Source organism: Spiribacter onubensis (assembly GCF_040838425.1).
In the GTDB taxonomy this organism is placed as follows: Bacteria; Pseudomonadota; Gammaproteobacteria; order Nitrococcales; family Nitrococcaceae; genus Spiribacter; species Spiribacter onubensis.
In genome coordinates, this window is sequence record NZ_JBAKFI010000005.1 from 30,001 (window position 1) to 85,162 (window position 55,162).

At 67.2% G+C, this 55,162-nt stretch carries 58 protein-coding genes (1 of these 58 cut by a window edge); 28 read left to right on the forward strand and 30 right to left on the reverse strand.

The features are described from left to right. A protein-coding gene (tyrS, locus tag V6X63_RS09180) for a tyrosine--tRNA ligase (protein ID WP_367967900.1) crosses the window boundary here: on the reverse strand, positions 1-122 show its beginning. The gene continues 1,087 nt to the left of window position 1, outside the view; 122 of the gene's 1,209 nt are visible here — the first part of the coding sequence; it begins with the start codon at positions 120-122; its stop codon lies off the left edge, out of view. 147 nt (positions 123-269) lie between these two features. Here tyrS and V6X63_RS09185 point away from each other — a divergent pair, with 147 nt between their 5' ends. Both V6X63_RS09185 and V6X63_RS09190 read left to right on the forward strand, forming a co-directional pair. Further along, on the forward strand, positions 270-1,748 hold the full coding sequence (locus V6X63_RS09185) for an OapA family protein (protein ID WP_367978720.1): 1,479 nt from the start codon (positions 270-272) through the stop codon (positions 1,746-1,748). Positions 1,749-1,759: 11 nt separating this feature from the next. Beyond that, a complete protein-coding gene (locus V6X63_RS09190; RefSeq protein ID WP_367967902.1) occupies positions 1,760-2,848 on the forward strand; it encodes an anhydro-N-acetylmuramic acid kinase in 1,089 nt (362 codons plus the stop codon). Positions 2,849-2,854: 6 nt separating this feature from the next. On the opposite strand, the gene erpA is transcribed toward V6X63_RS09190, so the two are convergent. Together erpA and argC are read right to left on the reverse strand one after the other, a co-directional pair. Beyond that, positions 2,855-3,205, reverse strand: a complete 351-nt coding sequence (gene erpA, locus V6X63_RS09195) for an iron-sulfur cluster insertion protein ErpA (RefSeq protein ID WP_367967903.1) — start codon at positions 3,203-3,205, stop codon at positions 2,855-2,857. Positions 3,206-3,278: 73 nt separating this feature from the next. Then, complete coding sequence (argC, locus tag V6X63_RS09200; RefSeq protein ID WP_367968100.1) at positions 3,279-4,310, reverse strand: N-acetyl-gamma-glutamyl-phosphate reductase; 1,032 nt, start codon at positions 4,308-4,310, stop codon at positions 3,279-3,281. A gap of 49 nt (positions 4,311-4,359) precedes the next feature. Between argC and V6X63_RS09205 the strand changes: the two genes are divergently transcribed. The 4 genes from V6X63_RS09205 (at position 4,360) to irrA (ending at position 7,611) form a co-directional block, all read left to right on the forward strand. Beyond that, positions 4,360-6,096, forward strand: a complete 1,737-nt coding sequence (locus V6X63_RS09205) for a chloride channel protein (RefSeq protein ID WP_367967905.1) — start codon at positions 4,360-4,362, stop codon at positions 6,094-6,096. A 57-nt stretch (positions 6,097-6,153) separates the two neighbouring features. Beyond that, a complete protein-coding gene (locus V6X63_RS09210; RefSeq protein WP_367967907.1) occupies positions 6,154-6,666 on the forward strand; it encodes a peroxiredoxin family protein in 513 nt (170 codons plus the stop codon). Continuing rightward, the gene (gene hemJ, locus V6X63_RS09215; protein ID WP_367967908.1) at positions 6,663-7,091 is read left to right on the forward strand and encodes a protoporphyrinogen oxidase HemJ; all 429 of its coding nucleotides are present in this window, start codon (positions 6,663-6,665) and stop codon (positions 7,089-7,091) included. Before V6X63_RS09210 ends, hemJ begins: the two co-directional genes overlap by 4 nt. A gap of 88 nt (positions 7,092-7,179) precedes the next feature. Further along, positions 7,180-7,611 (forward strand): iron response transcriptional regulator IrrA, encoded by a 432-nt coding sequence (irrA, locus tag V6X63_RS09220; RefSeq protein WP_367967909.1) that lies wholly within the window; start codon positions 7,180-7,182, stop codon positions 7,609-7,611. Between the two features lie 18 nt (positions 7,612-7,629). Here irrA and ptsP read toward each other — a convergent pair whose 3' ends face one another. Further along, complete coding sequence (ptsP, locus tag V6X63_RS09225) at positions 7,630-9,897, reverse strand: phosphoenolpyruvate--protein phosphotransferase (RefSeq protein ID WP_367978721.1); 2,268 nt, start codon at positions 9,895-9,897, stop codon at positions 7,630-7,632. Between the two features lie 5 nt (positions 9,898-9,902). After that, on the reverse strand, positions 9,903-10,451 hold the full coding sequence (locus V6X63_RS09230; protein WP_367967911.1) for an RNA pyrophosphohydrolase: 549 nt from the start codon (positions 10,449-10,451) through the stop codon (positions 9,903-9,905). Between the two features lie 85 nt (positions 10,452-10,536). Between V6X63_RS09230 and V6X63_RS09235 the strand changes: the two genes are divergently transcribed. After that, positions 10,537-11,217: a histidinol-phosphatase gene (locus V6X63_RS09235; RefSeq protein ID WP_367967912.1), complete on the forward strand. Its 681-nt coding sequence runs from the start codon at positions 10,537-10,539 to the stop codon at positions 11,215-11,217. 352 nt (positions 11,218-11,569) lie between these two features. Continuing rightward, positions 11,570-12,058: a copper chaperone PCu(A)C gene (locus V6X63_RS09240; protein ID WP_367967913.1), complete on the forward strand. Its 489-nt coding sequence runs from the start codon at positions 11,570-11,572 to the stop codon at positions 12,056-12,058. Between the two features lie 60 nt (positions 12,059-12,118). Here the strand turns inward: V6X63_RS09240 and hemN are convergent, their stop codons facing one another. Then, a complete protein-coding gene (gene hemN / locus V6X63_RS09245; RefSeq protein WP_367967914.1) occupies positions 12,119-13,510 on the reverse strand; it encodes an oxygen-independent coproporphyrinogen III oxidase in 1,392 nt (463 codons plus the stop codon). Between the two features lie 104 nt (positions 13,511-13,614). Between hemN and V6X63_RS09250 the strand changes: the two genes are divergently transcribed. After that, positions 13,615-14,082 carry a YbaN family protein gene (locus V6X63_RS09250; protein ID WP_367978722.1) on the forward strand — a complete coding sequence of 156 codons (468 nt, stop codon included), beginning with the start codon at positions 13,615-13,617 and terminating at the stop codon, positions 14,080-14,082. Here the strand turns inward: V6X63_RS09250 and V6X63_RS09255 are convergent. From V6X63_RS09255 to V6X63_RS09295, 9 genes are all read right to left on the reverse strand, one after another. Continuing rightward, on the reverse strand, positions 14,050-14,445 hold the full coding sequence (locus V6X63_RS09255; protein WP_367978723.1) for an MAPEG family protein: 396 nt from the start codon (positions 14,443-14,445) through the stop codon (positions 14,050-14,052). The genes V6X63_RS09250 and V6X63_RS09255 overlap by 33 nt on opposite strands. Positions 14,446-14,450: 5 nt before the next feature. After that, positions 14,451-15,740: a phosphoribosylamine--glycine ligase gene (gene purD / locus V6X63_RS09260; protein WP_367967918.1), complete on the reverse strand. Its 1,290-nt coding sequence runs from the start codon at positions 15,738-15,740 to the stop codon at positions 14,451-14,453. 16 nt (positions 15,741-15,756) lie between these two features. Beyond that, positions 15,757-17,334: a bifunctional phosphoribosylaminoimidazolecarboxamide formyltransferase/IMP cyclohydrolase gene (gene purH / locus V6X63_RS09265; protein ID WP_367967920.1), complete on the reverse strand. Its 1,578-nt coding sequence runs from the start codon at positions 17,332-17,334 to the stop codon at positions 15,757-15,759. A gap of 18 nt (positions 17,335-17,352) precedes the next feature. Next, on the reverse strand, positions 17,353-17,616 hold the full coding sequence (locus tag V6X63_RS09270) for a helix-turn-helix domain-containing protein (RefSeq protein ID WP_367967921.1): 264 nt from the start codon (positions 17,614-17,616) through the stop codon (positions 17,353-17,355). Between the two features lie 53 nt (positions 17,617-17,669). After that, positions 17,670-18,551, reverse strand: a complete 882-nt coding sequence (gene prmA / locus V6X63_RS09275) for a 50S ribosomal protein L11 methyltransferase (protein ID WP_367967922.1) — start codon at positions 18,549-18,551, stop codon at positions 17,670-17,672. A 2-nt stretch (positions 18,552-18,553) separates the two neighbouring features. Continuing rightward, positions 18,554-19,117, reverse strand: coding sequence for a cob(I)yrinic acid a,c-diamide adenosyltransferase (locus V6X63_RS09280; RefSeq protein ID WP_367967923.1), 564 nt, complete (start codon positions 19,115-19,117; stop codon positions 18,554-18,556). A gap of 5 nt (positions 19,118-19,122) precedes the next feature. Continuing rightward, positions 19,123-19,650 (reverse strand): inorganic diphosphatase, encoded by a 528-nt coding sequence (gene ppa / locus V6X63_RS09285; protein WP_367967924.1) that lies wholly within the window; start codon positions 19,648-19,650, stop codon positions 19,123-19,125. 63 nt (positions 19,651-19,713) lie between these two features. Further along, complete coding sequence (locus V6X63_RS09290; RefSeq protein WP_367967926.1) at positions 19,714-20,973, reverse strand: 6-phosphofructokinase; 1,260 nt, start codon at positions 20,971-20,973, stop codon at positions 19,714-19,716. Between the two features lie 33 nt (positions 20,974-21,006). Continuing rightward, positions 21,007-22,194: a class I SAM-dependent methyltransferase gene (locus V6X63_RS09295; protein ID WP_367967927.1), complete on the reverse strand. Its 1,188-nt coding sequence runs from the start codon at positions 22,192-22,194 to the stop codon at positions 21,007-21,009. Positions 22,195-22,310: 116 nt separating this feature from the next. Here V6X63_RS09295 and V6X63_RS09300 point away from each other — a divergent pair, with 116 nt between their 5' ends. Genes V6X63_RS09300 through V6X63_RS09310 form a run of 3 tightly spaced genes read left to right on the forward strand, consistent with a single transcriptional unit; the run spans position 22,311 to position 24,795 of the window. Then, entirely contained in the window at positions 22,311-22,817 is a 507-nt protein-coding gene (locus tag V6X63_RS09300) for a hypothetical protein (RefSeq protein ID WP_367967928.1), read from the forward strand. Further along, positions 22,814-24,166, forward strand: coding sequence for a UDP-N-acetylmuramate:L-alanyl-gamma-D-glutamyl-meso-diaminopimelate ligase (gene mpl, locus V6X63_RS09305; protein ID WP_367978724.1), 1,353 nt, complete (start codon positions 22,814-22,816; stop codon positions 24,164-24,166). The genes V6X63_RS09300 and mpl overlap by 4 nt, the downstream gene beginning before the upstream one ends. Next, the gene (locus V6X63_RS09310) at positions 24,163-24,795 is read left to right on the forward strand and encodes a flavin prenyltransferase UbiX (RefSeq protein ID WP_367978725.1); all 633 of its coding nucleotides are present in this window, start codon (positions 24,163-24,165) and stop codon (positions 24,793-24,795) included. Before mpl ends, V6X63_RS09310 begins: the two co-directional genes overlap by 4 nt. Here the strand turns inward: V6X63_RS09310 and V6X63_RS09315 are convergent. The 15 genes from V6X63_RS09315 to V6X63_RS09385 form a co-directional block, all read right to left on the reverse strand. Further along, on the reverse strand, positions 24,738-26,720 hold the full coding sequence (locus V6X63_RS09315; protein WP_367967931.1) for a VTT domain-containing protein: 1,983 nt from the start codon (positions 26,718-26,720) through the stop codon (positions 24,738-24,740). The genes V6X63_RS09310 and V6X63_RS09315 overlap by 58 nt on opposite strands. Then, positions 26,717-28,000 carry a glutamate-1-semialdehyde 2,1-aminomutase gene (gene hemL / locus V6X63_RS09320; protein ID WP_367978726.1) on the reverse strand — a complete coding sequence of 428 codons (1,284 nt, stop codon included), beginning with the start codon at positions 27,998-28,000 and terminating at the stop codon, positions 26,717-26,719. The genes V6X63_RS09315 and hemL overlap by 4 nt, the downstream gene beginning before the upstream one ends. 26 nt (positions 28,001-28,026) lie before the next feature. Further along, a complete protein-coding gene (gene thiE, locus V6X63_RS09325) occupies positions 28,027-28,665 on the reverse strand; it encodes a thiamine phosphate synthase (RefSeq protein ID WP_367978727.1) in 639 nt (212 codons plus the stop codon). Between the two features lie 2 nt (positions 28,666-28,667). Next, the gene (locus tag V6X63_RS09330; RefSeq protein WP_367967935.1) at positions 28,668-28,838 is read right to left on the reverse strand and encodes a rubredoxin; all 171 of its coding nucleotides are present in this window, start codon (positions 28,836-28,838) and stop codon (positions 28,668-28,670) included. Positions 28,839-28,914: 76 nt separating this feature from the next. After that, the gene (locus V6X63_RS09335) at positions 28,915-29,679 is read right to left on the reverse strand and encodes a phosphodiesterase (protein WP_367978728.1); all 765 of its coding nucleotides are present in this window, start codon (positions 29,677-29,679) and stop codon (positions 28,915-28,917) included. A gap of 5 nt (positions 29,680-29,684) precedes the next feature. After that, positions 29,685-30,824, reverse strand: coding sequence for a polysaccharide deacetylase family protein (locus tag V6X63_RS09340; protein WP_367978729.1), 1,140 nt, complete (start codon positions 30,822-30,824; stop codon positions 29,685-29,687). Then, entirely contained in the window at positions 30,790-31,359 is a 570-nt protein-coding gene (locus V6X63_RS09345; protein ID WP_367967939.1) for a YfaZ family outer membrane protein, read from the reverse strand. The genes V6X63_RS09340 and V6X63_RS09345 overlap by 35 nt, the downstream gene beginning before the upstream one ends. A gap of 72 nt (positions 31,360-31,431) precedes the next feature. Beyond that, positions 31,432-32,298: a fumarylacetoacetate hydrolase family protein gene (locus tag V6X63_RS09350; RefSeq protein ID WP_367967940.1), complete on the reverse strand. Its 867-nt coding sequence runs from the start codon at positions 32,296-32,298 to the stop codon at positions 31,432-31,434. Between the two features lie 83 nt (positions 32,299-32,381). Further along, positions 32,382-33,086, reverse strand: coding sequence for a ThuA domain-containing protein (locus tag V6X63_RS09355; protein WP_367967941.1), 705 nt, complete (start codon positions 33,084-33,086; stop codon positions 32,382-32,384). Continuing rightward, entirely contained in the window at positions 33,083-33,955 is an 873-nt protein-coding gene (locus V6X63_RS09360) for an NAD(P)-dependent oxidoreductase (RefSeq protein WP_367967942.1), read from the reverse strand. Before V6X63_RS09360 ends, V6X63_RS09355 begins: the two co-directional genes overlap by 4 nt. Then, a complete protein-coding gene (locus V6X63_RS09365; RefSeq protein ID WP_367967944.1) occupies positions 33,952-35,463 on the reverse strand; it encodes a sugar ABC transporter ATP-binding protein in 1,512 nt (503 codons plus the stop codon). The genes V6X63_RS09360 and V6X63_RS09365 overlap by 4 nt, the downstream gene beginning before the upstream one ends. Continuing rightward, positions 35,460-36,461 carry an ABC transporter permease gene (locus tag V6X63_RS09370; RefSeq protein WP_367967945.1) on the reverse strand — a complete coding sequence of 334 codons (1,002 nt, stop codon included), beginning with the start codon at positions 36,459-36,461 and terminating at the stop codon, positions 35,460-35,462. The genes V6X63_RS09365 and V6X63_RS09370 overlap by 4 nt, the downstream gene beginning before the upstream one ends. A 13-nt stretch (positions 36,462-36,474) precedes the next feature. Further along, the gene (locus tag V6X63_RS09375; protein WP_367967946.1) at positions 36,475-37,464 is read right to left on the reverse strand and encodes an ABC transporter permease; all 990 of its coding nucleotides are present in this window, start codon (positions 37,462-37,464) and stop codon (positions 36,475-36,477) included. Between the two features lie 37 nt (positions 37,465-37,501). Then, entirely contained in the window at positions 37,502-38,299 is a 798-nt protein-coding gene (locus tag V6X63_RS09380; RefSeq protein ID WP_367967947.1) for an SDR family oxidoreductase, read from the reverse strand. 79 nt (positions 38,300-38,378) lie between these two features. Next, positions 38,379-39,329 (reverse strand): sugar ABC transporter substrate-binding protein, encoded by a 951-nt coding sequence (locus V6X63_RS09385; protein WP_367967948.1) that lies wholly within the window; start codon positions 39,327-39,329, stop codon positions 38,379-38,381. Positions 39,330-39,536: 207 nt separating this feature from the next. Between V6X63_RS09385 and V6X63_RS09390 the strand changes: the two genes are divergently transcribed. The 16 genes from V6X63_RS09390 (at position 39,537) to V6X63_RS09465 (ending at position 55,144) form a co-directional block, all read left to right on the forward strand. After that, positions 39,537-41,363 carry an ABC transporter substrate-binding protein gene (locus V6X63_RS09390; RefSeq protein WP_367967950.1) on the forward strand — a complete coding sequence of 609 codons (1,827 nt, stop codon included), beginning with the start codon at positions 39,537-39,539 and terminating at the stop codon, positions 41,361-41,363. A 28-nt stretch (positions 41,364-41,391) separates the two neighbouring features. Next, positions 41,392-42,201: an SDR family NAD(P)-dependent oxidoreductase gene (locus tag V6X63_RS09395; protein ID WP_367967951.1), complete on the forward strand. Its 810-nt coding sequence runs from the start codon at positions 41,392-41,394 to the stop codon at positions 42,199-42,201. 85 nt (positions 42,202-42,286) lie between these two features. Continuing rightward, positions 42,287-43,585, forward strand: a complete 1,299-nt coding sequence (locus V6X63_RS09400) for a M24 family metallopeptidase (RefSeq protein WP_367978730.1) — start codon at positions 42,287-42,289, stop codon at positions 43,583-43,585. Between the two features lie 2 nt (positions 43,586-43,587). Further along, positions 43,588-44,352, forward strand: a complete 765-nt coding sequence (locus tag V6X63_RS09405) for an SDR family oxidoreductase (RefSeq protein WP_367967955.1) — start codon at positions 43,588-43,590, stop codon at positions 44,350-44,352. Positions 44,353-44,361: 9 nt separating this feature from the next. Continuing rightward, positions 44,362-45,105: an SDR family oxidoreductase gene (locus V6X63_RS09410; protein WP_367967956.1), complete on the forward strand. Its 744-nt coding sequence runs from the start codon at positions 44,362-44,364 to the stop codon at positions 45,103-45,105. Further along, positions 45,105-46,256: an alpha-hydroxy acid oxidase gene (locus tag V6X63_RS09415; protein ID WP_367967957.1), complete on the forward strand. Its 1,152-nt coding sequence runs from the start codon at positions 45,105-45,107 to the stop codon at positions 46,254-46,256. The genes V6X63_RS09410 and V6X63_RS09415 overlap by 1 nt, the downstream gene beginning before the upstream one ends. 118 nt (positions 46,257-46,374) lie before the next feature. Beyond that, on the forward strand, positions 46,375-47,796 hold the full coding sequence (ccoN, locus tag V6X63_RS09420; RefSeq protein ID WP_367967958.1) for a cytochrome-c oxidase, cbb3-type subunit I: 1,422 nt from the start codon (positions 46,375-46,377) through the stop codon (positions 47,794-47,796). An 11-nt stretch (positions 47,797-47,807) separates the two neighbouring features. After that, the gene (gene ccoO / locus V6X63_RS09425) at positions 47,808-48,419 is read left to right on the forward strand and encodes a cytochrome-c oxidase, cbb3-type subunit II (RefSeq protein ID WP_367967959.1); all 612 of its coding nucleotides are present in this window, start codon (positions 47,808-47,810) and stop codon (positions 48,417-48,419) included. Next, positions 48,412-48,606: a cbb3-type cytochrome oxidase subunit 3 gene (locus V6X63_RS09430; RefSeq protein WP_367967961.1), complete on the forward strand. Its 195-nt coding sequence runs from the start codon at positions 48,412-48,414 to the stop codon at positions 48,604-48,606. Before ccoO ends, V6X63_RS09430 begins: the two co-directional genes overlap by 8 nt. After that, the gene (gene ccoP / locus V6X63_RS09435; RefSeq protein ID WP_367978731.1) at positions 48,603-49,523 is read left to right on the forward strand and encodes a cytochrome-c oxidase, cbb3-type subunit III; all 921 of its coding nucleotides are present in this window, start codon (positions 48,603-48,605) and stop codon (positions 49,521-49,523) included. Before V6X63_RS09430 ends, ccoP begins: the two co-directional genes overlap by 4 nt. After that, complete coding sequence (locus tag V6X63_RS09440) at positions 49,504-49,842, forward strand: hypothetical protein (RefSeq protein WP_367967965.1); 339 nt, start codon at positions 49,504-49,506, stop codon at positions 49,840-49,842. The genes ccoP and V6X63_RS09440 overlap by 20 nt, the downstream gene beginning before the upstream one ends. Continuing rightward, positions 49,839-51,251 carry a cytochrome c oxidase accessory protein CcoG gene (gene ccoG / locus V6X63_RS09445; protein ID WP_367967966.1) on the forward strand — a complete coding sequence of 471 codons (1,413 nt, stop codon included), beginning with the start codon at positions 49,839-49,841 and terminating at the stop codon, positions 51,249-51,251. Before V6X63_RS09440 ends, ccoG begins: the two co-directional genes overlap by 4 nt. 23 nt (positions 51,252-51,274) lie before the next feature. Beyond that, a complete protein-coding gene (locus V6X63_RS09450) occupies positions 51,275-51,784 on the forward strand; it encodes a FixH family protein (protein ID WP_367967967.1) in 510 nt (169 codons plus the stop codon). Next, on the forward strand, positions 51,781-54,228 hold the full coding sequence (locus tag V6X63_RS09455; RefSeq protein ID WP_367978732.1) for a heavy metal translocating P-type ATPase: 2,448 nt from the start codon (positions 51,781-51,783) through the stop codon (positions 54,226-54,228). The genes V6X63_RS09450 and V6X63_RS09455 overlap by 4 nt, the downstream gene beginning before the upstream one ends. Further along, complete coding sequence (gene ccoS / locus V6X63_RS09460; protein WP_367967970.1) at positions 54,225-54,455, forward strand: cbb3-type cytochrome oxidase assembly protein CcoS; 231 nt, start codon at positions 54,225-54,227, stop codon at positions 54,453-54,455. Before V6X63_RS09455 ends, ccoS begins: the two co-directional genes overlap by 4 nt. 2 nt (positions 54,456-54,457) lie before the next feature. Next, positions 54,458-55,144 (forward strand): sulfite exporter TauE/SafE family protein, encoded by a 687-nt coding sequence (locus tag V6X63_RS09465; RefSeq protein ID WP_367967971.1) that lies wholly within the window; start codon positions 54,458-54,460, stop codon positions 55,142-55,144. The last annotated feature ends 18 nt before the right edge of the window (positions 55,145-55,162 follow it).

Sequence of the window (55,162 nt, forward strand, 5' to 3'; positions counted from 1 at the left end):
TCGAAACCGGCCTTGACCCGCAGCGGTCGCCCGCTGGCGAGACGCTCGCGCAGCTCGTCCTCGCGTATGATCTCGTCGGCCCCACGCCAAAGCGCCGCCAGTGCGGAGTCCACACCGCTCATGCCCGTCTCCTGCCCCATGTCCACTGAAGTCCAGAGCGCGGGATTCTATCGCAAACCCGGATCCGGCGCCCGCAAGCCGCCATTGCCGATTGACCCGCCCAGCACGCGCGGCTATCGTTCGATCGCATGATCAAACGGGTTCAACAGATGAATGCAACATCGCGTCTACGCCGGTTTTTTCCGGGCAGCAGACCGGGCCGGAACACGCTGCTGCTAGCAGGCGCCGGCCTGATCGTCGGGGCCCTCGTCTGGCCTCACTCCGACGCGACCCTGGATCGCACCGAGCTCGGCGGGGCGCGGCAGCTGACCCTGCCAACGGCGCCCGGCGTCCCGACCAGTGACGCGACCCTCGGTGATGTGGCCGTCTCCGCGAGGCTGGATGCGGATGCGCTGCGCCAGGCGGCGCTGGGTGCTGACAAGGCACCGGCGCTACCCCGGCCCCAGACGTCGGCGCCGCGGGCGGCGACCGATGAGGGTCCGGTCGCGACGGGGCCGTCGGAGCCGGCCGTCGCACCGGCAGCCGAGTGGAAGGTCGAGACGGTGCGTAACGGGGACAATCTCGCCGCCGTCTTCAAGCGCGCCGGCCTCACGCCGCGCGACGTCCATGAGGTCGTCAACGCCGAGGACCCGGCGGATCAGCTCACGCGGATCTTCCCCGGTGACGAGATCTATCTGCAGATCACGCCCGATGGCGAGCTGGTCGGCCTGCGCTATGCGATGGATGAGACCCGCACGCTGCATCTGAACCGCGATGACCACGGCGAACTGGCCGTGCGGGTGGAGACCATCACGCTGGAGCGACGCGTCGCGGAAACCCAGGGGCGCATCGAGAGTTCGCTCTACAACGCCGGTCTGGCGGCGGGTCTGGACGACCGGCTGATCATGGAGCTCGCCGGAATCTTCGGCTGGGATATCGACTTCGCCCTTGATCTGCGGCGTAACGACAGTTTCGTGGTGGTCTACGAGACGCTACACCGCGATGGCCGGAAGGTGCGCAACGGTGACATCCTGGCCGCGGAGTTCGTCAACCGCGGTGAGCGCTTCCGTGCCCTGCGCTACGAGACCGCCGAGGGCGAGAGCGACTACTACACGCCGGAGGGCCGCAGCATGCGCAGGGCCTTCCTGCGCACGCCCACCGATTTCACCAGAGTGAGCTCGGAGTTCAACCCCAACCGCGTCCACCCGATCTATGGGACCAAGCGCCCCCATCGCGGCACTGACTACGCCGCGCCACCGGGAACGCCGATCAAGGCCGCGGGCGACGGCAAGATCATCGAGCGTGGCCGCAAGGGCGGCTATGGGAACACCGTCGTGCTCAAGCATGGCACGCGCTACACCACGCTCTATGGCCATATGCGCGGCTTTGCCAAGGGCCAGTCCGTGGGTGACCGGGTGAGCCAGGGAGAGATCATTGGCTACGTCGGCAGCACCGGTCTGTCCACCGGGCCACATCTGCACTATGAATTCCGTGTGGATGGCGTACACCGCAACCCGCGCACGGTGGACCTGCCCGAGGCGGAGCCCATCGCCGAGCGCTACCGCGCCGATTTCGAGCGCAGCACGGCGGACCTGGTCGCCCAACTGGACAGCCTGACCCGCACGCGGATCGCCCAGGCGGGCGAGTAGGCCCTCGGCCCATGCGGCTGATCGGCCTGATGTCCGGCACCAGCCTGGATGGCGTGGATGCGGCGCTGGTCGATTTCGACGCGGACGGTCGGCCCACCCTGCTCGGCATGCACCATGCCCCCTATCCCGACCCATTGGCTCGCCGACTGCGCGGGCTGGATGGTGAGGCACCCCTGCAGGCCGTGCTTGCCATGGATGCGGAACTTGCCGGCATTTACGCCGCGGCCGTCGACGCGCTTCTGACCGAGACGCAGACCGCGGCAAGCAGCATTGACGGCATCGCCCTGCATGGCCAGACGATCTGGCACGCCCCACAGGCCGACCCGCCGGTGACCAGCCAGATCGGCGACCCCAGCCGACTGGCCGAGGCCACCGGGATCGCGGTGGTGGCGGATTTTCGCCAGCGCGATCTGGCGGCCGGGGGTGAGGGCGCGCCGCTCGCCCCGCTGTTCCATTCGGTGATGTTCGCTGCTGAACAGCCCCGCTGCGTGGTCAACATCGGCGGCATCAGCAATGTCACGGTGCTGGGACCCGGCGGCGAGATCATTCGCGGCTTCGATACCGGGCCGGGGAACACCCTCATGGATGCCTGGATCCACCGGCATCGCGGCGAGGCCTTTGACGCCGCCGGCCGATGGGCCGCCTCCGGCCAGGTCGATGGGGATCTCCTGGCCGGCCTGTTGGCCGATCCCTATTTTCGTCGAACGCCGCCCCGTAGCACCGGAATCGAGTACTTCAATCTACACTGGCTGGAAAGGGGCCTGGACAAGGAGCGCCCCGCCGCCGACGTGCAGGCCACGCTGTCCGCTCTGACGGCCTGCAGCATCGCCGACGCCGTCCAGACCTGGGGAAACGACCCGACGGACCTGATCGTCACCGGTGGCGGGGCCCTGAATGATGACCTCTGCCGGCGGCTCGCCGATGAGCTGCCCGACGTCATATTACGTCGTAGCGACGCCATGGGGTTTCCCGCCGGCGCGGTGGAGCCGGTGGGGTTCGCGTGGCTGGGCCGCGCCACGTTGCGTGGCGAGGCCGTGGATACACGGACGGTGACCGGCGCTTCGCGACCGGTCATCCTGGGCGGTATCTACCCGGCCTGAGCGTCCTCAGACGCCGAAGGAGGAGCCGCAGCCGCAGGTCGTGCTGGCGTTGGGATTGCGGATCACGAACTGCGCCCCCTCGATGCCCTCGACATAGTCGATTTCCGCACCCTCCAGATAGGCGCTGCTCATGGGATCCACCAGCAGCGTGACACCGGCATTCTCGACAACGGCGTCACCCGGCTCCTCGTTCTCGTCGAACATGAAGCCGTACTGGAAGCCGGAGCAGCCACCACCGGTGATGTAGACCCGCAGCTTGAGTGCCTCGTTCTGCTCCTCGTCGAGCAGCTGCCGCACCTTGGTCGCCGCACTGTCGGTGAAAATCAGCAGGTCCTCCTGCTCGGCTACTTCGCTCATTGTCCTTGCCTCCGGCCTTCGCGCCCTCGATGGGAATCATTCTCCTGCGCGATCCGGGGAGCGTCAATCACCGCTAAGGCAGAACCGGTATGCCCTGCAGTCCCATCACCTCGGGCAGATCGAACATGAGATTCATGTTCTGCACCGCCTGGCCGGCGGCGCCCTTGACCAGGTTATCCTCCACCGCCAGCACCAGGGCCATGTCGCCACCCGCGGGCCGATGCACGGCGATGCGCACCATATTACTGCCGCGCACCGTACGGGTCTCCGGGTGACTTCCCGGTGGCAGCACATCGACGAAGGGCTCGTCGGCAAACCGCTGCTCATAGAGCGCCTGCAGGTCAGTGGCGGGGTCATGCAAGCGGGCATAGAGCGTGGCGTGGATGCCGCGCACCATGGGAACCAGGTGGGGGACGAAGGTCAGCCCCACCTCGCCCCCGGCCGCTTCCATGAGCCCCTGGCGGATCTCCGGCAGGTGGCGGTGACCACTGGCGCCATAGGCATGGAAGTTCTCACCGGCCTCACAGAGCAGCGTGTGCTGCCGCGGCTGACGCCCCGCACCACTGGCACCGGACTTTGCATCGGCGACGATATTCGACGTATCCACGGCGCCGGTCTCAAGCAGCGGGATCAGGCCAAGCTGCACGGCAGTGGGGTAGCAGCCGGGATTGGCCACGAGGCGGGCGCCGCGAATCGCCTCGCGATGGCGCTCCGGCAGGCCATAGATCGCCTCGGCGGCGAGCTCGGGACACTGATGCGTCATGCCGTACCACTGCGACCAGACATCGAGATCGCGGATGCGAAAGTCCGCGCCCAGGTCGATCACACGCGCCCCACGCTCGATCAACCCGGGAGCCATTTCCATGGCCGTGCCGTTGGGCGTGGCGAAGAAGACGACATCGCAGGCGCCCAGTGCGGCGGGATCCGGCTCGCTGAACGCCAGATCCAGGTGGCCACGGAGGTTCGGGTAGATGGCACTGACGGGCTGCCCGGCCTGGACCCGCGAGGTGATGACCTCGAGCGTCACCTGCGGATGGCCGGCCAGCAGCCTGAGCAGTTCGACGCCGGTATACCCGGTGCCGCCCACAATCCCGGCGGTAATCATCATTGCGCTCCTCTGAGCTGGATCAACAGACCCGGTATGATGCCAGACAATGAGCAGGCAACGGGTCACTGACGGCGAGCGAGGCACACCCCGCTGGCGCCGGCTGATCGAAACCGAGAAGCTGCGTCTGTCCACCGGACGCGCGCCGGTGGTGATGGCCGTGCTCGGCATGCTCACCGGACTGATGGCCGGCGCCGTGGTCATTGCCTTCCGTATGCTCTATGAATCCGGCCAGCTCGCGCTCCTGCCCGGCGGCCTGGAGGATTTCGAGGGGCTACCCGGCTGGCAGCGGGTGGTGCTGGCAGTGGCAGGCGCCGGCATCATCGGCCTGTACATGCAGCACTTCGCGCGACGCGACCCGCGCACGGGCATCGCGTTTGTGATTGAACGCACGGCCTACCACGAGGCCATGCTGCCGCTGCGCAACGCCATTCACCAGTTCATCACCGGCAGCCTCGCCATCGCCAGCGGGCATTCCGTCGGGCGCGAGGGCCCCAGCGTCCACATGGGGGCGACCGCCGGCAGCCAGCTCGGCCAGTGGCTGGGGTTGCCGCACAACAGCCTGCGAACGCTCGTGGCCTGCGGCACCGCCGCCGCCATCGGCGCATCGTTCAAGACGCCGCTGGCGGGCGTCGCCTTCGCCATGGAAGTGGTCGTGATGGAGTACACCATCGCCGGCTTCCTGCCGGTCATGATCGCGGCGGTCACCGCCACGGCCATGGCGCATCTGGTATTCGGCAGCGATATCGCCTTTTCCATCCCGGCGCTGACCATCCAGGGCATCCATGAACTGCCGCTGGTGATTCTCCTCGGCCTCCTGCTCGGCGGACTCGCGGCGGCCTTCATCCGCAGCCTGCGCTATGCCTCCGGACTGCTGAGCGATTGGCCACCGGTACTGCGCACCATGGTCGGTGGCCTCGTTGTCGGCGTGCTGGCGCTGTTCGTCCCCCAGATCATGGGCATTGGCTACGACACGGTGGCCGCTGCCCTCGCCGGCGAGATCGGCGCCGGCCTGCTGCTCGCCATCGTGGCCGCCAAGCTGATCGCTACCGCCGCCGTGCTGGGCCTCGGTGTGCCCGGCGGACTGGTGGGCCCGACGTTGATCATGGGCGCCACTGCCGGTGGCGCCGTCGGCATGCTGGCCGAGCAGATGCTCAGTCCGGCCTTCGGCGGACCGGCCCTGTACGCCCTGCTGGGCATGGGCGCGATGATGGGCGCCACCCTGCGCGCACCGCTCGCGGCACTGACCGCGATGCTGGAGCTCACCGGCAACCCGGGCATCATCATGCCGGGGATGCTGGCCATCGCCGCCGGCACATTGAGCGCCCGGGAACTGTTCCGCACCGACTCCGTCTACCATCTGGCGATGGGCGAACGGGGGCTGGACCCGCGCCGCAATCCCATGCTCCAGGCCGCAAGCCGGCTTGGTATTCTGCAGCTGGTGGATGAGGATTGCGCGCGCCTGCCGGCATCCACCGACGCCGCGGGTCTGGACGCCCTGCTGGCCGAGCCGCCGCGCTGGATACTGGACGGCGACGGCGATATCCCGACCCGCGTCTGTGACGCCGAAACGGTGGCCGCCAACCGCGCCGCAGGCCGTCCGGTGCTGGCGGGGGCGGCAAGGCTCACCCCCATCGATGAACGCGTCAGTCTGCGCGAGGCCATCGAGCGGCTGCGTGGCGAGCACGGCGATGCCCTGCTGGTGGTCCGCAACGACGCGGACGGAGCGGACCGCTGGGCTGGCGTGGTGACCCGCGAGGCGATTCAATCGGCCTATCTGGACTGAACCGTCAGGGCCGGCAGTTGATACAATAGCTGCACTCGGACAAGGAGACGCTCTGCCATGCGCAAGGAATGGTTGGCCGGCCTGTTGGCCCTGGTGATCGTTGGCCTGGTGGGCTATGTCTGGCTGGCTCCGCCGGCCCGGGAGCCGGCGCCCAATGTGGACCTGAAGATGCTCGACGGCGGCGCGGCCGAACTGGCCCGCTATCGCGGCGAGCCGGTCATGCTGGTGTTCTGGGCGACCACCTGCCCGACCTGCATCGACGAAATGCCGCAGATCGTGGAGTTGCACGAGGATATGGCCGACGAGGGGCTGAACATCCTGGGTGTCGCCATGGCCTATGACCCGCCGGAGCGGGTGAAGGCGCTGGTCGAGCGCAAGCAGCTGCCCTACGAGATCGTGCTCGACGAAGGTGGCGGGATCGCGACGGCCTTCAACGAGGTGCGCCTGACGCCGACCACGGTGCTGATCGATCCCGACGGGGGCGTGGTCTGGCAGCGGATCGGCCACCTGGATTTTCCGGCCGTCCGGGAGGACATACAGTCCATGCTGCCGGAGGATCAGTCGGCATGACCGCACTGTGGGTCAAGTCCTTCCATATCATCAGTGTGGTCACCTGGTTCGCCGCGCTCTTCTATCTGCCGCGACTCTTCGTCTATCACGCCATGGCCGAGGACGAGCCCAGCCGCGAGCGGTTCAAGGTGATGGAGCGCAAGCTCTATCGCGGCATCATGAACCCCAGCGCCATCGTGGCGGTGGGGCTGGGCATCACGCTGCTGGTGCTGCAGCCGTTCTGGCTGTCTCAGGGCTGGCTGCACGTGAAGATCCTGCTGGTGGCCGCTCTGGTGATCTATCATCTCTACTGCGGCCGGCTGCTGCGGGCCTTTGCCGAGGACCGCAACACCCACAGCCATGTCTGGTACCGGTGGTTCAACGAAATGCCGGTCCTGGTGCTGATCGCGGTGGTCCTGCTGGTGGAGTTCAAGCCATGGGCCTGAATCCGGCCCCACATGACGGGATTGTGGCAGCCATGGCCTTTCGTGATAGTCTAATTCGTACCAATAGTGTCCAGAATAGGTCAGCGAAATGAGTTCGGCTTCCGTTTCGCGTCGGCATGACGCCTACATTCGTGATCTGCTGCAGAATGCCGGTCTGCGCGCGACCAAGCAGCGCATGGGGCTTGCCGGGCTGATCTTCGGGCAGGGTGAGCGGCATCTGACCGCCGAAGAGCTCTATGCCGAGGCCATCGAGGCCGGTATGCGACTGTCGCAGACCACGGTCTACAACACGCTGCACCAGTTCACCGAGGCCGGGCTGCTGCGCGAGATTCTCGCCGATGCGCGGCGGATCTATTTCGACACCAAGGTCGATCCGCACCATCACTTCCTCGACGAGGAGACCGGCGAGATGGAGGATATTCCCCACGATAGTGTGGCAGTGGATGGCCTTCCGACCCCGCCGCCAGGAAAGACCATCGAGGGCGTGGACGTCATCGTCCGGGTGCGACGCCCGAGCTGAGGCACTCCTCCCACACCCTCAATATCGCCCGGCCCGGATCAGCCCGCCCAGACCATGACGGTCCATGGCGGCATTGATCAGCCGACGGACGGCGCCGGGCGTCTCGCAGGCAAGGCATTCGGCGAGCAGATCCCGCGACTCCGACAGGGAAATGGTGCGCAGCACCCATTTGACCCGCAGCAGTCGGCCGCTGCTCATGGACAGTCCTTCCATGCCCATCGCCAGCAGGAGCGGCGCGATGGCGGGCTCACCCGCCATGCTGCCGCAGACCGACACCGGCTTGCCCAGGCGCCGGGCCATCTCAGCGACATCGGCGACGGCCCGAAGGACCGCGGGATGGAGTTCGTCGTAGAGCGAGGCCACGCGGCTGTTGTTGCGATCCACGGCCAGCAGGTACTGGGCCAGGTCGTTACTGCCGATGGATAGAAAGTCGAGCCGGCGCGCCAGGCTCTCGGCCTGGTAGACCGCCGCGGGCACCTCGACCATGGCACCCACCAGCGGCGCCCGTGTCTCCACCCCCTCCTCGGCCAGCTCCTCCCGCGCCCGCTGCACCAGCGCCGCGGCCTGCTCGGCCTCCTCCACGCGGGTGACCATGGGGAACATCAGCCGCAGATTGTCGAGCCCCACCGAGGCCCGCAGCATGGCGCGCAGCTGGGTGAGGAAGATCTCCGGATGATCCAGCGTCATGCGCAGACCGCGCCAGCCGAGGAACGGGTTTTCGTCGTGGGTCGGGAAATAGGGCAGTGGCTTGTCACCGCCGACATCCAGCGTGCGCAGGGTCACCGGCAGGGGGGCGAAGGCCTGCAGCACCTCGCGGTAGAGCCGCGCCTGCTCCTCCTCACCCGGGAAGCGGTCACTGACCATGAAGGGGAACTCGGTGCGGTGCAGCCCGACGCCGGCGCAGCCGATTTCCAGGGCGCGCTCGATCTCCGCGGCGAGCCCGGTGTTCACGTAGAGATTGATCGCGGCGCCATCCGGCGTCTCCGCCGGCTCGCCGGCGATTCCCGCCAGCTCCGCGGTAAGCTCGGCCTCTTCCCGGGCCAGGCGCTCGTACTCATCGCGCAGGGCCGGCGCCGGATCCACCTCGACCCGGCCGCGGTAGCCGTCGATGATCAACGCCCGGCCGTGGAGGCTGTGAACCGGCAGCTCGCGCACACCCATGACAGCGGGCACTCCCAGTGCCCGGGCCAGAATGGCGATATGCGAATTGGCCGAGCCGCCGGCACTGACCACGCCGGCGAGATGTTCCGGCGGGATTTCGACGAGCTGCGAGGCACTCACCTCTTCGCCCACCAGGATGGTCTGCGCCGGCAGCGGCCGGTCGCGCTCCTCCAGCGCCAGCAACCGCGTCAGCAGCCGTCGGCCGAGATCACGGAGATCACTGCCCCGCTCGCGCAGGTAGGCGTCCTCCATGGCCTCGAAACGGCGGGCATGCTCGGCGATGGTGAGCCGCAGCGCGAAGGGCGCCCAATGCCCCTCGCGGATATGATCATGCACCCGCTCGTTCAGGCTGTTGCCATCGAGCATCTGCAGATAGACATCGAACAGCCGCTGCTCGGCCTCCGGCAGCTGACCCTCCATGCGACCGGCGAGGTCACGCAGATCAGCGCGCACGGCCTCGAGGGCGTTGGCGAACTCGCCGATCTCGGCCTCGCTGTCATCAATGCGGCGATCGGGGATGGTATCCAGGCTGGCACCGGCGGCAATCACGTACCCCTGGCCGATGCCGACGCCGCTGGAGCCGCCGATACCGGTGAGCGCCAGTGCCTCGTCGCGGGGGCCGCCGTCCATATGGGCCAGTTCGCCCCGAACCCGGGCATGAGCCATGACCCCGGCGAGCTGCGCCGCCATGGTGACCAGGAAGGCCACCTCGGCGTCGTTGAACCGATCCCGGGCGTGGCGCTGGACCACCAGCACCCCCAGGCGCGACTGATAGTGGATGATGGGCACGCCCAGGAACGAGTGGAAATGCTCTTCACCGGTTTCCGGAAAATACCGGAACCGGGGATGGCGGTCGGCGTTCTCGAGGTTGATCGACTCCTCGCGCTCGGCCACCAGCCCGACCAGCCCCTCGGTGATCGGAAGCCGGACGTGGCCGACGGCGGCCGGATTGAGCCCGTGAGTGGCCATGAGACGGAGGTGGTGGGCATCGGCCTCGAGAAGATAGACCGAGCAGACGTCGGCGCCGGTGGCATCGGCCACCCGATCGACGATGATATCCAGGGCTTCGCGGAAATCGCTCGCGGCATTGACGGTCTGGACAATGCGATGGAGCGTTTCCAGCATGGCCCTCAGCCCCCCTGACCGGACCGCGGAATGACCGGTGGCCGGCCCGGCCCCGGGTTGGCCGGCCGGACCGGGGCACCCTCCGGAAAGAGCAGCGGCGCCAGCTGCTCCAGCGCCCGCAGATAGACATCGCGCTTGAAGGAGACGACCTCTTCGATCGGGTGCCAGTAGTGCACCCAGCTCCAGCTGTCGAACTCGGGCTGTTCTGTGACGTCGAGCCGCACCCGATCCTCATGGGCGAGCAACCGCAACAGGAACCAGACCTGCTTCTGACCAATGCAGGTGGGGCGCTGACGGCGTCGGATCAGATGCGGCGGCAGTCGGTAGCGAAGCCAGCCGCGGGTGGCACCGAGCACCGCCACATCCGAGGGCCGCAGCCCGACCTCCTCGTTGAGCTCGCGGTAGAGCGCCGCTTCCGGGCTCTCGTTGCGCTGGATCCCGCCCTGGGGAAACTGCCAGGCGTCCTGACCGATGCGGCGCGCCCAAAGCAGCTGGCCGGCATCGTTTGCCAGGATGATCCCGACGTTGGGACGGAACCCTTTCGAATCAATCACCTAGTCCACCAAAATCAATCAGTTATTGTGTGTCATTCTTCCACATAGGAGAATCATCCGGCAATCCAGACACCCGGGAGACACCGTGCAGCTCGCCATTTTCGACCTCGACAACACCCTGCTGGGTGGAGACAGTGACTACCTCTGGGGACAGCATCTGATGGAAAAGGGGGCCGTCTCCCGGGCCCGGTTCGAAGAGGACAACCAGCGCTTCATGCGTGACTATGAGGCCGGACGGCTGGATATCGACACCTTCCTGCAGTTCGCACTCAAGCCGCTGGCCGATACGCCCTACGAGACGCTCTGCGAGTGGCGGCGCGAATTCATCGAGTCCCATATCCGTCCGCGCATCCTGCCGGCGGCCCGGGCGCTGGTGGAGGACCACCGCAGCCGCGGCCACGGGTTGATGATCATCACCGCCACCAACCGTTTCATCACCGAACCGATCGCGGAGCTGTTCAATATCCCCGTCCTGCTCGCCACCGAGCCGGAATTCAGCAACGGCGCCTTCACCGGCCGCCACCGCGGTGTCCCGACCTTCCGCGAGGGCAAGATCACGGCGCTGCAGCAGTGGCTGGACGACGAAGGCCGCATGATGGAGGCGATGCATTTCTACAGCGACTCACAGAACGACCTCCCGCTGCTGGCCCATGTCGACCACCCGGTGGCGGTGGACCCCGACCCCGTGCTGGCGGCCGCGGCCCGCGAGCGGGGATGGCCGGTTATGACACTGCGGGACGGCGAGGCGCCGCGGGCACTGACGTAGACGGGCCATGCCCTGTCGCTCCCGTCTCCTTGCCCCGGGCTCGCGCGGTGCGCGAGGCGCTTCACGCGGTGGATAACACACCGAAACGCGCCCCGAGGTCGCCCGGGGCAAGGAGACGGGAGCGACAAGCCATCAATCGGGTGGCGGCCGCTGAGCGACCGGGAATAACCACCAGATCCCGGGCTTATCGGCTGCCTACCCGTCCACCGGGCGATCTTGAGACGCCGATCGGTGTGTTATCCACCGCGCTCCACGCCCCGCGTCTCGCGTGAGCCCGGGGGACGGGTAGGGAGCCGATACACCACCCATACCGGCTATAATGATCCGTATCCACCGAACTGAGGAGACCGCCATGCTCCGCTACCGCGAACCGCTCACCCGCCTCGTTGCCGTCGGCCTGCTGATGGCCGGGATCGGAACGGCGAGTGCCGAGATCATGGTGCATGACGCCTGGTCACGGGCGACGCCGCCCGGGCATCCCACCGGAGCCGTGTACTTCGAGCTCATCAACAAGGGCCGACTGAGTGATGCGCTGGTGGGGGTGAGCACCGCGCGTGCGCCGCGCTCGGAGATCCACCGGACCATTGAGGAAGGCGGCAACAGCCGGATGGTGCACACCCCGCGGGTTCGTATCCCGGCAGAGGGCGGCCTGACGTTCGAGCCCGGCGGCCGGCACATCATGCTCATGGGGCTGGAGCAGGCCCTCGCCGAGGGTGAAACCTATGAGATCGTCCTTGAGCTTGAGGACGGCGGGGAATTGCCGGTGGAGGTCGAGGTGTTACCGCCGACCGCCATGGGCGGCAGCGGCCACCAGGATGACCATGGCGACATGAGCCATTAGGACCACCATAGGGGCACGGCCCGGGAACCAGGCGAAGGACCCGCGGGGCTCAATGCCCCGTCAGATCACCCGCGAGAACCGTCGCTCGGCGCGGGCCTCGGCCAGGTAGGCATCGAACGGCATGGCGACGTTGCGCAGGAAGAAGCGGCCATGCCCGGTGACGCGCAGTGACTCGCGGCCGATCTCCACCAGGCCGTCGTCCACCAGCGGCGTGAGCTCGGCGAGGGCCTCGCCGAAGTACTGGCGGAAGACAATGCCATGGCGCTCCTCGACCGCACCAAAGTCGACACCGCCCTGGCACATCACCGCCTGGATGACATCGCGGCGCAGCCGGTCGTCGGCGGAGAGCTCCACACCGCGCCATATCGGCAGGCGCCCGGCGGCCACCGCTTCGGCGTGCCCCTCGGGATCGCGCTTGTTCTGGCTGTAGGCATCACCGATCTGGCCGATGGACGAGGCACCCAGGCCGATCAGGTCGAGGTCGGGACGTGTCGCATACCCCTGGAAATTGCGGTGCAGCGTGCCGTCGTTGGCGGCCTGGGCCAGCTCGTCATCGGGCAGCGCGAAGTGATCCATGCCGATGTACTGATAGCCATCACCGGAGAGGCGCTCCATGGCCTCGATGAGCAGGGTGAGTTTGCTCTCCGCCGGCGGCAGGCTGTCGTCGGGGATCTGCCGCTGGATGCGGAACATCTGCGGCATGTGCGCATAGTTGTAGAGCGCGATGCGATCGGGCCGGATGTCCATGACCGCATCAAGGGTCCGGGACAGGCGCTCCGGCGTCTGCCGCGGCAGGCCGTACATCAGGTCGAGGTTGATGGAGCGGAAGCCGCAGCGACGGGCTTCATCGGCCACATCGGCGGTGTCCTGAACGCCCTGGATGCGGTTGATGGCCTTCTGCACATCGGCGTCGAAATCCTGCACGCCCAGGCTCAGGCGGTTGAAGCCCAGCTCGGCGAGGCGACGCACCCGGTCGCGATCCACCGTGCGCGGATCCACCTCGATGGAGAACTCACGGGCATCAGGGTCCGCCAGCGGGAAACGCTCCGCGATGGCGTTGATGAGCCGTGCCAGATCCTCGTCGGTGAAATAGGTGGGTGTACCGCCGCCGAGATGGAGCTGCTCCACGGGCCGGTCATCGTCGAACAGCGCGGCCTGGAGGTCGAGCTCCTGGATGAGACGCTCGAGATAGCGTTCGGCCCGCCGGTAGTTGGCGGTAATGACCTTGTTGCAGGCACAGTAGAAACACACGGTCTTGCAGAACGGCACGTGGACGTACAGCGACAGCGGCCGCGGCATGGGGTCCTCGTTGCTCCAGGCCACCCGCTGGCGGTATCGCTGGGCGTCGAAGGCCTCGGTAAACTGGGCGGCCGTGGGATAGGACGTGTAGCGTGGACCGGTGACGTCGTAGCGACGCAGCAGTTCCCGGTCGAGCAGTAGGTTGTCGGCCATGTCAGCCAACCTCCGTGATCAGTGAATGCTGGGACGATAGCCCGCATTGCGCCGGAGCTGGTTGACTTGGATCAGGCGGATCAGCAGGACAGGAGAAAAACCCGTTGAATCGGGATCATGAGCCGGAGCGCACCGCCACCGAGCGGCCGACCCGCGGCCTGCGCGCCACGCTGGTGCGGCGGGCCTGGCTGGCGCTGGCGCTGTTTTTCATCGGCCTCGGCAGTGTCGGGGTGGTTCTGCCATTGCTGCCCACTACCCCGTTCCTGTTGCTGGCGGCGATGTGTGCCTCGCGGAGCTCGCCCGCACTGCATGCCTGGCTCTACAGTCACCCGCGGTTCGGGCCACTACTGCGGGACTGGCGTGACCACCGGGCGATCCGGCCGCGGGCCAAGATCACCGCCCTGGTGGTCATTGCCCTCAGCTGGGCCTGGATGTGGGTGAGCGTCGAGCCGCTCTATGCGCGACTGGCGGCGACAGGCCTCATGGCCTTCGGGGTGGTGTTCCTGGCCACCCGGCCCCACGGCCCGCGCCGGAGGGATTCAGGCGCGGACGAAGGCGGCGGTCAGGAATAGCCCCACCGTGCAGCCGAACGCGCCGGTCCAGACGAGACTGCGCAGTGTCGGGCGATCAGCGACATAGGCAAAGCCATAGCCGAGGCGCAGGAGGACGAAGGCCACGGCGAGCCCGTTCACCCAGGCCTGACTACCGCCGGTCATCTCCGCGATGATCACACCGGCGGCGAACGGAGGGAAGGCCTCGAAGGTGTTGAGCTGCGCCCAGTGGGCCCGCTGCCGCCAGCCCTGCAGCTCGGCCAGCCAGGCGCGCGGGCGGGCATTGTCGAAGCGGCCCTGCGATTTCGCCATACCGGCGAACACGAAGGGGATGAAGGCGGCGATCAGTACGCACCACAGGGCGAGCGTCATGGTCTGCGGCATGGGTGTTACTCCCCGAGCAGGGCCTGAACGGCCCGGTAGCCGATGTCCGGGCGCATGAAACGCCCCGCCCAGCTGATGCCTTCGGCGAGGTCATAGGCCGCCTTCTGCGCGGCGATGATGTCATCGCCCAGGGCACAGGCGCAGAGCACCCGCCCACCCGCGGTGAGGACACGGCCCTCGTCATCCAGCACCGTTCCGGCGTGGAAGACCTTGGCGTCGGGTCGTTCAGCGGTCGGCAGCCCATGGATGACATGCCCCCGTTCGTACTGACCCGGATAACCACCGGCCGCCAGCACCACGCCCAGGCAGGGGCGGGGATCCCAGTCCACGCGCTGTCCGCCGAGCCGGCCATCCAGGGTGGCCTCGAACAGATCCACCGGATCCGACCGCAGGCGCATGAGAATGGGCTGGGTCTCGGGATCACCCAGACGCACGTTGAATTCGAGCACCCGCGGTTCACCGTGGTCATCAATCATCAGGCCGGCGTACAGAAAGCCCTTGAAGCCCCGGCCCTCGGCCACGAGTCCGCGTACGGTCGGCCGGATCACGGCCTCGAGAATGCGCTCATGGACGGCATCGGTGATCACCGGCGCCGGCGAGTAGGCCCCCATGCCACCGGTATTCGGCCCCTGGTCCCCGGCATCGCGGGCCTTGTGATCCTGGGAGCTGGCCAGCGGCAGCACGGTCTCGCCATCCACCAGGGCGATGAAGCTCGCCTCCTCGCCGGTGAGAAAGTCCTCCACCACGATACGCTCGCTGGCGGCGCCGAAGGCACCGCCGAGCATGTCCTCGGCGGCGATCAGCGCTTCGTCGAGGGTACGGGCGATGGTCACGCCCTTACCCGCGGCGAGACCGTCGGCCTTGATCACGAGCGGTGCCCCGCGCTCGCGGATGTAGGCCCGGGCGGCATCCAGATCGTCGAAGCTCTGATAGTCGGCGCTGGGGATGGCATGCCGGGCGAAGAAGTCCTTGGCGAAGGCCTTGGAGGCCTCCAGCTCGGCGGCCGCCCGATGCGGACCCAGGCAGGCCAGACCGGCGGCCTGGAAGGCGTCGACGATGCCGGCCGCCAGCGGCGCCTCCGGTCCCACGACGGTCAGGTCCACCTCGAGCTGGCGGGCCACATCGCAGAGGCCATTGATATCCTCGGCGCCCACGTTGACGTTATGCACGCCGGGTTCACGGGCGGTGCCGGCATTGCCCGGGGCCACATAGACGTTGCCCGCCCGTGGTGATCGGGACAGGCGCCAGGCCAGGGCATGTTCACGGCCGCCGTTGCCGACTACCAGGATGTTCATTGCACTCGCTCCTCGATCAGTGACGGAAATGCCGCATGCCGGTGAACAGCATGGCGATCCCGTGCTCGTCGGCGGCGGCGATCACTTCTTCATCACGCATCGAGCCGCCGGGCTGGATAATGGCGCGCACGCCGGCCGCCGCCGCCTGGTCGATGCCGTCGCGGAACGGAAAAAAGGCATCCGAGGCGAGTACCGAACCATTCAGTGACAGGCCGGCATCCTCGGCCTTGCGCACGCCGATGCGGGCGCTGTCCACGCGGCTCATCTGCCCTGCCCCGATGCCGAGGGTGCGGCCCTCGCGGCCGTAGACGATGGCATTCGACTTGACGAACTTCGCCACCCGCCAGACGAAGTCCAGATCCGCCTGCAGCGCCTCATCCACCGGCTCGCGCGTCACGCAGCGCAGGCCCTGATCGCCGGTGAGGGCGATATCCTGGTCCTGGACCAGCAGGCCGCCGCCGAGGGGCTGGAGCCGCCAGCCTGTCGGCATGACCGGCCCATCGGCGATCTCGAGGACGCGGACGTTCGCCTTGCGGCCGATGACGGCGAGCGCGCCCTCACTCACCGCCGGCGCCAGCATGACCTCGACGAACTGTCGATCGATGATGGCGCGCGCGGTGTCCTCGTCGAGCGGCCGGTTGAAGGCGATGATGCCACCGAACGCCGAGGTGGGGTCGGTGGCGAAGGCGGCGTCATAAGCCGTCTTCAGGTCGGCGGCCACCGCCACGCCGCAGGGGTTGGCGTGCTTGACGATCACGCAGGCCGGCGCATCGAAGGCGCCGGCACAGGTCCAGGCGGCATCGGCATCGGCCAGGTTGTTGTAGGAGAGTGCCTTGCCCTGGCGCTGGTGATAGTGCGCGAAGCTGCCGGCGACGGCCTGCGGATCGCGATAGAACGCCGCCGCCTGATGGGGGTTCTCGCCGTAGCGCAGATCCGCGGCCTTCTCCCAGGTGGCATTGAACTGGCCCGGAAAGCCGGTTGGCTCGCCGTCGATGGCGCGTGCCGAGAGATGGTTGCTGATCGCGGCATCGTAGCGGGCGACATGATTGAACGCCGCCACAGCCAGTTCGAACCGCTGGGCGTCATCCAGGCCACCGGTCCCGGCGACCGCCGCCAGCACCCGATCGTACTGGGCCGGATCGGTGACGACGCCAACGCCGGCATGGTTCTTCGCCGCGGCCCGAAGCATGGCCGGGCCGCCGATGTCGATGTTCTCGATGGCCTCCGGCAGCATGCAGTCCGGGCGTGCCACGGTCTGCTCGAAGGGATAGAGGTTGACCACGAGCAGATCGATCGGCGGGATGTCCTGCGCGTCCATCACCGCCTCGTCCTCACCACGCCGGCCGAGCAGGCCACCGTGGATGCGCGGGTGGAGCGTCTTCACCCGGCCGGCCATGATCTCGGGGAAACCGGTGTACTCGCCCACCTCGATCACCGGCACGCCGGCATCGCGCAGCAGACGGGCGGTCCCACCGGTGGAGAGGATTTCAATGCCGTGGTCGGCGAGGGCGCGGGCCAGGGGCGCTACGCCGGTCTTGTCGGAAACACTGATCAGGGCCCGGCGAACGGGCATGGTGCGGGCCGCTGCCGCCATGAGATGACTCCGTGCTGTTCAGTCCTCGAGGCCGTACTGGCGCAGTTTCTTGCGCAGCGTTCCCCGGTTGATGCCGAGCGCTTCCGCCGCCCGGGTCTGGTTGCCGGCGCATTCGCGCATGACCACTTCGAGCAGCGGCGCTTCGGCCTGCTCGATGACCATGCGGTGGAGATCATGACAGCTGTGTCCGTCGAGCTGCTCAAAGTAGGCGGTCACCGTCTCGTGCACGCAGGCACGGATGGGACCGACACCTGAACAATCCTGGGCGGAGTCGTCTGCCATGAGCTCAGTCCTTCGGGGTAAAGCCGGGGATCATAACCACAACGCCGGAGCCATTAAAGCGCCCGGCGCTCGCCATCGAGCCGTACCCAGCCATCCCGGGCCACGGCTGGCGCGAATCGGCAGGCGGGCTGGTAGGCGGCGCGCACGGCGTCGGCCTGCTCGGCCAGGATCCCCGCCAGGGTCAGCCGGCCGCCCGTCCGCAGGGCGCCAATGAGCGTCGGCGCGAGTGACTGCAGCACGCCGGCCAGAATGTTCGCCAGCACCCGGTCGGCCTCAGGCAGGGGCGCACCCGGCTCAAGCACCTCGAGCCGGTCGGCCACGCCGTTGCGCTCGGCATTGTCGCGGGTGGCGGTGCCGGCCTGGGGATCGTTGTCCACCGCCACCACGCGCTCGGCGCCCAGCAGCAGGGCAGCGACGGCGAGCACACCGGAGCCGCAGCCATAGTCGATCACCGTCTCGCCCACCGGCGGCTCGGCGGCCAGGGCCTCGAGACACAGCGCCGTACTGGGATGGGTGCCGGTGCCGAAGGCAAGGCCAGGATCCAGGCGGATGTTGACCGCCTCCGGGTCGGGCGGCGACATGCCCCAGGGCACCACCCAGAGGCCGGTGCCGAACGGCTGGGGCTGGAAATGATCCAGCCAGGCCCGCTCCCAGGGCTGATCGGCAAGCGTCGATTCCTGCCAGTCCGCCGGCAGCGCGCCGAGGGCGGCGGCCACCACCCGGCGGATGGCGGCCCGGTCGGCGTCGGCGGGGAACAGGGCCTCGATACGGACATGATCCCAGAGCCGCGTCTCGCCGGGTGGCGGCTCAAGCACCGCGGCGCTGCCCGCCGCCTCCCCCCAGGTGACGGCCTCGGCTCCGCCGGCCTCCAGTGCGGCCTCGGCCAGCCCGACCCGGTCGGCCGCCAACTCGAAGGCCACCTGATGCCAGGCCATGCTCAGCGGTTTTCGCCGGGCTGCCAGAGCACATCGCCGCCGGCCTCCCGATTGGCGTCGCGGGCAAGGACGAACAGGTAATCCGACAGCCGGTTGAGATAACGCAGCACTTCCTCGTTGATGGGCGTAGTCGCCGCCAGCGCCGCGGTATCCCGCTCCGCCCGCCGCGCCACCGTGCGGGCATGGTGCAGATGCGCGGCCGCCGGACTGCCCGCCGGCAGCACGAAGGAGCGCAGGGTCTCGAGGCCGGCATTGACCCGATCGATTTCCGCTTCCAGCCAGTCCACCTGGGCGCCGGCGACACGGAGCGGCTCGAACGGCGGATCGTCCTGCTCCGGCGTGCACAGGTCGGCGCCCACGTCGAAGAGGTCGTTCTGGATGCGCGCCAGTGCCTGGTCGAGCTCGCCGGCGGCATGCAGCCGGCAGATGCCGAGCAGGGCGTTGAGCTCGTCGACGGTGCCGTAGGCCGTCACGCGGGGGTCCGTCTTGGCCACGCGACTGCCATCACCAAGGCCTGTCTGACCGGTATCCCCGGTGCGGGTGTAGATGCGGGTCAGCTTGACCATGCCGGTCAGCCGCCGAAGCGCTTGACGGAGTCGTTGATCTCGGCGACCGCGGCGTCGTAGCCCTTCCAGCCATTGACCCTGACCCACTTGCCGGGCTCGAGGTCCTTGTAGCGCTCGAAGAAATGGCTGATCTGCTCGAGGAGCAGGGCCGGCAGATCCTCCGGCGCCTTGACATGATCGTAGATGGGCGTGAGCTTGCTGATCGGCACACAGAGCAGCTTGGCATCCTCGCCGCCCTCGTCGGTCATCTCCAGCATGCCCACCGGCCGGCAGCGGATGACCGAGCCCACGGCGAGGGGAAAGGGCGTGACCACCAGCGCATCCAGGGGATCACCATCACCGCAGAGGGTATCGGGGATGTAGCCGTAGTTGGCCGGATAGTGCATGGCCGTTCCCATGAACCGGTCCACCATGATGGCCCCGGAGTCCTTGTCGACCTCGTACTTGATCGGATCGGCGTTCGCCGGGATCTCGATGATGATGTTGATGTCGTCCGGCAGCTTCTTGCCCGCGTCGATACCCTGGTACGCCATGCGCTTGCTCCTGGTCCAATGGATTGAAAACTTGCTGGATTATACGCAGCCGCCCCGGCCGGGTCAGGTCCCGAAGGGAGCCAGCCGCCGGGCGACGCGCTGGCCGCGCAGCCGGGCGTAGTCGGGCAGCCCATCGCGGTAGGGCGGATAGTCCTCACCGGCGATGAGCGGGCGCAGGTAGCGCAGCGCCGCCTCGGTGACGAAAAAGCCGCTCCCGTCGATGTACTCCTCGGGCATCTTCGCCTCGCGGTTGGCCACCGCCTCCAGCGCCACTTCGCCGATATGCCAGCGATAGGGGCTGTCGGACTCGCGCACGATGGTGGGCATCACGGCATTGCGGCCGGCGAGCGCCAGCTCCACCGCGGCCCGGCCGAGCGCATGGGCCTGCTCGACATCAGTGGCCGAGGCGATATGCCGTGCCGCCCGCTGCAGATAATCGGCGATGGCGTAGTGGTACTTGTAGCCGAGGTGGTTCTTGATCATCGCGGCCACCACAGGCGCCACGCCACCAAGCTGGACATGGCCGAAGGCGTCGCGGGTGCCCTGGTCGGAGAGGAAGCGGCCGTCGGCGGTCTTCACGCCCTCGGAGACCACGACCACGCAGTAGCCGAAGTCCTCGACGCTGCGGCGGACGCGATCGAGGAAACGCTGCTCGTCCAGCGGCACCTCGGGCAGCAGGATGACATGCGGTGGATCCCCGTCCTGCTCGCGGGCCAGCGCCGAGGCGGCGGCGATCCAGCCGGCGTGACGGCCCATGGTCTCGAGAATGAAGACCCGGGTGGAGGTCTCGGCCATGGAGGCCACGTCGAGGCCCGCCTCGCGGGTGGCGACGGCGACGTACTTGGCCACCGAGCCGAAACCGGGGCAGGTATCGGTGACCGGCAGGTCGTTGTCGACGGTCTTGGGCACGCCGATGCAGGTGACCGGGTAGCCCATGGCCTCGCCCAGCTGTGAGACCTTGTGCGCCGTGTCCTGCGAATCGCCACCGCCGTTGTAGAAGAAATAGCCGATGTCGTGGGCGCGGAACACCTCGATCAGGCGTTCGTATTCGGCGCGGTTCTCCTCCAGCCCCCTGAGCTTGTAGCGCGCCGAGCCAAAGGCACCGGCCGGGGTGTGCCGTAGCGCGGCGATGGTCTCGGCGGACTCGGCAGCGGTATCAATCAGCTCCTCGTGCAGCGCACCGAGGATGCCGTTCACGCCGGCATAGACGGTGCCGATCTGCGCCGGATGCTCACGCGCTGTCTCGATGACGCCGGCGGCGCTGGCGTTGATGACCGCGGTAACCCCGCCGGACTGCGCGTAGAAGGCGTTTTTCGCTGGCATGGTGAGTCCCCTTCCCCGTATTCGGGCAAGAGTCTAGCAAGCAGCGGCGCCGGCAGCCTCATGCAGATAGTCCCGCGACAGCGGGACGGCGGTCTGATCGGCGGCCAGCTGGAAGTGGAAGACCACCAGCCCCCGGTAGTGGAACGCCATCTCGCTGGCGGCGAGGTAGAACTCCCACATCCGGCAGAAGCGCTCGCCCTTCTCCGCCGCCACCTCCCCGCGGACCGCCTGGAAGCGCTCGAACCAGGCGGCGAGGGTGTAGGCATAGTGCAGGCGCAGGACCTCGAGATCCGTGGTCGCCAGGTGCTGACGCTCGATGGCGGCGCTGACTTCGGACATCGACGGAATGTACCCACCGGGGAAGATATAGCGGCGGATCCAGGCATTGGTCACGCCGGGTCGGCCGAGCCGGCCGATGGTGTGCAGGAGCACAACCCCGTCGGGGGTGAGATGATCGTGCAGGGCGCGGAAATAGGTGTCGTAGTAGCTGGCGCCGACGTGCTCGAACATGCCCACACTGACGATCCGGTCGAAGCGCTCGGGGACATCGCGATAGTCCTGGATGCGGATGTCCACGCGATCCTCCAGCCCCCGCTCCCGCACCCGGTCGCGGGCGACCCGGGCCTGCTCCTCGGAGAGCGTCAGGCCGATCACGCGCGCATCGGCCTGCTCAGCGAGTTCGATGGCGAGTCCGCCCCAGCCGCAGCCGATGTCCAGCACCTGCTGGCCCGGCTCGAGGCAGAGCTTGCGGCGGATGAGCGCGCGCTTCGCCGCCTGGGCGTTCTCCAGGTCCTCGACGCCGTCCGGCCAGTAGGCGCAGGAGTACTGCATGTCGGTATCGAGGAAGCGCCGGAACAGCGACTCGTCGAGATCGTAGTGATGCGCCACGTTGCGGCGGCTCGCCGCCCGGCGATTCCACTGCTGCAGCGGACGGATCGCGGCCTGGGCGAGACGTCTGGCGCTACCGGGCTCGGGGTCGTCGAAGTTGCCCATGAGCACCGCCAGCAAGGCGCGCAGGTCGGTGGTACTCCAGCCCTCCTCCATGTAGGTCTGACCCAGCATGAAGTCGGGATCACTGAGCACACGCCGCTCGACCCGAGGGTCGTGGATGGAGATGTCCGCCTCAGGCTGCCCCGACCCGAAATGCCGGGTCTGCCCCCCGGGGCGCTCGACGGTCAGACTCCCCCACTCAATGCCATCGTGCAGAAACCGATCCAGCATCCAGTCCCTCCCTCGCGACGCCGGTCCATTTACTCGGTACCATGCATGCAACCCCAGACGGGCCAATGGATTCAACCCTGCGTCGTTTTTTGTCAGCTGGTGGACCACCGATCGCGATGTCGCAAAGCAACCCCGTACAACGTCTGATCGCCATCGCCCTGCTGCGGGCCGGCCCCGAGGACCTGCCCTGTTCCGCCGGCCTGATGGGCATGGCGATCGCCGTGACGGCCGCCATCAACGTACCCGTCATCCAGCGCTTCACGCCGCAGGCGGAGCCGCTGCTGCAGATCGCCCTGCTGGCGGGCTACAACCTGGCCTTCCTGGCCCTGGCGCTGTGGCTGCGGGGTCATGCGGCGCGCTTCATCCAGAGCGCGACGGCGCTGTTCGGAACCGATGCGGTCATCTCGCTGGTGGCGCTGCCGGTGCTGCTGTTCGTGGGCAGTCCGGAGCAGGCGAGCCCCATCGGTGCCCTGAGCTTTCTGCTACTGCTCATCTGGAACATCGCGGTGGTCAATCACATCCTGCGCTCGGCCCTGGGCCTGGGCGGTATGCTGAGCCTGGGCATCACGCTGGCCTACATATTCGGCGGTAGCGCCTTCGTGCGCGCCGCGAGCGGCGTATGAGCCATCTCCACATCCTGGGGATCGGCGGCACCTTCATGGCCGGTCTGGCTGTTCTCGCCCGCCAGGCCGGGTATCGGGTCACCGGCCAGGATGGCCCCCTTTACCCGCCCATGAGTGCGGTCCTGGCGGAGGCCGGGATCACGGTCCATACGGGCTATGAGACGCTGGCCGAGGCGGAGTCGGCGGAGACGGTGGTCATCGGTAACGCCCTCTCCCGCGGCAACCCGGCGGTGGAGGCCACCCTGAATCGCGGGCTCGATTACACCTCCGGTCCGGACTGGCTGGCGCGCCACCTCCTGCGCGATCGCTGGGTGATCGCGGTGGCCGGCACCCACGGCAAGACCACGACCGCGAGCCTGGTGGCCTGGCTGCTCGATGCCGCCGGCCTGGCGCCGGGGTTCCTGATCGGCGGGCTGCCGGGGAACTTCGAAAGCTCCGCGCGTCTCGGCCGCTCACCGTTTTTCGTCATCGAGGCCGATGAGTACGACACGGCCTTTTTCGACAAGCGCTCGAAATTCGTCCACTTCCGTCCGCGAACGCTGGTGCTGAATAACCTTGAGTACGATCATGCCGACATCTTCCCCGATCTGGCGGCGATCGAGCGGCAGTTTCACCATCTGGTCCGTACCGTGCCCGGCACTGGCGGGATTGTGGTGAACGCCGACGACCGCGCGCTGGGCCGCGTGCTGGCGCAGGGCTGCTGGAGCGAGCGGATCGCCTTCGGCGGGCAGACGGCGGCGGCCTATCGCCTGCAGGGGGAGGGCGGCGACTGGCGACTGAACGGACAGCGCTTCGAGCCGCCCCTGCCGGGCCGGCACAACGCCATGAACACCGCCGCCGCGCTGCTGGCGGCCCGACATGCCGGCGTCCCGCTCGATCAGTCAGTCGCCGCGCTGACAGGATTCCGGGGCGTGCGCCGACGCCTGGAATGGCGCGGTGAGGCCGGCGGCGTCACGGTGCTGGATGACTTCGCCCATCACCCCACGGCGATCGCTGCCACGCTCGAGGCCCTGCGTGCGGAACCGACGGGGGGGCGGCTGCTGGCGGTGCTGGAGCCGCGCTCCAACACCATGAAACAGGGCGTCCATGCCGGTCATCTGGCGACAGCCCTGGCGGCGGCGGATGAGGCCTTCGTCCTCGCCGACCCGGCACTGGACTGGGACGTGGGCGCGGCACTCGCGCCGCTGGCAGCGCGCGCCACCACCGCCCCCGACATTGATGGCCTGATCGAGCGTATCGTCGCCGCCGCCGCGCCCGGCGATACGGTGGTGGTCATGAGTAACGGCGCCTTCGGCGGGATTCACGATCGCCTGCTGGAGGCCTTCGGCACGACAGGAGCTGGTGCATGAAAACCGAACCGATCACTCTGGCCATTACCGGTGCCTCCGGCGGGATTTACGGATTACGCCTGCTGGAGTGCCTGATCGCCGCCGGCCGGCCGGTCTACCTGTTGATTTCCGAGGCCGGGCGACTGGTGCTGAAAATGGAGCATGACCTGGCGCTGCCGGGGCGCCCGGCGGACATGGCGGCGGCGCTCAGCGAGCGCTTCAGCGCCGCCGGCGGCCAGCTCCAGGTGTTCGGATCCAAGGCCTGGACCGCGCCGGTGGCCTCGGGCTCCGGGGCGCCGCGGCAGATGGTGGTCTGCCCCTGCACCACGGGGACGCTGGGACGGATCGCCTCGGGCAGCAGCGAGGCGCTGATCGAGCGGGCCGCCGATGTCGTGCTCAAGGAGCGGGGTCAGCTGATCCTGGTGCCCCGCGAGACGCCCCTCTCCGAAATCCATCTCGAGAACATGCTGCGTCTCACGCGCATGGGGGCCGTGATGCTGCCCGCCAACCCCGGCTTCTATCACCGCCCGACCGAGATTACCGGCGTGGTGGATTTCGTGGTGGCGCGGGTGCTCGATCGGCTCGGGATCGATCAGGGGCTGGTGCCGCCCTGGGGACTGGCCGCAGCCGCATCCGACGACGAGCGATAGCGGGGCACCGGCCCCGGTAGCCGGACGAGGCCGGCGCGCTGGCTGGCCGGCCCCAGCAGGGCCGCGAGCGCCTCGGGCCCAGGCGCATGGCGGCGTAGCCGCGGCAGCAGCACGCCCGGGCGAATGACATCGCGCTCCAGGCTCAGCAGCCAGATCGGCCCGTCGGGCGTCACTGCGCCGCGCCAGGCACGCAGCACCCAGCGCCGGCGCGGATCCTCCCCCACCCGGATCAGTACGGCATCGGGACGGCGGCCGTCGTGCCAGCGGGGCAGCACCGGCAGTCGCGCCGCCGAAGGCCGCGGACTGATCCACCGTAGCAGGGTCTGCCAGCGCCATGGCGGAGCCGGCTGCCAGTCCGGCTCGAAACCGGCCGGGACCTGTTCCCCGCCCTGCCACTGCGCCACGAAACCCTCGGCCGGGCCGCCCAGGCCCAGGCGGTGCGTGGCCAGCGGGTCATCGAGGGAACGGATCGGCACGGACCGGTCCGCGGGCTCGGGGTAGGCATTGATGGGATCCGGCCAATCGAGCATCTGCGTGACGCCGGTCGCCGCCAGCAGCACGCCCGCGGAGAGGACGACGGACATCCCCCGATGCCGCCCTGCCTGACGGGCGCCGCCGACCACACCCGGCAGGGCTCCCAGGGTGATCCCCAGGGCAAGGCCACCAACGATATCCAGCGGCCAGTGCACCCCCAGCAGAAGGCGGGTCAGGGCGACCAGTGTCATGACCAGCGCGCCCGCCAGCAGCGTCAGCCAGCGAAGCAGGCGCACCCGCGGCGGCAGCACCGTGACCCAGACGGTCACCAGCGCGGCGATGCCGGCGGCATGGGCGCTGGGGAAGGCGGCGGCGAACTCCGCCGTGGCCGTCAGGCCATTGGGCCGGGGCGTGCCCAGCAGGCCCTTGAGCGCATAGGCGACGAGCACGGCGCTGACCACACCGAACACCGCGAACCGGGCCCGGCGCCTTTCATCGGCGCGCCACAGCGCCGCCGCCAGCGCCACTGTGGCCAGACTCACCGGCAGGAGACCGCCGGCCTGGGTCATGACCCAGGCGGTCCGACGCAAGAGATCACCGCGCTGGGCCTCCGCCAGCGCCAGCAGCCCCCGCTCCCAGCCCTGAGGACCCGGCGTCCACAGGGCTTCCGTCAGCGTGCCCAGGAACGCGACAAACGCCAGCCACCAGAGCCATCCCTGCCGGTGACGCAATGCCCGCAGAGCGGCATGCAGGGGACGCAGCCACTGCCCCCACTGGCCGGGTGGCGGGTGGCGGCCAACGGCACGGGCCAGTCGGTTGCCGGCGAGTCGCAGCGGCCGATCGATCCGCGGGATAAGCCAGCGCAACAGGAAAAAACCGCCGAAGCCGAGCACCAGCCAGGCCATGAGCCGGCCCATGACTTCCATGGCAAGCACCAGCGAGGCACCGAACACCACGCCGGGCAGCAGGTAGGCCGGGGCCCACGCCAGCGCCGAGCTGACGTTGGCCAGCAGGAAGCGCCCCGGCGGCATCCCCAGCATCCCCACCACCGCCGGGATGACTGGCCGCACCGGCCCGACGAAACGCCCGATGACCACACTCTTGCCACCATGCCGATGGAACAGGCTCTCGGCCCTGGCCAGGGCACCCGGATAGCGCCGGACGACGGGGAAACCCCGCAACTGATCGCGGAAATGCCGGCCCAGCCAGTAGCTCAGACTGTCGCCGGCCACCGCTCCCACGACGGCCCAGGCGAGCATGGGCAGGATATCGATATTGCTGCCGCCGACGGCGGCGCCGGCGAGGAACATGAGAAAGGCGCCGGGGACCAGCAGGCCCACCAGCGCCAGTGATTCAGCGAAGGCGATCAGCCCGATGAACGCCCCGGCCCAGGCCGGATTCGCGGCCAGCCAGGCAAAGACCGGCTCAAGGGCCGCTTCGAGCCCGCTCACAGATCGGCGAACACCCGCTCGGCCGCATCCAGTGTATGGCTGAGCGCCGCCTCGTCATGGGCGGTGGACACGAAACCCGCCTCGAAGGCAGACGGGGCGAGGTAGACGCCGGCCTCAAGCATGCCGTGGAAGAAGCGCACGAAACGCTCGGCATCGCAGTTGGCGACATCCTCGAAACCGATGACCCGGTCACTGTCGGTAAAGAACAGCCCGAACATCGTGCCGGCCTGATGCGTGCGCAGCGGTATACCCGCCCGGTCGGCCCGTTCGCGCAGGCCGGTCAGCAGCCGGCCGGTCCAGGCCTCGGCATCAGCGTGCACATCGGGCCGGGCCAGATTGCGCAGCGTCGCCAGCCCACTGGCCATGGCCAGCGGATTGCCCGAAAGGGTACCAGCCTGGTAAACCGGGCCAGTCGGCGCCAGATGATCCATGATCCCGGCGCGCCCGCCCAGGGCACCCACCGGCAGGCCGCCGCCGATCACCTTGCCAAGGCACGTGAGGTCGGGCCGGACGCCGTACCAGGCCTGGGCGCCGCCAAGGGCCGCCCGGAAGCCGCTCATGACCTCGTCGAATACAAGCAGCGCGCCGCTGTCATCGCAGATCTCGCGCAGCCCCTCCAGGAAGGCAGGCAGGGCGGGGATGCAGTTCATGTTGCCCGCGACCGGCTCAACCAGCACTGCCGCGATGGAATCACCATACTCAGCGAACAGCTGCCGGACGCCGTCAATGTCATTGAAGGGCGCGGTCAGGGTGGTCTCGGTGACCGAGGCCGGCACGCCCGGCGAGCCGGGGATGCCGAGCGTGAGCACGCCAGAGCCCGCCTCCACCAGCAGCGCATCGACATGGCCGTGGTAGTTGCCGCGGAACTTGAGCACGCGGTCGCGGCCGGTATAGCCCCGTGCCAGTCGGACCGCGCTCATGCATGCCTCGGTGCCGGAGTTGACCATGCGGATGCGCTCAATACCCGGCATGAGTTCACGCACCAGCACCGCGAGCTCGGTCTCGAGCTCGGTGGGGGCGCCGAAGCTGGTGCCGCTGGCGGCGGTGTCGCAGATGGCGCGCACGACCTCGGGATGGGCATGGCCGATGGCCAGCGGACCGTAGGAGAGGACGTAGTCGACGTACTGCTTACCATCGACGTCCTCGATCCAGGCGCCCTCACCACGGCGCATGAACACCGGGGTCCCACCCACGGAACGGAACGCCCGCACCGCGGAGTTGACGCCCCCGACCAGGTGCCGCTGGGCCTCGGTAAAAAGCTGCTCGGATCGATTCGACATGGTTGTTGCTATCCCCTGGTCTGGATTCAGTCCGGCGCCGGGCCGAAGCCGCATGCCACCAGCTCGGCCGTTGCCTGCTCGACATCCGGCGCGGCGAAGACCGCATCGACCACCGCCGCGGCATCGGCACCGGCGGTGATCACCGACGCGATATTGTCGGCGTTGATGCCGCCAATGGCCACCAGTGGCCGATCGGTAAAACTTCTGGCCTCGGCGAACAGCGTCAGCGGGGCATGCACCGCCTCGGGCTTGGTGGCCGAGGGGTAGACACTGCCGAAGGCCAGGTAATCCGCCCCGGCAGCGGCCGCCCGGCGTGCCCGCTCGATTTCGTTGTAGCAGGACACGCCGATGAGCGCCCCGGGCCCCAGCGCCGCCCGTGCCGCGGCCAGGTCATCGTCATCGCGGCCGAGATGGACGCCATCCGCCGCGACCGCCACCGCCAGCTCTACATCATCGTTGACGATGAACGTCGCTCCACGCGCCCGGCAGAGCGTAGCGAGGGTCTTCGCGTCCTGGTGCCGACGGCGGGCATCATCGGACTTGTCACGGTACTGCACCACCCGGGCGCCGCCACGCAATGCCGACTCGACGGCGGACTCCAGCGCGACCCGGCGCGGCCGGCGGGCGTCGGTGATGACGTAGAGCCCGGCGATGGCCCGCGCCATGATCAGATTTCGATCATTTCAAAGTCAGACTTGCCCGCACCGCACTCGGGGCAGACGAAATCATCCGGGATATCCTCCCAGCGGGTGCCGGGAGCGATCCCCTCATCGGGCAGACCGTCTTCCTCCTCATAAATCCAGCCGCAGACCACACACATCCACGAGCGATACTCCATCGCCTTTGCCTCCATCGTTGAATGAAATTCCATCGTTACCCTAAAGGCTGTTCCGGGGGCTGGAAAGCCCGGCGGATCAAACGCCGGTCACGCGCACCACGTCGGTATCGATGCCGCCGTCGGCGCGCAGGTCGAGCCAGCGGAACGCCGGGGGTCCGCGGTCGATGGCAAAGGCCTCGGCACCGGCGAGGAACTGGGCGGCGGTGGCCGGCGTGGAGAGGGCGCGGCAGCCATTGGCATGGCCGTCGAATGCCATGTGGACATGGCCACAGACCACGGCCCGGACACGGTGATCCGCCGCCAGTCGCCGGAATAGTGCGCCGGGGTTGTCGAGGCCGATGGCGTCCAGCCAGGGCGTGCCCACCGGGAACGGCGGGTGATGCAATGCCACCAGGCAATAGGCGGTCGTGCAATCCGCCAGCGCCCTGTCCAGCGCGGCGAGTTCCGCCTCGCCCAGGTGACCGGGCACCTCGCCGGTCCGCAGGGAGTCGAGCCCGATCAGCGTCCAGTCCCCCAGTCGCAGGGTCCGTGTGGCGCTCACCGGCCCCGTGGCGAAGGCGGCGTGCAGCCCTTCGCGGTCGTCATGGTTGCCCGGCATGACGAGGCCCGGCAGATCCAGCGATCGCAATGCCCGGCGCAGTCGTTGATAACCGCGGGCACTGCCATCGTGGACCAGATCGCCGGTATGCAGCAGCCCGTCCGCGGTGGCCGCCCAGGGGGCCATCGCCCGCAGCGTGGCCCGCAAGCGGAGCTCGGGGACGACACCCGCCTGCTCCGCCGCCGGATCGGCGAACAGGTGCGTGTCGCTTATCTGCAGCAGGCGGGGGCCATTGGGGGGCATGACCCTCATGTGCCGCCACGGCCCCGGATCCAGAGGTGACTGAACCAGTAGTAGCGACCGGCGTCATCCGGCGCGGTGCAGTTGTAGCGGCTGCGGCCCACCGGCAGGTCCGCCCCGCCGCGCACCGCGAACCGCACTCCGTCCTCAAGCCATTCCGGGAGCAGGCGTTCGCCCTCGTAGTAACAGGCGAGCTGGGCGGTCGAGTCTTCCGGCAGGGGGGCCAGCGTGAGGGTCAGCCGCGGTGCCTGTGAGTCCTCCCGAACCGGGTCCAGTGGCTCTTGGTCCACCACCGGCAGGGCCCGCGAATTCACTTTCAGCGCAAAGCCGTCGAGCCCGGCGAAGCGCTCATTCATCGCATAGCGCGGCAATGCCAGGGAATTGGAGTGAATGCCGATGGCACCCGATTGCTGCCCGAACGCGACAAACCCCATCTCCGCGGCCAGATCCATCAGTTCGAGGCTGTACTCGCCGTAGGGGTAGGCCAGCAGCGGCGGCGACTGGTAGAGGGCCTCCCCCAGCTCGTCGGTGAGGCGCTGTCGGGCCGCCGTCAGATCCGCCTCGATCCGGGCGCGCCACTGTGGCCGCGTCTCATCATCATGACGGACGAACAATGGATCGTGGGAGCGCGAGTGGTTGCCGAAACGCGCGCCGCCCGCCGCCATCCCGCGCAGCTGATCCCAGTCGAGATAGCCCTCGTAGCCGGCATCCACGGCGCCGGTGCTGACAAAGACCGTGTAGGGCCAGCCACGGGCCATGAGCATGGGGCCGGCAACCTCGTGCACGCTGGCGTAGGCATCGTCGAAGGTGATGGCCACCGTGCGATCGGGTAGCGGCTGGCGGGTCTGCAGGGCCTCCACCACCCGGCCCAGGGGCACGACGTTGAAATCGTTGCGTTCCAGGTAATCGAGATGCGCCCGGAACTGCTCGCGGGTCACGCTGGTGCTCGGATGCTCCGGATTACCCACGCGGTGGTACATGAGCACCGAGGCCAGGGTCTCCGGAGCCAACGGTTCCGCCACGCCGGCCTCATCCTGCGCCCGGGCCATGGGCACAAGCGCCACCACCGCCAGCAGCCCCGCGGTCACCGCCGCCAGCCAGCGGCCCCGGCGGTCAGAAGTCGACGTTGAAGCCCGCGTAAACGCCATCGTCGAAGTTCCGGTCGCCACCCGAGCCATCGTAGCTCAGCTCGATGCGGCGGTAGCCGAGGTAGACATCGGCGTCCTCGAGAATGCGGAACTCGCCGCGGAACGAGTATTCCCGGTACCCGTCGATGTCATGCACCGACGTGGCCGACGGGGCGTAGTAGGCGCTGCCCGCCACGCCGGCGCGGTTATAGTCCGGCAGGGTCCAGCGCAGCTTGCCGCCGATGGCGAGCGCCGCGCCGTCGGCACTGCGATGGTCATCGTTGATGTAGGGGATCTTGCCGCCGATGCCAAGCACCAGGGTGTTACGGCCCGGCTCTGGACGGTCCACGAGGTGCAGATCCGCCTCGACGATATTGCCGCCGCTGTCGTGATGCATGAATGCCGCGCCGGCTTCCAGATCGTCGCGGTCCAGTGCCTTCGTGTAGCCCACCTGTGCGGCATCACCGCTCAGGTTGATGTCCAGGGAATCGGCTGCCGCCGGCAACGCAAGGCCGGCGGCGATCAACGCACCGATCATTTGACTGCATCGTTTCATCGACCGAGACTCCTCACGCGTTCGTGTTGACTCCCGCCCAATATACACGTCAAACGGCTCGGGAGCGCACCATCAGCCGAGATCCCGGGATGGCAGAACCGCCGAGCGCTGCTCGCCCAGGCCGGCGATGCCGAGGGTGACAACCTCCCCGCCGTGCAGATAGCGCTGGGGAGACTGCCCCATGCCGACGCCGGGCGGCGTACCGGTGGAGATGATATCGCCGGGCTGCAGGCTCATGAAACGGCTGCAGTAGGAGACCAGCTCCGGAATCCGGAAGATCATCGTCGCCGTGGAGCCGGTCTGCATGCGCACGCCGTCCACATCCAGCCACATATCCAGTGCATCGGGATCGGGGATCTCATCCAGGGTCACCAGCCATGGACCAGTGGGACCGAAGGTGTCACAGCCCTTGCCCTTGTCCCAGGTACCGCCGCGCTCGATCTGGAATTCGCGCTCGGAGACATCGTTGACCACGCAGAGGCCCGCGACATGCCGCATCGCCTGCGACTCGTCGATGTAGGCGCCCGGCTCGCCGATGACCACACCCAGCTCCACCTCCCAGTCGGTCTTCTCGGAGCCACGGGGCACCTGAATCGGGTCGTTCGGCCCGACCACGGAAGAGGTCCATTTGTTGAAGATGATCGGCTCAGGCGGGATCGGCATACCGGCCTCTTCGGCATGATCAGCGTAATTGAGACCGATGCAGACGAACTTGCCGATGCCACCGACGCAGGGCCCGAGCCGCAGATCCTCCTGAGGGGTTCCGGCGACGACGGGCAGTGAGTCGACATCGAGATCGTTCAGGGCGCTCAGTCCTGCCGGACGCAGGGCCTGGCCGGCGATATCGGGCACCACCCCCGAGAGGTCGCGGACACGGCCGGATGGATCGAGCAGCCCCGGCTTTTCGGCGCCGGGCGCGCCATGGCGAACAAGTTTCATGGATATTCCTCGTTTTCAGATGGAAGACGTTTCGCGGAGCCGACCCGCCCGACCTGACGGCAGGCGCCGGGTCGGCGCCGCACTTACTGCGCCCGCGCAGCCCAGCGGGCGCCCCGGCGGATAATCTCTGTCACCTGCGGCACCTTCAGGTCGTCCAGCGTATGCCCGATCGAGCAGTAGAAGATCCGCCCCTGGTCCCAGCGGCGTTTCCAGACCACCGGAATCACGGTGCCCTCGATCCACCAGAGATGATCACCGGAGAATGTCGTGGTCGCCAGCACCTCGTTGGAGGGGTCGACCAGCATGTAGTACTGCTCTGAATGCAGACGGAAGCTCTTGATGCCCTGCATGACGGGGTCGGTGGGACGCGTCACCGTGACGTCGTAATCCACGAAATCATCGGATGGCACCGCATTGTCGGGCCAGCCCGGCGGATGCGCCACGAACTGGCCGCCGATCAGGAAGTGATAGGTGGGCCGGTCGCGGAATGCATCGCCCATATGCCCGTGCCATCCCGCCATCCCGCAGCCGCTGGCCACCAGTTCCAACAGCCCGTCCTCCTGTTCCTTGGTCATGTTGCCGAACTCGGGCTGATGGGCCGAGCGCGCGGATGACCAGATGGGCACGATCAGGTCAACGTCCCGCATCCCGTCGGGGTCGGCCAGCGGCGCCAGCGTGTCATGAACATCCACTTGGAAACCGTCCCGCGTCAGCAGATCTTCACACCAGTCCGCGAACTCGGTGGGCGCATGGCCTTCCCAGCCGCCCACGAAAAGCGCTGCTTTCATCGTTCCCCCTCGCGCATGAAATCAAGCATTGAGGCCATGTCACGCGCTCCGTACCCGCATGCCTCGGCTGCCTTCAGCTTCTCCAGCGTCACCCGCCCCTGCGGCATGCCGGTGCCCTGGGCCTCGGCGAGCGCCGCCGTAACCTCCATGTCCTTGCGCGCCAGCGCCACGGTGAAGGTCACCTCGTGGGCCGCTTCATCCAGGTAGAGCGGGCGGCGGTAGCTGATCATGGGGGCGCAGGCGGCGGATGCCTCGATCGCGTCGAAAGCCGACCGTGGCGGAATGCCCGCCGCCTCGGCCAGGGTCATGGCCTCCGCGAGTGTCTGGTTGATGCCGTGGATGAGCGAGTTGATGGCCAGCTTCATCACTGAGCCCGCACCCGTCGAACCCAGACAGATGACATGCCTGCCCATGGCCTCCAGGACCGGCATGAGCGGCTCCATTGTGGCCTCGGAGCAACCCGCCATGATCATCAACTCACCCTTTTCCGCGACTGGGGTGGCGCCGGAGACCGGCGCATCGATCACGGTCATGCCCGCCGGCGCTCCCTCGGCCAGGGCACGGATATGGTCGGGACTCATGGTGCCCATCTCGAGGCAGATCATCGGTGCCTGTCCCGAGAACAGCCCGTCGCCGCCCAGGTGGACGGCATGGGATGACGGGTCATCGGCGAGCATCGTGATCACGATGTCCGAGGCATCCGCCAGGGCCTTGGGCGTCGGCGCCACCGCAGCACCCGTCTCGGCGGCGAGGGCCTCGGCCTTCGCCGCGGTCCGGTTCCAGACGGTCAGCTCGTGGCCGGCCGCCGCGACGTTCCGGGCCATCGCGACGCCCATCCGCCCCAGTCCCGCAAATCCCACCCGCATCATGCCACCGGTTCGGTGCCGAGCCCCGAGATCGCCTGCACGAGGTTGTCCTCGTTGACCTCCCCGGCGCTGAAGGTGCGGGTGATGCGCCCGTGATACATGGCCACCACGCGGTCGGAGACATGCAGCACTTCCGGCATCTCGGAGCTGATGACGATGACCGCATACCCCTGGCCGGCGAGCTCACGGATCAGGTTGTGAATCTCCGATTTGGATCCGACATCCACGCCGCGGGTCGGCTCATCGACGATCAGCACGTCCGGTCGCATCGACAGCCATTTGCCGATGACGATTTTCTGCTGATTCCCCCCGGAGAGGTTCTTCACCTGCTGACGCCAGCTCGGCGTCTTGATCTGCAGGCGATCGCGGTATTGGTCGAAAACGGCGATCTCCGCTCCCTCGCTGACGAACGGGCCGGCGGTCAGGTCATCCACCTGGGGCAGCGTCATGTTGTCGCGGCAGTTCATGCCCAGCACAAGGCCCTGCTCCTTGCGGCTCTCGGGCACCAGCGAAATGCCATGGGCGATCGCCTCGACCGGTGAGTGGATACGCGCAGGCTCGCCCTTCAGCAGGATCCGCCCGGCACTGGGCGAGCGCAGGCCGAACAGGGTCTCGGCGATCTCCGTCCGCCCGGCACCGACAAGGCCGTAGAAACCGACCACCTCACCGGCATGGACCTTGAAACTGACGTCCTCGTATAGGTTGCCGCAGGACAGCCCCTGTACCTCGAGCGCGACCTCGCCGAGCTCGCCCTCCGAGACATGCCGCGACAGGTCGAGGCTGCGCCCGATCATCAGCTTGGTGACGGCTTCCTCGTCCGTCTCCCGCGTGGTCAGCGTGCCGCGATACGTCCCGTCGCGCAGGACGCTGATGCGGTCGGAGATTCGGAAGATCTCCTCCATGCGGTGGGAGATGTAGACGATGCCCACCCCCTGCGCCCGCAGGTCACGGATGATGTCGAACAGCACTTCCTTTTCGGCATCGGTCAGTGAGGCGGTGGGCTCGTCGAAGATCACGGCCTTGGCATCCACTGTCAGCGCCCGCGCGATCTCCACCATCTGCTGCTTGGCGATGGACAGTTCGCCGACGACCTGGTCCGGACCGAATCCGCAGTTCAAGCGATCGAGGATGCCCCCCGCATCGGCCCGCAACCGGGGCCAATCGACCCGACCAAAGCGCTTGCGGGGCAGCTCCCCCAGATAGATGTTCTCCGCCGCCGTCATTTCCTCGGCGAGGCTCAGCTCCTGGTGAATGAAGACAACGCCCTTGGATTTCGCCTCCAGCGGGTTGGTCATCACCGCCGGCGACTCTTCGATGTAGATCTGCCCCTCGTCGGGCTGATGGACGCCACCCAGGACCTTCATCAGCGTGGACTTGCCGGCGCCGTTCTCGCCGAGCAGGGCATGGACCTCGCCCGGCATCACCTCGAAACTGACGCCGTTGAGCGCCCGGACGCCCGGGAATGTCTTGACGATGTTCTCCAGCCTCAGCGCCGGTTTCCGCTCGGTCATACCTTCAACTCCTCCCTGCCCCGGCGATTGAGCTGCCGGTCGAGGAACAGGACCGCGATCAGGATGGATCCGATCACGAGGTTCACGGTTTCGGTGTCGGCCCCGATATGCCCCAGCCCCTTGCGCAGGATCTGGATGGCGATCACGCCGCCGAGGGTGTTGATGATCGACCCGGAGCCGCCGGTCAGCTTGGTACCCCCGAGGACGACCGCCGTGATCACCCAGAGCTCGTAGAGCATGCCGTCATTGGGGTTGACGGAGCCGCTGGCCGAGTAGAAGACCACGGCGGACAGCGCCGCGAGAAAACCGATGAGCACGAAATTCCAGACCATGTGCGGGCCGACCTTGATGCCGGCGTTGACCGCGGCCTCCCGGTTGTCACCGATGGCGTAGGCGTTGCGGCCATGGACCGTGCGGGTCATCACCAGCCACAACACCAATGTGCACAGGAGCAGGACGATCGCCGGCAGCTCCAGGCCGAAGAAGCTCGACTCGGCGATGTCGACCATGGTCCAGTTGAGATGGAAGGTGGGCTGCTCACCATTGAACATGAACACCAGACCGCGGAAACCGAGCATCGCCCCCAGCGTCACGATGAAGGCATCGACGCCGGTCTTCCAGACGACCATGCCGTTGATCAGGCCGAGGAACGCTCCGGTCGCGAGGGCGATCAGCCAGGCCACCGGAATGACCCAGTCACCGAGACCGGCGAAGACCGCCCAGCTCATGGAATCCAGCATCACGACACCGGCCAGGGCGAACGTCGCGCCCACCGAGAGGTCGATGTTGCCGTTGATCATCACGATGGTCATGCCCAGGGCGATGATGCCGATGGGTGCCGACTGCTTGAGCAGGAGCAGCATGTTCTCGGGGTCGAGGAAGCTCGCTTCCGAGAGCGACAGGAAATGGCCCGCCACCGTAAAGAAGATCAGCTCAAGCACGATGAAGCCCCAGATTGCCCCTCGCTTGAGGAATTTGCGCAGGTAGACGTTCTGCATCGGGCCGTCCTCCTCAGGCGATCGGCGACCAGAGACGGCCGCGCTTGGCGGCGATGTCGAGCCACACCGCCAGGATGATGATGATCCACGTCACGATGTACTGGACGTAGAACTCGAGGCCGATGAGCAGCAGCCCGTTCTGGATGAACCCGAGGATGAGAACGCCGATCACCGTCTTGAATACCGTGCCGGACCCGCCCATCAGCGAGGCGCCGCCGAGGATGATGGCGGCCAGTACCTCGAGCTCCATCCCCTGGCCCACGGTGTTCTGACTGCCCATCGACCGGCTGGCCTGGATCAGCCCGGCCGTGGCGACGCAGAAGGAGGAGACCAGATAGCAGGCGAAGACGGTCCGCGCGCGGCGGATGCCCGAGAACGTCGCCGCGGTGCCATTGCCACCCACGGCATACACTTTGCGCCCGAACGGCATCTTGGTCAGGAGGATGCTGAGCAGCGCCGCGAGCCCAAGGAAGATCAGGATCGGAACCGGAATGCCCAGGGCGGTGCCCTGGCCGAAGATGCTGAACCAGGTGCCTTCCTTGTCGGCAATGTCGATGTTCTTGCCGCCGGAGTAGGTGAGGGTCAGCCCATGGATGGCAGAGAGCATGCCCAGGGTCACGATCAGCGAGTTCAGCTTGAGGTAACCCACCAGGAAGCCGATCAGCGCCCCGAGCGACATCGTCATGATGAACATCGCCGGGATCGCCAGTTCGGGGCCGATCTTGTCGTGGAGATCCAGGACCACGATGGCCGAAAACGACATCATCGAGCCCACGGAGAGATCGAGATTGCCGCTGATGACCACGAACGTCACCCCGAGCGCCATGACGCCGAGAATGGTGGAAGAGCGCACCACCCCCAGCACATTGTCCATGTCGAGGAAGCGGTCATTGGCGAGCGCGAAGCCCACCATGAAAATGACAAAGGCCACCAGGATGCCCTGGCGGGCCAGGAAGTTCCCGGCGGCCTTGAGACTCACCGGGTTTGTCGCAGTGTCAGCCATGTTCTCCTCCCCGGGTCCGGCGCTGCCCTGTGGGCGCTCAGACCAGTGTCATCCCGCCGTCGATCATCACGATCTGTCCGGTCATGTAGTCGCTGTCGCGAGAGGCAAGGAAAGTCGTCGTTCCCGTTATGTCGGCAGGCGTGGCGACGCGGCCCTTGAGGATGTCAGCGGAGAACTCCTCCATCGCCTGACCGGGTCGCTCGGAGGCGCCAATCGCCATCAGATCGCGGTCGACCTCCTCCCACATCTCGGTCGCCACCACACCCGGCGCAAAGCCGGTGACGGTAATGCCATGCTTCGCCAGATCCCGGGCCGCCGATTGCGTCAACGACACCACGGCCCATTTCGAGGCGCAGTACGGCGCCACATTGTCGAAACCCTGGCGACTCGCGATCGAGGCCGTATTCACGATCTTGCCGCCTTCACCCTGCTCGATCATCTGCCGCGCGGCTTCCTGCATGCCGATCAGCACGCCGAGGCCGTTGATATCCATGATCCGGCGCCAGTTCTCCTCGGTGACATCGAGGAAGTTCATCGGCTTGTTGACGCCGGCATTGTTGAACTTGATGTCGAGCCGCCCGAAGCGCTCCACCACACCGTCGATCATGTCGCGGACCTGGGCGCGGTCGGTGACATCCACCGTGGCGCCCATGACCGCCGCGCCGTTCGTCCGGGCACGAGCGCGGTTCGCCTCGGTCACGGCGGCGACCTTGTCACCGTTGATATCCGCAAAGCAGACGCTCGCACCCTCATCCAGCAGTGCCTCGCCGATGGCGCGCCCGATACCCTGGGCGGCGCCGGTGACAATGCAGGATCGGCCAGATACACGCCCCATGACGCGCTCCCCAGTCACTCGATGATAATCGGATGGTCGGCGCGGGCCTCCGCAGAGGCCCGCTTATCCAGGTGGGTTATCAGAAGACGGGCTTCGAGAACTCGTCCATGTTGTCCTGCGTGATCTTCGGCGTGTCGAAGTAGTTGAGGAAGGGCACGTCCTCGCCGTTCAACACATCGATCGCCGTCTGCAGAGCGGCCTCGGCGTCATCCACCGGTGACTGGTAGATCGATCCCCAGTACTCGCCACGGTCCATCGCCTCGTAACCGACTGCGAAGTTCGTGGCACCGACGAAGATGATCCCGTCGCGGCCGGCGGCCTTGGCGGCATTCAGCGCGCCGACACCCATGTTGTCGTCACCGGCATAGACGCCATCAATGTCGTCGTACTTGACGAGGAAAGCCTCCATCACCGTCTGGGATTTCTCGCGGTTCCAGTCGCCGGGCTGGGTTTCCATCAGCGTCACGTCGGGGCAGACCTCAGGCAGGCGGTCCTCGAAACCCTGTGCGCGCTCGATGGCCGTGGTGTAGCCGGGCTGACCCGTGATCTGGACGATCTGGGCCTCGTCCTCGATACCCATTTCCGTGAACTTGTCACACATGATCTCAGCGGACCGGCGGCCCTGGGTGATGTTGTCCGGTCCGGAGAAGGAGGCGACGAAGTCGAAGCCCTCTTCAGCGATGTTGGAGTTGGTGACGATCACCGGGATGTCTTCCTGGGCCGCCTTGCGGACCGCCGGAATCACCGCCTGCCCGTTCGTGGGCCAGATGATGATGGCGTCGACGTTCTGCTGGATGAGGTCCTCCATCTGCTGGATCTGGCGGGCGACATCGCCACCGGCATCCATGACGACGACCTCAACATCGGGGTTGGCCTCGGCGGCTTCGATGAATGCCTGCTCATAGGTCGTCTGGTAGCTGTCGACGCCGACATTGTTCTGGGTGATGCCGATCTTGTAGGTCTCGGCCTGCGCGGCGCCCATGAACAGTGAGCCGGCCGCGGTGATGGCAAGCGCTTTGTAGAGCTTCATCCGTTTCTCCTCCGTCTGTTTCTGTATAGCCCCGTCTCTCCGGGCGATCCGTCAGTAGGCGCCCTTTGGGGTCCAAATCAGTCTCGCAGCTTGTTGCCGGTCCACGTAGTGCCAATTATGTTCATTATGGATATATCTTTATCCGATATGGACTGAAAGCCGATACCTTCATTCCATCAACTTGAACACACTGAGGATGCTCAAAAAATGAAGAAGACTTTTTCATCCATTACGGATAATTTTTCAACGGCGGCATTCCGTGGACTGCCGGCGAGGGAGGCTTCGGCACGCGTGACGGCGATGAGTGCGACTCCGGCCAGCAAGACCCATCGGCCACCCACATCGGGTGAGCTGCTGCACGTGCTGGCGTATCTCGAGGAGTGCACGAACGAACTCGAATCAAGCAGTGACCTGAATGACCCCAACCCGGTATTCCGGATGTGCCTGCACGCGGTGAAGCGGCACCTCGAAGGCAAGGTGATGACGCCGACCTCCCTGATCGCGGCGAGCAACGTGCCCTATGCCACCGGCAACCGCCGGCTGAAGGACATGATCGAGGCCGGCCTCATCGACCAGCGCCCGCGCACCAAATCCGGCAAACGGTACTCGATGCATCCCAGCGAGAAACTGCTCGCGCAGTGGACGCAGATGGCGGGACAGGTGGGCAAGCTGGCCGCGACTTACTTCGGCGACCGGAAACATCGTGAAGAGGCGCGGGACTACTACTTCGGCAGTTCTTACATGGCGGCGCGCACGATTCCGCCGATCCAGGTCCTGTCCGAACCGCTTAAACTGGCGGGCGGGATGCGTGTTCTGGTGCATGGCGATCCCACATTCATGGTCATGGAGACCTTCAAGCGACAGTTCGAGCAGGTCATCGGGACGCAGATCCACCAGCGCGCCTTTTCCATCGACCGCCTGCGTGCCGAGGCACTGCAGAATGCCGAGCGCAAGGCGAGCCGGTACGACATCATCGCCCTGGACCTGCCGTGGATCGGCGAATTCGCGGAAAAAAAGGTCCTGATGCCGCTGGACGAGATCATGGATGTGGATGGTCTCGATCCGGCGGATTTCCACACCGCCGGCTGGAAGGCGACCCACTGGGGCGGTCGGGCCTATGGCGTACCGGCTCAGACCACGCCGGAACTGTTGCTCTATCGCTCCGACCTGTTCGCCGACGCCGGCATCGAGCCGCCGGCGACCACCGATCAGCTGCTGACCGCTGCGCGCGAGATGCATGCGCCGCAGAAGGGCCGCTACGGCATTGCCTGGAATGGCGCCCGGGGCACGGCGCTGGGTCACACGGTTCTCATGATGATGGCCGACTTCGGCCAGCCTGTACTTGATCTGCCCGGGTCGGGCATCGGGTATGAAACCGATGGACTGCCGAGGCGGGATTACCGCGCGACCATTGATACCGAGCGCGGGCTGATGGCGGCCGAGTACCTGATGCAGCTGCTGGAGTACGCGCCGCCGGAGACCCTGACGATGTCCTGGTATGAGCGGATGCGCTCGTATGCTGAGGGCCGCGTCGCCATGGCTTATGGCTATACGCTGCTCGCGCCCTATTTCGAACTCGACCCGTCGTCGCCCGCCCACGGACAGACCGGTTACCTGCCGCATCCCAGCGGGGCCGGTGCGCCCAACGTCGCGCCGGTGGGCGGCTACGCCATGGGCATTCCGGCCAACCTGCCGCCCGAACGCGCCGCCGAGGCGGTCAAGGCCCTGCGTGTCTTCACCAGCCCCGAGGCGCAGAAGCTCTACATACAGAATGGCAGTCGCACCAGCCCACGGTTCAGCGTCGGCGCCGATGCGGAAGTGCGTCGCACCTCGCCGATCTTCGAGGTGATGGAGGCGATGTCATGGCGCGACGAGCTGCAGTTCTGGCCACGGCCGCCGGTCCCCGAGATCACCGGAATCATCCAGATCTGTGGCGAGGAATTCCACGACATGCTGCGCGGCCGGGCCAGCCCGCGCGCCGCCCTGCGTCAGGCCCAGCAGAGGGCCGACGCGTTGATCGAGAACCCCGAGTAGTCAATCGAAAACCGAGGAGGAGCCGACCATGGACCCTAACCGCCTGAAGGGTAAAAACATTCTGATCACCGGTGCCGCGAGCGGCATGGGCGCCGCCAATGCGGAAAGCTTCGCCGCCCAGGGCGCCAACGTCTGCATCGGTGACCTGGACCTGGACCAGGCACAGGCGGTGGCGGACCGCATCAACGAGGCGGGCAACGGCCGGGCCATCGCCGTGAAGATGGACGTCACCCGCCGCGAGGACAACGCGACCGCCGTGGGCGCGACCGTCGAGGCATTCGGCTCGATCAACGTCGGCATGTTCAACGCCGGCCTCAACAAGCCCCGTTTCTTCATGGACATCGATGAAGACAACTGGGACATGATCATGGACGTCAACACCAAGGGCATGTGGCTGGGCATGCAGGAGACCGCCCGGCAGATGATCGCCCAGGGGCCGATGGAGGATCACCCCTACAAGCTCATCAACGTCGGATCCATCGCCTCGCGCAAGCCGCTTGTCGACGTCACCGTCTATTGCACTTCGAAATACGGCTGCCTGGCGCTCACTCACTGCGGTGCCCTCGGCCTCGCCGAGCACAACATCACCGTCAACGGCTTCGCGCCGGGCGTTGTGGTCACCCCGCTGTGGGAGCAGCTGGATCAGGACCTGATCGATATCGGCTTCAAGGAGCGCGAGGGGCAGGCCTATGAGGATATCGTCAACAATTTCCTGCAGATCAAGCGGGTCTCCTACCCCGCCGACATCACCGGCACCGCCTCGTTTCTCGCCAGTCATGACAGCGACTATATGACCGGCCAGATGATCCACATCGACGGGGGTTGGTGCATTCAGTAGCGCCCCGTTCGGTGCCGTCTGATCCGTCAAACCCTATCCGGAACCACACCAGGCGGGCGTCATGCCCGCCGCAAGGAGTTTTGCCATGAACCGTGCTCTGATGCCCAATCTGCTCACCCCACAGGACCTCGAGCCGAACTGGCAGTGGGAAGCCAGACTGCCTGCGTCCGGCCATATGTCCGTCGATTTTGAACGACGGATCGACCATGACCGGCTGCGCCGCTACCGTCTGGCGCGCACGCGCCAGGCACTGCAGGCCTCCGGCGCCGGCACGCTGCTGCTTTTCGACGTCAACAATATCCGTTATGTCAGCGCCACGAAGATCGGCGAGTGGGAGCGCGACAAGATGTGCCGCTTCTGCCTGCTCACCGGCGATGACAGCCCCTATGTCTGGGATTTCGGCTCCGCCGCCGTGCATCACCAGAAGTACTCCGACTGGCTGGAGCCGAGCCACTGCCTCGCCGGCGTGGTGGGCATGCGGGGCACGATCCCGCCGGAGTTCGGCCTGATGCGCCGCTATGCCAGGGAAATCGCACGGCTGATCAAGGAGGCCGGCATGGCCGACATGCCGGTGGGCGTGGATTACGCCGAAACCGCGATGTTCCACGCGCTCAAGGAGGAAGGCCTCAACATCATCGACGGGCAGCAGATCATGCTCTCGGCCCGTGAGATCAAGAACTGGGACGAGATCCAGCTTCTGACCCAGGCGGCCTCGATGGTCGACGGGGTCTATCACATGATCTACGAGGAGCTGAAGCCCGGTGTCCGGGAAAACGACATCGTCGCGCTCAGCAACAAAATGCTCTATGAGATGGGCAGCGACGACGTCGAGGCGATCAACGCGATCAGCGGCGAGCGCTGCAACCCCCATCCGCACAACTTCACCGACCGTTATTTCCGGCCGGGTGACCAGGCGTTCTTCGACATCCTCCAGAGTTATCAGGGCTACCGCACCTGCTACTACCGGACCTTCAACGTCGGCCGCTCCACCCCGGCCCAGGAGGAGGCCTACGTCAAGGCACGTGAGTGGATCGATGCCTCGATCGCAATGATCAAGCCCGGCGTGACCACGGACAAGGTGGCCGCCGTCTGGCCCCGTGCCGAGGAGTTCGGCTTCCCGTCGGAAGAGGCCGCCTTCGGTCTGCAGTTCGGTCACGGACTGGGGCTCGCCCTGCATGAGCGGCCGATCATCAGCCGCGCGGTCAGCCTCGATCATCCGATGGAGATCCAGACCGGCATGGTCTTCGCGCTGGAGACCTACTGCCCGGCAAAGGACGGCTTCTCGGCAGCCAGGATCGAGGAAGAGGTGGTGGTGACACCGGACGGGTGCGAGGTCATCTCGCTGTTCCCCGCGGAAGAACTGCCCATTGCGAACCGGTACTGATCATGAACAGTGCATTTGATCTCACCGGCCGCAGGGCCCTGGTCACCGGCGGGGCGACCGGCATCGGCGAGGGCATCGCCCTCGGCCTCGCCGCCGCCGGCGCCGACGTGGCCGTGACCTATCGCAGCCACGAGCCCGAGGAGACGCTCGCGCGAATCCGGGCCGAGGGTCGCCGGGGCGCCGCGGTGAAGGCGGATTTCACGGACCTGGACCAGGCGGGCGCAGAGGAGGTCGTGGGTTTCGCCGAGGACGCGCTCGGCGGTCTCGACATCCTGGTCAACAATGCCGGGATCATCCATCGCGAGGACAGCACCGGGTTGGCCCTCTCGGACTGGCGTCGGGTGCTCTCGGTCAACCTCGACTCGGTCTGGCTGCTGACTCAGGCGGCCGGCCGGCGCATGGTCGACCGGGGCGCCGGCAGGATCGTGATCGTCTCGTCGGTGCTCGGTTCCCAGGGCGGGCTGCGCGTGCCGGCCTACGCATCGAGCAAGCATGCCGTCATCGGCCTGACCCGCGCCCTGTGCAACGAGTGGGCGCCGCATGGCGTCAACGTCAACGCCATCGCGCCGGGTTACACGGCGACGGACAACACCCAGGCCCTACGCGACGACCCGGAACGCTCCAGGGCGCTGCTTGAGCGCATTCCCGCGGGCCGTTTCGCAGACCCCTCGGAAATCGCCGGCGCCGCCGTTTTTCTGGCGTCGGATGCCGCCAACTACTGCCATGGGAGCGTGGTCACCGTCGATGGCGGCTGGCTCGCGCGCTGAGGAGGATTCATGGAGAACACGCTCGAAGGCAAGACCGCGCTGGTCACCGGTGCCGCGAATGGAATCGGGCGGGCCAGCGCCGAAGCGCTGGCCGCCCGTGGCGCACGGGTGATCGCCACCGATATCAACGGCCCGGCGGTAGAGGCCGTCGCCCGTGACACACCCGGCATGAGCGGCCACCCGCTCGACGTGCTGGATGGCGAGGCGGTCGAGGCACTGGTTGCCTCCGTTGCCCCCGTGCACATCCTGGTGAACTGCGCCGGATGGGTCCATGACGGCACCATCCTCGATTGCGACGACGACATCTGGGACCGTTCGTTCGATCTGAACGCCAGGGCGATATTCCGGATCACCCGGGCCGTCCTGCCGGGCATGCGTGAAGCCGGCACCGGGTCGGTGATCAATATCGCCTCCATCGTCTCGAGCGAGAAAAGCGCGCCGCGCCGTTTCGCCTATGCGGCATCCAAGGCCGCGATCATCGGCATGACCAAGTCGATCGCGGCGGATTTCGTCAAGGAGGGCATCCGCTGCAATGCCATCTGCCCCGGCACGGTACAGAGTCCATCGCTGAACGAGCGCCTGGCTGCGACCGGCGACTTCGACAAGGCACTGGCCGCGTTCAAGGAGCGCCAGCCCATGGGGCGGCTCGGCCAGCCCGAGGAAATCGCGGAAATGGTCTGCTACCTCGCGGGTGACATGTCGGCCTTCACCACGGGCCAGGCTCTGGCCATCGACGGCGGGTGGTCGAGCTGATGGGCCTCGACCGAGCGGCCTCGATCGAGGATCTGCGCTGCCGGGCCCGGCGGCGCATTCCCCGTTTCGCCTTCGACCTCGTCGACGGCGGCGCGGAGAGCGAGCGCAATCTGCGCCGCAACAGCGAGGCGCTCGAGGAGGTGGAACTGATCCCCCGCTACATGATGGATGTCTCCGCGCTTGATACCCGGGCGACCCTGCTCGGCCAGACCTATGACGCGCCGCTCGGGATGGCGCCCATCGGCATGCTCAATGCCTTCTGGCCGAACGCGGACGAGACGCTGGCGAGGCTCTGCAAGCGCCATAACCTGCCCTATGTGGCGAGCTCGGCAGCATCCACGACGCTGGAGGCGCTTGCCGAGGCGGCTGACGGGAACGGCTGGTTCCAGCTCTACGTGTCGAGCGATGACGATGTCACCGAAGGCCTGATCCAGCGTGCCGAGGCCGCGGGCTATACGACGTTGATCGTGACCGCCGACGTGCCGGCCGCGGGCAAGCGGGATCGCGATATCCGCAATCAGCTCGCGGTGCCGTTCCGGATCACGCCCGCCGTGATCGCCGGGCTTCTGGCCAATCCACGCTGGTCGCTGGCAACCCTCATTCACGGCAAGCCCAACATCGCCAACTACGCCGGGCTTCTGCGCAGCGCGACCTCCTACGCGGACGTACAGAAAACCCTGATCACCCCGGCGCTCACCTGGGAGGGACTGGAGCGCCTGCGCGGACGCTGGAAGGGCAAGCTGCTGGTGAAGGGCATCCTCCACCCGGACGATGCCCGCGGATGCCTGGCGATCGGCTGTGATGGCATCATCGTCTCCAACCATGGCGGCCGGCAGGTCGCGTTCGGCCCGCCCACGATCGAGATGCTGCCCGCGATCGCCGAGGCGGTCGGCGGCCGCATGGCCATCATCATGGACAGCGGCGTACGGCGGGGCGCCGATATGCTGCGGGCGAAAGCGCTGGGCGCTGATTTCGCCCTTGCCGGGCGCGCACTCGCCTACGGCGTCGGCGCCGGGGGCGCGGCCGGCGCCGAGCGCGCCTTCGAGATCCTGCACCTCGAGCTGATCCGGGCGCTGGGGCAGCTCGGCGCCTCCTCATTCGAGTCGGTCGGGCCCTCGGCACTCCGTCGCGGTCACTCCGAGGCCGACTGACCCCGGGCATAGAAGGGCCCGCCATCCGCGACCCATCCGGGTTTGATCTGGATCAACGCGCCCGGGAAGCGCTCGTTGGAAACTTGACCGCCATCACAATTCCAACGCTGGATCCATCATGCAAACACCCGCTGCGTACAATGATCGCGTAGTGCGCCAGTTCACCATCATGACGGTGGTCTGGGGCATCGTCGGCATGCTCGTGGGCGTGATCATCGCCGCTCAGCTGCTCTGGCCCGCTCTCAACTTCGACATTCCCTGGCTGACTTACAGCCGGCTGCGACCGCTGCATACCAATGCGGTGATCTTTGCCTTCGGCGGCTCGGCGCTGTTCGCCACCTCCTACTATGTCGTGCAGCGGACCTGCGGTGTCCGCCTGATGGGCGATCGGCTCGCCGCCTTCACCTTCTGGGGCTGGCAGGTCGTCATCGTCGGGGCGATCTTCACGCTGCCGTTCGGCTACACGCAGAGCAAGGAATACGCCGAGCTGATCTGGCCGCTGGATGTCCTGATCACCATCGTCTGGGTGGCCTATGCGGTGTCCTTCTTCGGCACCATCCTGCGCCGCCGGACCAAGCACATCTATGTCGCGAACTGGTTCTACGGCGCCTTCATCGTCGCCGTGGCCATGCTGCATATCGTCAACAGCCTGGCCATCCCCACCTCGCTCACCCAGTCCTATCCGGTCTATGCCGGCGCCGTGGACGCCATGGTGCAGTGGTGGTACGGCCACAACGCCGTGGGCTTCTTCCTGACCGCCGGCTTCCTGGGGATGATGTACTACTTCGTCCCGAAGCAGGCCGGCCGGCCGATCTACTCCTACCGCCTGTCGGTGGTGCATTTCTGGGCGCTGATCTCGATTTACATGTGGGCCGGCCCCCATCATCTGCACTGGACGGCGCTGCCGGAATGGACCCAGTCGGTGGGCATGGTGTTTTCACTCATCCTGCTCGCGCCGTCCTGGGGCGGCATGATCAACGGCATCATGACGCTGTCCGGGGCCTGGCATAAGCTCCGGGACGATCCGATCATCCGCTTCCTCGTCGTGAGCCTGTCGTTCTACGGCATGTCCACCTTCGAGGGCCCCATGATGGCGATCCGGACGGTCAACGCCCTGTCGCACTACACCGACTGGACCATCGGCCACGTCCACTCCGGCGCGCTGGGCTGGGTGGCCTTCATCACCATCGGTTCGGTCTACATGCTGGTGCCGCGGCTGTTCAACCGCGAGCAGATGTACAGCGTGCCGCTGATCAACGTCCACTTCTGGGTCTCCACCATCGGGGTCGTGCTCTACATCGCCTCGATGTGGATCGCCGGCGTCATGCAGGGGCTCATGTGGCGGGCGGTCAACGATGACGGCACGCTGACCTACAGCTTCATCGAGTCTCTTTCCGCGACCTATCCGTATTACGCGGTGCGACTGCTCGGCGGCCTGCTGTTCTTCGCCGGCATGCTGATCATGGCCTACAACGTCTGGCGCACGATACGCCCCGTTGAGGCCAGCAGTCCGGCGACCGCCCCCGCGGCCAGCGCCTGAGGAGAATCGACATGTCGCATGAAGTCGTCGAGAAGAATGCCGGGCTGATGGCCGTGCTGATCTTCATCGTGATCAGCATCGGGGGATTGGTCGAGATCGTCCCGCTGTTTTTCTCGCAGCAGACCACCAAGCCGTCACCCGGCGTGGAACCCCTGCCCGCCATCGAGTTCGCCGGCCGGGACATCTATGTGGCCAACGGCTGCTACAACTGCCACTCGCAGCAGATCCGGCCTTTCCGGGCCGAGACCGAGCGCTATGGCGATTATTCCAAGGCCGGCGAGTTCGTCTACGACCGGCCATTCCAGTGGGGGTCCAAGCGCACCGGCCCGGACCTGGCCCGGGTGGGCGGTCGTTACACCGACGACTGGCATTACGTGCACCTGATCAACCCGCGTGACGTGGTGCCGCAGTCGAACATGCCGGGCTATCCCTGGTTCGCCGAGCGCACGGTCGATGGCGAGCAGGTGGCGAAGAGCATGGCGGCCCAGCGTGATTACCTCGGTGTGCCCTACAGCGACGAGGACATCGCCGCGGCCCGTGAGCTGGAGGGCGTGACCGAGATGGAGGCCATCATCGCCTATCTGCAAGGGCTCGGCGTGAACGGAGGAACGAGCGATGGTTAGCGGAATTTTCACCGTGGTCCTGCTTGTGACCTTTCTGGGGATCGTCGCCTGGGCCTTCAGCCGCAAGCGCCGCCAGTCATTCGACGAGGCCGCCCAGCTGCCGCTGGAGAATGACGAGCCGCTCCCGCCGAAGAACGATGACAACGAGCGCCGCGATGGAGACGGCGACGAAGGGGGTCGGTCATGAGCCTGTTCTGGAGCGTTTTCATCATCATCTTCGTGCTGGCCAATATCTTTGCCTGCTGGTGGCTGATCCGATGGACGGCCAAGCCACGCAAGGGCGAGGCGGAGGCCCATGAGACCACCGGCCATGTCTGGGACGAGGATCTTCGCGAGTACAACAACCCCATGCCGCGCTGGTGGCTCTGGCTGTTCTACATCACCATCGTGTTCAGCCTCATCTACCTGGTGCTCTACCCGGGGCTGGGCAATTTCCAGGGCCTGCTTGGCTGGAGCCAGTACAAGCAGTACGACGAGGAGGTCGCTGAGGCCGAGGCACGCTTCGCGCCGCTTTACGCGAGCTATGCCGAGATACCCATCCCGGAACTGGCCGAGAACGGCGAGGCCATGGCCACCGCCGGGCGGCTGTTCGCCAACAACTGCGCCACCTGCCATGGCTCGGACGGGCGTGGCGCACGGGGATACCCGAACCTCGCGGATCTGGACTGGCAGTGGGGCGGTGCGCCGGCGGACATCCGCCACACCCTGGTCAACGGCCGACAGGCCGTGATGCCCGCCTTCAGCGCGAGCCTGGATGAGAGCGCCATTGAGGCGACGGCGGCCTATGTCTACAGCCTCAACGGTCGCGAGGCACCAGAGCGGCTGATCAGCGAGGGCCGCAAGCAGTATCAGACGCTCTGCGTGGCCTGCCACGGTGTCGAGGGCAAGGGGAATCCCATGCTGGGCGCGCCCAACCTGACCGATGACACCTGGCTCTATGGCGGATCGCTGGAGACCATCGAGCAGACCCTGATCAACGGCCGCAATGGTCAGATGCCGGCCTTCGCCGAAACGCTGGGCGAGGACCGCATTCATCTGGTCGCCGCCTACGTCTACCGCCTGTCGGGCGGTGAGGAGGCCCGGGATGCGATCGCAGCCCGCTGATCCCGTCGAAGGGACACCGAAGCCGCAACCGTCGGTGGCGCATCCGGCCAGACGACCCTATCCGCCACGCCGTGCCTGGCTGGTCGGCGCGTGCCTCTGGCCGGCCTTCCTGTCCGCCGGCCTCGCGACGATGATCTTTTTCTCGGGCATCGATCCCGAGACCCTGCGCCTGCAGACACTGCCGGACTGGGAGATCAGCCGCACCGCCGGCTACAGCATCGGCTTCCTGATGTTCTGGGCCGTGGCCGGTTTCTCCAGCGCGGTCAGCGTGCTGCTGGCCCGCGCCCCCTGCCGCGACACCGGAAAGGGATCATCATGAGTGCCCGGCCCCACAAGGCCGATCCCGGGGAGGCCAGTGCCCCGGATTCGATGTATGCCGCCCACGAGAAGATCCATCCGCGGGAGATCAAGGGCCGCTACCAGACCGTGCGCAAGATCATGGTGTTCCTGCTGCTGGGTCTTTTCTATGTGCTGCCCTGGGTGCGCATCGGTGGTGAGCCGGCGGTGCTGTTCGACCTGCCGGCCCGCCAGTTCCATATCCTCGGCCTCACCTTCTGGCCACAGGATTTCTTCTACCTGACGCTGCTGCTCGTCATCTGCGCGCTGGCGCTTTTCTTCGTCACCTCGCTGGCCGGCCGGGTATGGTGCGGTTATGCCTGCCCGCAGACGGTCTGGACCGAGGTCTTCCTCTGGATGGAGCACTGGACCGAGGGCAAGCGGGCCAAGCGGATGAAACTCGACCGCAGCCCCTGGAACGTCGAGAAGATCCTGCGCAAGGGTAGCAAGCAGGTGCTCTGGATCGTCTTCTCGCTGTGGACCGGGTTCACCTTTGTGGGCTTTTTCAGCCCCATCGACGATCTGCTGATGCGCGCCGCCTCGTTCCAGCTCGGCCCCTGGGAGACCTTCTGGAGCCTGTTCTATGGTTTCGCGACCTATTTCAACGCCGGCTTCATGCGCGAACAGGTCTGCCTGTACATGTGCCCCTACGCCCGTTTCCAGGGCGCGATGTTCGATCGCGAGACCCTCATCATCTCCTACGACGAGGAACGCGGCGAACCCCGCGGCGGGCGCAAACGGGGCGTCGATCCGCGGGAAAAGGGCCTGGGCGACTGCATCGACTGCAATCTCTGCGTTCAGGTCTGCCCCACCGGAATCGACATCCGCGACGGACTCCAGTACGAGTGCATCGCCTGCGGGGCCTGTATCGACGCCTGTGACAGCGTGATGGACAAGATGGACTATCCCCGGGGCCTGGTGCGCTACACCACCGAGAACGCCCTGGAGGGCAGGCCCAGCCGGGTGATCCGGCCACGCACCATCATCTACACGGTGCTGCTGCTGGCCCTGGTCACCGCCGGCGCCACCGGGCTGGCGATGCGCGAGCCGGTAAGGCTGGATATCCTCACCGATCGCAACACCCTGTACCGCGAGACGGGTGACGGCCTCATCGAGAACAGCTACAGCTTCAAGCTGACGAACATGAGCGGCGAACCCCACACCTACGGTTTCAGCGTCGAGGGGCCGGCCGGCGTGCGCATCGAGACGCAACCCCGCGAGGTGCGGCTTGCCGCTGGCGAGACCCGCACCATCCCGGCACGGATCCAGCTCGATCCCGACGCCACGGACAAGATCGGTGGGGTGGACGTGACCGTCACCGTGGAGAGCCTGGATGGCACCGACATCACCGGCTCCGAGACCACACGCTTCCGTACACCGGTAGGCCGCTAGGCGTACACCCGAGGTAAAGCGACATGCAGACGACCGTCGACAACACGCCCTGGTACCGGCAGTTCTGGGCCTGGTTCGTCATCGTCCCGCCACTGACGGCGGTGGTGGCGGGGATCAGTACGGTGGTGATCGCCAACCGCCATGCCGACAATCTGGTGACCGGTGATTTCGAGAAGGTCGGCCTGGGCTACCAGAGCACCAGCAAGGCCCGCGCCGAGGCCGCCCGGCTGGGGCTGAGTGCCGAGATCAGCCTGCCCCGGGCCGATGGTACGGTCCGTCTATGGCTGGGCGGGGCCCACGATTACCCTCAGCAGCTGGACGTCAGGCTGGCCCACGCCACTCAGGGTGACCGGGATCAGCGCATCCGGCTGGTGCGCGTCGATGGACAGCGCTATGAGGGGCGGCTGCCTCAGGCGATCGACCAGCGGCATTACCTGATCATCACGGATCCGGCCGAGGTCTGGCGGCTTGAGGGTCGTATCGGCGCGGGTGCCACCGAGGCCCGGCTCGGCGCCGGTGCCGGTGCACCTTGACCGGCTGCTATCACTGCGGAGAGCCCCTCCCCCCGGGTGATCCGCCGACGGTCACCATCAACGGCGAGACCCACTCGGTCTGCTGTACGGGCTGTGCGGCGGTCGCCAGCCTGATCGCCGGTGCCGGCCTGGAGGATTTCTACCAGTACCGCACCGCGAGTGCGCCCCGCCCCGATCCACAACCCGATGACTGGAACGCCTGGGACAGCGATACCGCCCAGCGTGAACTGGTGCGAACGCGCCGCGATGGCAGTCGCGAGGTGGTGCTTCTCATCGAGGGGCTGCGTTGCTCGGCCTGCGGCTGGCTGATTGAACATCTGCTCGGCCGCCTCCCCGGTGTGGTGGGGATCAGCGTCAACCCGGCATCCGCCCGCGCGGTGCTGATCTGGGACCCGGAGACGACGGCGCTTTCGGTCCTGCTGCGTGAGCTCGACCGCATTGGCTACCACCCGCACCCCCTCACCCCGGGAGAGCGCGATTCCGCCGCCCTGCGCGAGCAGCGCGCCGCTGTCCGACGGCTCGCCGTGGCGGGTCTGGGCATGATGCAGGTCATGATGTACGCGGTCGGGCTCTACGCCGGTGCGATCCAGGCCGACATGGATCCGGCGCTCGAGACCCTGCTGCGCTGGGTGAGTGCGCTGGTTGCCACCCCCGTGGCGCTCTATGCCGGCTATCCATTCTTCCAGGGCGCACTGCGCGATCTGCGTGCCCGGCGTCCGGGCATGGACGTGCCGGTTGCCCTGGCGGTTGGCGGTGCCTATACCGCGAGTGTCTGGCATGTGTTCACCGGCACCGGGGAGGTCTACTTCGATTCGGTGACCATGTTCGTGTTCTTCCTCACCATTGCTCGTTTCCTTGAGCTGATGGCCAGGCAGCGCGCCGGCCGCGCGAGTACCGCCCTGGGCCGTCTGCTGCCGGCCACGGCACTGCGGCTCGGCGCCGACGGCGAGGAACGGGTCGCGCTGGCCGCACTGGAACCCGGTGATCATCTGCGCGTGCGTCCCGGCGAGGCCATCCCGGCGGACGGCCGGATCCTGAGTGGGCGCAGTCATGTCGACGAATCACTCCTCACCGGCGAGTCGGTCCCGCAGCCGCGTTCCGCGGGCGATGAAGTGGTCGGGGGCAGCACCAACACCAGCGGCGCGCTGGATATCGAGGTCACGCGGACCGGCGGCGATACGGTAGTGGCCTCGGTGATGCGCCTTCTGGAGCGCGCCCAGGCCGAGCGGCCTCCGGTGGCGCGGCTGGCCGACCGGATCGCCCGGGTGTTCGTCACCGCCCTGCTGATCGCCGCGGCGGTCACCGGCGCGGTATGGCTGCAGATCGCGCCGGAGCGCGCCTTCGAGATCACCCTGGCCGTTCTGGTGGTGACCTGCCCCTGTGCCTTGTCACTGGCAACGCCGGCGGCGCTGGTCAGCGCGACCTCGCGACTCGCCCGGGAAGGCCTGCTGGTGGCCAGGGCGGACGCCATCGAGCGGCTGGCCACCGTCGAGCAGGTGGTCTTCGACAAGACGGGCACCCTGACACTGGGACGGATCTCGCTGGGCGAGCGGGACACGCTGGGCGAGCTCTCCGGGTCGGATTGTCTGGCCATTGCCGCCGCCATGGAGGCCGAGGCCGGCCATCCCCTGGCGCGGGCCTTTGACGGAATGCGGCGCGACCCCTCGGTGGAGGCCATCGAAAGCCATCCCGGCCAGGGTGTCGAGGCCAGGCGCATCGACGGACGACTGCGGCTCGGCCGCCCCGACTGGGTTGCCGCGCTCAGCGGTGCGACGGTGCCGCGGCGCCGCAGCGAATCCGGCACGGAAATACTGCTGGGAGATACCGAGGGCCTGCTCGGCCGGTTCGTTCTCACCGACCGGATCCGGCCCGATGCTGAAGCGGCAGTGGCGGCGCTGAGACAGGCCGGGATCCGGATCAGCATCGCCAGCGGCGATGCCGAACCCGCAGTGGCCGCGGTGGCCGAGCAGCTGGGCATCGCGGAATGGCGCTCGGGGCTGACGCCGTCAGACAAACTGGATTGGCTCACGCAACAGCGCCAGCGCGGCGCCACTGCCATGGTGGGTGACGGCGTCAATGACGCCCCGGTGCTGGCCGGCGCCGACCTGGCCGTCGCCCTCGGCAGCGGTGCCGCCATCGCCCACGGCAGTGCCGATCTGCTCCTCGCCGGCGAGCGCCTCACCGCGCTGGCACCGGGCATTGACCTGGCCCGGCGGACCCGTCGGGTGATCCGCGAGAATCTGAGCTGGGCGGCGGGCTATAACGCCTTCGCCCTTCCGCTTGCCGCCATGGGTCAGATTCCGCCGTGGGCCGCGGCCATCGGCATGTCGGCGAGTTCGGTTCTGGTGGTCCTCAACGCCCTGCGCCTGACCCGGGGCGGCCGGCCTCGAGGCGCTCCGGCGCCGGCCGGTTCGCTGAACACCGCCGGCGAGGCGGCCCCATGAATATCCTCTTCATCCTCATCCCGCTGGGCGTGATGCTGCTGGGCGTCGCCGTCGCCGCGTTCATCTGGGCCATTGGCAACGGCCAGTACGATGATCTGGACAGCCCGGCCTGGCGCATTCTGCTGGACGACGACCGCCGCCCGCCCGACCAGACCGACAGGGCGGGCGACGCGCCGCCAGCGGACCCGGACAACCCCTCGAGAAAAGACGGAGAACCCGAGCAGTGAACATGGGTGGCACGGATCCAACACTGATCGCCGGTCTGGTCGCCGGCCTGGCCGGCAGCAGCCATTGCATCGGCATGTGTGGCGGCATTGCCGCCGCCCTCGGCAGCACGGCCGCCCCCGGTGGCCGCGGTGTCGCCTGCGTGCTCGGCTACAACCTCGGTCGGGTGGCGAGCTATGCCATCATCGGCGGCATTGCCGGCCTGCTGGGCGCCGGCATTGGTCAGGGTCTCGGCCCGGCCGCGCCGCTATTACGGCTGTTCGCCGCGGTCCTGGTGATCCTGGTGGGGATCCAGCTGACGCTCAATCGCAATCTGCTGGCTCCGCTGGAGCGGGTCGGACTGCGCCTCTGGCAACACATCGCGCCACTTGCCCAGCGCTGCATGCCGGTCCATAACCCAGCGATGGCCTTCGCCCTCGGCGGACTCTGGGGCTGGCTGCCCTGCGGACTGGTCTACGCCATGGCGCTCACCGCCGCCGGCGTCGGTTCCGCCGGTGGCGGCGCCGCTTTCATGATCGCCTTCGGCATAGGCACCATCCCCGCCATGGCCCTGGTCGGTGTAGCCGGCGGCCGACTCTCGCGGTTCTTCCAGCATCAGGGCTTCCGCCGCGTGGCCGGCGTGGCGGTACTGGCCCTGGGCATCTGGACCGCGGTCTTCCCAGTGCGCGCCCTCCTGCGCATGTGGCTGTGACGCGGCGGGGATGAGAGC

Bases quoted from the DNA above. Each gene is read 5' to 3' on its own strand.
- V6X63_RS09185 (WP_367978720.1), top strand. From the start codon at position 270: ATGAATGCAACATCGCGTCTACGCCGGTTTTTTCCGGGCAGCAGACCG.
- V6X63_RS09190 (WP_367967902.1), top strand. From the start codon at position 1,760: ATGCGGCTGATCGGCCTGATGTCCGGCACCAGCCTGGATGGCGTGGAT.
- erpA (WP_367967903.1), bottom strand. From the start codon at position 3,205: ATGAGCGAAGTAGCCGAGCAGGAGGACCTGCTGATTTTCACCGACAGT.
- argC (WP_367968100.1), bottom strand. From the start codon at position 4,310: ATGATTACCGCCGGGATTGTGGGCGGCACCGGGTATACCGGCGTCGAA.
- V6X63_RS09205 (WP_367967905.1), top strand. From the start codon at position 4,360: ATGAGCAGGCAACGGGTCACTGACGGCGAGCGAGGCACACCCCGCTGG.
- V6X63_RS09210 (WP_367967907.1), top strand. From the start codon at position 6,154: ATGCGCAAGGAATGGTTGGCCGGCCTGTTGGCCCTGGTGATCGTTGGC.
- hemJ (WP_367967908.1), top strand. From the start codon at position 6,663: ATGACCGCACTGTGGGTCAAGTCCTTCCATATCATCAGTGTGGTCACC.
- irrA (WP_367967909.1), top strand. From the start codon at position 7,180: ATGAGTTCGGCTTCCGTTTCGCGTCGGCATGACGCCTACATTCGTGAT.
- ptsP (WP_367978721.1), bottom strand. From the start codon at position 9,897: ATGCTGGAAACGCTCCATCGCATTGTCCAGACCGTCAATGCCGCGAGC.
- V6X63_RS09240 (WP_367967913.1), top strand. From the start codon at position 11,570: ATGCTCCGCTACCGCGAACCGCTCACCCGCCTCGTTGCCGTCGGCCTG.
- hemN (WP_367967914.1), bottom strand. From the start codon at position 13,510: ATGGCCGACAACCTACTGCTCGACCGGGAACTGCTGCGTCGCTACGAC.
- V6X63_RS09255 (WP_367978723.1), bottom strand. From the start codon at position 14,445: ATGCCGCAGACCATGACGCTCGCCCTGTGGTGCGTACTGATCGCCGCC.
- purD (WP_367967918.1), bottom strand. From the start codon at position 15,740: ATGAACATCCTGGTAGTCGGCAACGGCGGCCGTGAACATGCCCTGGCC.
- purH (WP_367967920.1), bottom strand. From the start codon at position 17,334: ATGGCGGCAGCGGCCCGCACCATGCCCGTTCGCCGGGCCCTGATCAGT.
- V6X63_RS09270 (WP_367967921.1), bottom strand. From the start codon at position 17,616: ATGGCAGACGACTCCGCCCAGGATTGTTCAGGTGTCGGTCCCATCCGT.
- prmA (WP_367967922.1), bottom strand. From the start codon at position 18,551: ATGGCCTGGCATCAGGTGGCCTTCGAGTTGGCGGCCGACCGGGTCGGG.
- V6X63_RS09280 (WP_367967923.1), bottom strand. From the start codon at position 19,117: ATGGTCAAGCTGACCCGCATCTACACCCGCACCGGGGATACCGGTCAG.
- ppa (WP_367967924.1), bottom strand. From the start codon at position 19,650: ATGGCGTACCAGGGTATCGACGCGGGCAAGAAGCTGCCGGACGACATC.
- V6X63_RS09290 (WP_367967926.1), bottom strand. From the start codon at position 20,973: ATGCCAGCGAAAAACGCCTTCTACGCGCAGTCCGGCGGGGTTACCGCG.
- V6X63_RS09295 (WP_367967927.1), bottom strand. From the start codon at position 22,194: ATGCTGGATCGGTTTCTGCACGATGGCATTGAGTGGGGGAGTCTGACC.
- V6X63_RS09300 (WP_367967928.1), top strand. From the start codon at position 22,311: ATGTCGCAAAGCAACCCCGTACAACGTCTGATCGCCATCGCCCTGCTG.
- mpl (WP_367978724.1), top strand. From the start codon at position 22,814: ATGAGCCATCTCCACATCCTGGGGATCGGCGGCACCTTCATGGCCGGT.
- V6X63_RS09310 (WP_367978725.1), top strand. From the start codon at position 24,163: ATGAAAACCGAACCGATCACTCTGGCCATTACCGGTGCCTCCGGCGGG.
- hemL (WP_367978726.1), bottom strand. From the start codon at position 28,000: ATGTCGAATCGATCCGAGCAGCTTTTTACCGAGGCCCAGCGGCACCTG.
- thiE (WP_367978727.1), bottom strand. From the start codon at position 28,665: ATGGCGCGGGCCATCGCCGGGCTCTACGTCATCACCGACGCCCGCCGG.
- V6X63_RS09330 (WP_367967935.1), bottom strand. From the start codon at position 28,838: ATGGAGTATCGCTCGTGGATGTGTGTGGTCTGCGGCTGGATTTATGAG.
- V6X63_RS09335 (WP_367978728.1), bottom strand. From the start codon at position 29,679: ATGCCCCCCAATGGCCCCCGCCTGCTGCAGATAAGCGACACGCACCTG.
- V6X63_RS09340 (WP_367978729.1), bottom strand. From the start codon at position 30,824: ATGGCGTTTACGCGGGCTTCAACGTCGACTTCTGACCGCCGGGGCCGC.
- V6X63_RS09345 (WP_367967939.1), bottom strand. From the start codon at position 31,359: ATGAAACGATGCAGTCAAATGATCGGTGCGTTGATCGCCGCCGGCCTT.
- V6X63_RS09350 (WP_367967940.1), bottom strand. From the start codon at position 32,298: ATGAAACTTGTTCGCCATGGCGCGCCCGGCGCCGAAAAGCCGGGGCTG.
- V6X63_RS09355 (WP_367967941.1), bottom strand. From the start codon at position 33,086: ATGAAAGCAGCGCTTTTCGTGGGCGGCTGGGAAGGCCATGCGCCCACC.
- V6X63_RS09360 (WP_367967942.1), bottom strand. From the start codon at position 33,955: ATGATGCGGGTGGGATTTGCGGGACTGGGGCGGATGGGCGTCGCGATG.
- V6X63_RS09365 (WP_367967944.1), bottom strand. From the start codon at position 35,463: ATGACCGAGCGGAAACCGGCGCTGAGGCTGGAGAACATCGTCAAGACA.
- V6X63_RS09370 (WP_367967945.1), bottom strand. From the start codon at position 36,461: ATGCAGAACGTCTACCTGCGCAAATTCCTCAAGCGAGGGGCAATCTGG.
- V6X63_RS09375 (WP_367967946.1), bottom strand. From the start codon at position 37,464: ATGGCTGACACTGCGACAAACCCGGTGAGTCTCAAGGCCGCCGGGAAC.
- V6X63_RS09380 (WP_367967947.1), bottom strand. From the start codon at position 38,299: ATGGGGCGTGTATCTGGCCGATCCTGCATTGTCACCGGCGCCGCCCAG.
- V6X63_RS09385 (WP_367967948.1), bottom strand. From the start codon at position 39,329: ATGAAGCTCTACAAAGCGCTTGCCATCACCGCGGCCGGCTCACTGTTC.
- V6X63_RS09390 (WP_367967950.1), top strand. From the start codon at position 39,537: ATGAAGAAGACTTTTTCATCCATTACGGATAATTTTTCAACGGCGGCA.
- V6X63_RS09395 (WP_367967951.1), top strand. From the start codon at position 41,392: ATGGACCCTAACCGCCTGAAGGGTAAAAACATTCTGATCACCGGTGCC.
- V6X63_RS09400 (WP_367978730.1), top strand. From the start codon at position 42,287: ATGAACCGTGCTCTGATGCCCAATCTGCTCACCCCACAGGACCTCGAG.
- V6X63_RS09405 (WP_367967955.1), top strand. From the start codon at position 43,588: ATGAACAGTGCATTTGATCTCACCGGCCGCAGGGCCCTGGTCACCGGC.
- V6X63_RS09410 (WP_367967956.1), top strand. From the start codon at position 44,362: ATGGAGAACACGCTCGAAGGCAAGACCGCGCTGGTCACCGGTGCCGCG.
- V6X63_RS09415 (WP_367967957.1), top strand. From the start codon at position 45,105: ATGGGCCTCGACCGAGCGGCCTCGATCGAGGATCTGCGCTGCCGGGCC.
- ccoN (WP_367967958.1), top strand. From the start codon at position 46,375: ATGCAAACACCCGCTGCGTACAATGATCGCGTAGTGCGCCAGTTCACC.
- ccoO (WP_367967959.1), top strand. From the start codon at position 47,808: ATGTCGCATGAAGTCGTCGAGAAGAATGCCGGGCTGATGGCCGTGCTG.
- V6X63_RS09430 (WP_367967961.1), top strand. From the start codon at position 48,412: ATGGTTAGCGGAATTTTCACCGTGGTCCTGCTTGTGACCTTTCTGGGG.
- ccoP (WP_367978731.1), top strand. From the start codon at position 48,603: ATGAGCCTGTTCTGGAGCGTTTTCATCATCATCTTCGTGCTGGCCAAT.
- V6X63_RS09440 (WP_367967965.1), top strand. From the start codon at position 49,504: ATGCGATCGCAGCCCGCTGATCCCGTCGAAGGGACACCGAAGCCGCAA.
- ccoG (WP_367967966.1), top strand. From the start codon at position 49,839: ATGAGTGCCCGGCCCCACAAGGCCGATCCCGGGGAGGCCAGTGCCCCG.
- V6X63_RS09450 (WP_367967967.1), top strand. From the start codon at position 51,275: ATGCAGACGACCGTCGACAACACGCCCTGGTACCGGCAGTTCTGGGCC.
- ccoS (WP_367967970.1), top strand. From the start codon at position 54,225: ATGAATATCCTCTTCATCCTCATCCCGCTGGGCGTGATGCTGCTGGGC.
- V6X63_RS09465 (WP_367967971.1), top strand. From the start codon at position 54,458: ATGGGTGGCACGGATCCAACACTGATCGCCGGTCTGGTCGCCGGCCTG.